The sequence below is a fragment of the Aeromonas sp. QDB18 genome, from assembly GCF_027705325.1.
GTDB classification, from domain to species: domain Bacteria; phylum Pseudomonadota; class Gammaproteobacteria; order Enterobacterales; family Aeromonadaceae; genus Aeromonas; species Aeromonas caviae.
The window spans coordinates 1-41,932 of the sequence record NZ_JAPDBQ010000017.1; the positions used below are offsets into that span (position 1 = coordinate 1).

A 41,932-nucleotide genomic window follows, 5' to 3' on the forward strand; every position below is an offset into this window, starting at 1 on the left:
AGACCAGCAGATCATTTTGGAGGTATTGGGTGAGCGCTATCGGCAAATTTATTCCTAAATCAGGTGCGGAATGTCGGTTATATTAAAATCAGATCGCTCATTTTTTGAATAAACTTCACCCACCTTTGAATTTATCCTCGCTTATCATCCCGTTTGCTCCCACATAAATAATCACCTGCTCCTTTATCGCTGAATAATCCATCTCTTGTCCCAGATCATGGCGGCCTGCCCGGGCCAGATGGCGAGCCTCATTGCCAAGTTGTGTGCACTATCTCTTTTATATGGATATGCATTTTGCACGCATCCTGATGGCGCCTTTTTCAACGACCGGAGTGCAACCGGGATCCAAAGTTTTTTCATTAGTTGAATTTTTTCAGTCACCTTGCGCCGATTTCGGGTTCGCCTTAACTCAAAAAGTGATGATTGTCACATTCGTTCCCGTCACCAAGGAGATAACCATGAAGATCCCGTCGCTGTTTCTGTTCGTCGCCCTGGTCCTGCCCATGACACCGGCCTTGGTGCATGCCCAGGGAGCCCCCGCCATGCCGCTGGTGGTCTGTCACGTTGACCAGGCACCCCAGATGCTGGTCCCCGCCTACCTATGCCAATGGCACGATGGCAGCCAGCATCCCTGACCCTCTCGCCCAAGGGGAGGCGATCTCCTCTTGGGTCATCTCAGCTTTCCCTCCTTTACCTCCTTTATCTCCTGAATGGGATCCGGACCACGCCACCTGCATCATGCCCGTTGCCCTCCTCCACCCTCATCTGCGATCGACACTGACCGGCCTCCCCGGATTCTGAACCGCAGTTAAACGCCTTGTGAGATATTCGCCATCGACTGCGTAAGTAAAGTGCCAACAAAATTCTCGCCATAGTCGGAAGATGCGCGTGAAAAAACAGCATGATAGATCATTAAAACCATGATTTTAAAAAAGATAACTTCATTATCCTTTCGCGGGAAACCAGTTTGAATAAAACGTTTTTCAGCATGTCATTGTCGCCCTGCGCGAAATCCTTATAGTTACTCCTGCACGGACGCAATGAAGTCAGTCAGGAAGACTGGCTGCCAGGGTTGGGCAAATGGACTCACCACAGGATGTGGTAAAGGACACCTCCCAGGACGGAGAAAGTGCGACGGGAACGGATGACTCGTCAGGCCATGATGGCTAAAGGACACCCCAAAGGATTGGGAAGGGGAAACCTAAAGGAAGAGGTATAGTCAGGGATTGCAGGGAGCAACTTCGTTCAAGGATATGAGCGATAAGACTATCGGGGGCGACGCAAGTCGCCCCCATCTTTTTTGGGCCTTTTTCACGTCTGCCCGCTGATGGGTCACCCCGGCCACTATATTGCTGGCCAGGGTACCCGGGACTCGCCCAGCCGGCGCTATTCCAGCCGGAAGTGCCCCACTATCTCCCGCAGCCTGTCATAGGTGCGCTGCATGGCGTTCGAGCTGTCCACGGTGCGCTCGCCATTCCCCTTGAGCTGGGTGATCACCTCGGCGATGGCACTCATGTTGCGATTGATCTCCTCGGCAACGGCACTCTGCTCCTCCGCGGCCGTGGCGATATGGCTGATGAGATCGTTGATCTCCACCACTTCTCCTGCCATCAGATCCAGTGACGCATTCACCTTGCTGGTGTTTTCCGCCGCATCCTGGCAACTCTGCCGGGTGTTGCCCATGGCGGCCACCACGGTCTGGGTGCCCCGTTGCAGCCGGGTCAGCATGGTCTGGATCTCGGCAGTGCTCTTCTGGGTGCGTCCCGCCAGAGAGCGCACTTCGTCCGCCACCACCGCAAACCCCCGCCCCTGTTCACCAGCCCGGGCCGCCTCGATGGCGGCGTTGAGGGCCAGCAGGTTGGTCTGCTCTGCGATGCCACCGATGACCCCGAGAATCGAGCCTATCTGCTGCACATCCTGCTGCATGGCTTCGATGGAGTGTGCCGTGGCCTCCACCTCCGTCACCAGCGCAGTGACGCTGGCCATGGCCTGATCCACCACCTGACGCGACTGGTTGGCCAGTTGCTGGCTCTGGCCGGTCAGCTGGGCAGTATTGGCCGCGCTCTCCGATACCGAGACGGCAGTACGGCTCATCTCGTTGATGGCGGTGACCACCTGTTCGGTCTCCCGCACATGCTCCGCCAGCAGGCCCTGGGCTGACCCCGTCTGCCTCGCCAATGCCGATATCCCTTCATTGAGCTGGCCGCTCGCTTGTCTCACCTCCCCCATCATGCCCTGCAACTGCTCGATGAAACGGTTGATGCCCGCCGAGATCTGGCCGAGATCATCCTTGCTGGTCACCGTGAGCCGGCGGGTCAGATCCCCATTGCCCTGGGAGAGCTCCTGCACCAGGTCGCGCAAGGAGAGGATGGGTCTATAGGCCAGGTTGAGGGCCACCATGGAGAGGGCCAGTACCAGCGCCGCCACTCCGAGCAGGGCCAGGGTGATCTTGCCGTTGAGCGCCTGGGTCATGGCCCGGATATAGTCGAGATCCACATAACCGGTCAGGGTCCACTCGCTGCCGCGAATATCCAGCTTGTTGGGGCGGCTCTCGCTCTCTCCCTGGGGCTTGCTGCTGTAGAGCACCTGTCCCTGACTGTCGGTGAGGGAGAAGTAACGCCCTTCCCCGCTTACCTTGGTCAGCAGCGTCTTGAACTCGCTCATGTCGAGGTAGTAGAGGTAGGCGGAGTCGGCACCGCGCGGCACCAGGATGGAGATGACGGGTTTGCCGTCCAGCTGCTCCAGCGGGCTGACGGTGATCTGGTTGTTGGCGGCGGGGATCAGCTTGCGCAGGGCGTCAACCCTGGCCTTGTCGTCGATGACCCCGTTCGCGTCGAATGCCATGTCGCCAATGAGCTTGACGATGTTGTGAAAGCCGGTCTCCTGCAGCGCCTTCTTGACGCTGGTCACCCCGAGGTTGAGGTTGGCGGCCAGCAGCACCTTCTGGTTGATGTCACCCGCCAGTTTCTCCCTGACCAGGGTGATCTGCTCGTTGATGTTCTGGGTGGCCTGGGTGCGGATGTAGCCGCTGATGAAATGGTTGACGCTGAACCAGGCGGTACCGATGGTGACCAGAATGGCGAGCAGCAACAGCACGTTGATTTTGACTTTGAATGCCATGGTATGGGTCCCTCCAAAGAGAAAGGGCCGGGATGACCCGGCCCTCCCTGCCAATGCTTACTTCTTCTTGGCGTACTTCATGGAGTCCAGGGCTACCGCCAGGATGATGATGCCGCCCTTGATGATGAACTGCCAGTAAGGGCTGACACCGATGTAGGTCAAACCATAGTTGATCAGCGTGAAGATAAGTACGCCGGTGATCACACCCGCGACAGTTCCCACACCGCCGGCAAACGAAACGCCCCCCACCACGCAGGCCGCGATGGCATCCAGCTCGTACATGAAGCCGAGGTTGTTGGTGGCACTGCCGATTCGCCCCGCTTCCAGCATGCCGCCGAAGGCGTAGAAGACACCGGCCAGGGCATAGATGACCACCAGGTTGACGGCGACGTTGACGCCGGACACCTTGGCCGCTTCCGGGTTGCCACCGATGGCGAAGATGTTCTTGCCAAAGCGGGTCTTGTTCCACAGCACCCAGACGAAGACGCTGGCGATGGCCGCATAGAAGGTCAGGTACGAGAGTTTGAACCCGCCAATCCGGATGAAGCCCTGCGCAAAGTTGGAGAAGCGAGGATCAAACCCGGCTACCGGAGAAGCCCCTACGGAGTCGAAATAGAGGGAGTTGATGCCGTAGACGATGATCATGGTGCCCAGCGTGGTAATGAAGGGCGTCACGTTCAGGTAGGCGACGATCAGGCCGTTGACCAGACCAATCAGGGCCCCCACCACGCACACCAGCAGGATCACCGCCGGAATGGGCACCTCCCCCAGGGTGGGGAAGACCTTGTTGACGTTGGTCAGGGCCTGCAGCATGGTGGCCGCGATCAGCGCTGCCAGGCCGACCTGGCGACCGGCCGACAGGTCAGTACCCTGGGTGATGATGATGCCCGCCACCCCGAGGGCAATGATGACCCGTACCGAGGACTGGGTCAGGATGTTGCTGAGGTTGGTGAGGCTGAGGAAGGAGGGCTCCTTGATCACGATGATCATGAGCAACACCAGCAACACCACATAGATGCCGTTCTCTTTGAGCGCCTGCATCAGATTGAAATTTTTAGCCGACTCCATAATGTCTTCCTGTCTTTATAGGTACAGAGATGCCAGGCGCAGGATCTCGCTCTGGTCAGTTTCTTTGGTGTTGACGATCCCCGCGACCCGACCATTGCTCATGACCATGATGCGGTCCGTGATGCCGAGCAGTTCCGGCATTTCGGAGGAGATGATGACGATGCCCTTGTCCTTCTTCGCCAGCTCCAGGATGAGCTGGTAGATCTCGAACTTGGCGCCGACGTCGATACCCCGGGTCGGTTCATCCAGCATCAGGATCTCGGGCTGGGTCAGCAGCCAGCGACCGATGATCACCTTCTGCTGGTTGCCACCAGAGAGGGAGCCGATCTGGGTCTGCTGGGTCGGTGTCTTGACCCGCATGGAGTCGATGACCCACTGGGTATCGCTCTTCATCTTGTTGTCGCTGAGCAGCCCCATGGATCCCTTGTAGTTGTCCATGTTGGCGATCAGGGAGTTGAAGGCGATGTCGAGGCGTGAATAGATCCCGGTGGAGCGGCGCTCCTCGGTCACCAGGGCGAAGCCGTTCTGGATCGCCTCGTGGGCGTTGTGGTTCGCCACCTCTTTGCCGTGCAGCTTGATGGTCCCTTCGCTGCGATCGCGGATGCCGAACAGGGTCTCCACGATGTCGGTGCGCTTGGCCCCCACCAGACCGGCGATGCCGAGGATCTCCCCCTTGTGCAGGTTGAAGGTCACGTCCTTGATGGAAGGCTGGTTCTTGGCCGTCAGGTGCTCGACCTCGAGGATCACCTCTTTGGGCTGGTTGGTTTTTTCCGGGAAGCGCTGGGTGAGCTCGCGGCCGACCATCATGCCGATGATCTGATCCATGGTCATGCCCTTGAGGGGCTGGGTCGCCACCCACTGGCCATCCCGCAATATGGTGATCTCGTCACAGAGCTGGAAGATCTCTTCCATCTTGTGGGAGATGTAGACGATGCCGCACCCCTTCTCCTTGAGCTTGTTGATGATCTTGAAGAGGTGGTTAACCTCTTTCTCGGTCAGGGAGGAGGTGGGTTCGTCCATGATGACGATCTTGGCGTCATAGGAGAATGCCTTGGCAATCTCGATCATCTGCATCTGGGAAACCGACAGGGTGCCGACCTTGACCCTGGGGTCGATGTCGATGTCCAGCTCCTCGAAGATATGCTTGGTGTCCTGATACATCTTGCCGTGGTCGACAAACAGTCCCTTGGTGGGATAGCGGCCGAGCCACATGTTGTCCATCACGGTGCGTTGCAGTACCAGGTTCAGCTCCTGGTGCACCATGGAAACGCCATTCTCCAGCGCCTCTTTGGACGAGGTGAAGTTGATCTCCTGTCCCTTGAAGAAGATCTTGCCCTGATCCTTCTCGTAGATGCCGAACAGGCACTTGAGCAGCGTGGACTTCCCTGCGCCATTCTCGCCCATCAACGCATGCACAGAATGAGGACGGACCCGTAAATTGACATTATCGAGTGCCTTGACGCCAGGAAAGCTCTTACTGACGTCAATCATCTCCAACAGCCATTCTGATTGTTGCCGTGTTGTCATATCAGCCATCACATCTGGTTGAAAAGAGGGCAAGGGGATCTCCCTTGCCCTGAGGGGAGGAATTACTCGAATTGGGACAGGTTGTCTTTGTCTACGCCCACGTAGGCAACGCGGACGACCTTGTTGTCGATCTTCCAGTTGGTGCCTTCACCGGCCGGCTTGCCTTCGGCCAGGTTCTTGGTCAGCTCGAAGGTGGCCTTGGCCTGGTTGGCCGCATCGTTCAGCACGGTACCAGCCATGGCACCGCTCTTGACCATGGCCAGGGCTTCCGGCAGGGCGTCAACACCGAACACCGGGATGGCGGTCTTGCCCTGGGCCTTCAGGGATTCCACGGCGCCCATCGCCATGCCGTCGTTGTTCGCGATGACCACTTCGATCTTGTTGGCGTTCGGACCGGAGATCCAGGCGTCCATCTTGTCCTTGGCCATGGCGGTATCCCACATACCGGTATCCATGTGCAGCTGCTCGGTCTTGATGCCGCCATCGTTCAGGGTCTTGACGACGTAGGTGGTGCGTGCTTCCGCATCCGGGTGGCCAGGCTCACCCTTGAGCAGCACGAACTGGATGACGCCATCCTTGTTCAGATCCCACTCGGGGTGCGCTTTCCAGTGCTTGGCGATCAGCTGGCCCTGGATGATGCCGGACTCCTTGGAGTCGGTGCCCACGTAGTAGGCCTTGTCATAGCTGGCCAGGTCGGCCGCGCTCGGTTCCTTGTTGTAGAAGACCACGGGGATCTCGTCCGCACGGGCTTTCTCAATCACGACAGGGGCCGCCGCCGGGTCAACCAGGTTGATGGCCAGGGCCTTCACGCCCTTGGCCAGCAGTACATCGATCTGGTCGTTCTGCTTGGACTGGTCGTTCTGGGAGTCGTTCATCAGCAGTTCCACACCCGGGGTGGCCGCCGCTTCTTTCTCGATGGCCTTGCGCACCACGGCCATGAAGTTGTCGTCGTACTTGTAGACGGTGACCCCGATACGGGTATCGGCCTGGGCTTGGGCTCCCGCCATCAGTCCCATCAGCAAGGTGGCAACTGTCGTGAGTTTTTTCATTGTTATGCTCCGATCTCTATCTGTTTTTTGTAGGGAATGCTGTACACCGTTTGAGCTGGCGCCAGCCTAATGTAATCAGTTTGTTGTGAGGCGGTCTGTGATCCTGGCAACAAAATGAAAACGTTTACACTCTGTTACATAGCCGTAATATTGTTAAAAATTAAATAGTTACGTGAGAAACTGCCTTTGGGTCTCGCCATCTCGCGACGGCGGGTCCGGCTAGCTCAGACGGCAGTGCCACTGATAACGCCCCGGCAACAGCCAGAACTCGGGCCGCACGCTCTGGCTCCAGGAGTCGTCGCCTCCTACCCCCATGTGGAAGCCATCGAGGCACAGGTGCGTGCCCCCCAGGGCCACCAGATCGGTCTGGTGACGGGCTTCGGTCAGCTGCTGCTGACTGTAGCGGCTGACGCTGAAGTGGAAGCGCCCCTCCACCGCCAGATCCCCCAGTTGCAGTGCGCGGGTATCGCAGCGCAGCCCGTTGTCGGTGGGGAAGACATAAGGGGTGTGCAACGCCTCGATGGGCAATTGCCAGCGACCGAGATCGGCGGCGAGCCGGCGATCCGGGTAATTCTCGTGGGGGCCAAGCCCCAGCCAGCTCACCGGGGCACCTTCGGCCGGTTCATCGGCCAGCCAGAGCCGGGCACCGATGCGCGGCAGGGAGGGCATGTCGGCGGCCACCTCCACCTCGATGGCGAGGTGCATGGCGCCCTCCCCGTCCACCCTGTGATGCCAGCGGGTCAGGATCTTCGGTTCGTCACCCACGAAGTAGCCGTGGTGCGCCGTGATGAGACCCAGCTCCGGACTCGCCTCCAGGCCGAGACAGCGGTGCTGCAGATCATTGAGTCCGGCCTCCTGCCAGCGGGCAATCCAGGCGTTGGGATCGGCGTGATCCGCCTCGCTGGTGCCGATATCGTTGTCGAGCGGCGCCCGATAGAAGTGATCGGCGATGGCGTCGCGCAGCCGTTCGCGGCCCTGTTTCTGCCAGCTGACGATGCGACCACTGGCCTTGTCGAGCTGCCACAGGGAATCTGCGGCGCCAAGCACCCAGTGATCGCGCTGCTCGGTCAGGCTGACCGCCGGGCAGGCCGACGGCAGCGCCAGGGGCGCGGGCAACAGGCATTGCTGGCGAGCCACCTCGTGACCCGCTCCGGCCCAGGCCGTGGCGGTGGGCTGCACGATGGCGAGATCCAGCCAGGCGAGCGCCCCCGGCGCAAAGGCCGGCAATTGCTCCAGCAGGGTCAGCGTCATGCTCCCCCGGGGGACCAGCTCGAGCGGGCATTCACCCTGGCTCACCACCACGCAGTCTTCACACAGACGCCACTGCAGAGTCTCGTTATCCGTCTCGCGGAACAGGTATTCGCTGCGGATCTCCACCGTCAGCGGCTGGCGACCCTGCAGGGTAAGAACAAAGGGCTGCTGGGCACGCCGGGCTTCAAACAGGGAGGGATGGGGGGTGCGATCGGGGAACAGCAGGCCGTTGCAGCAGAACTGGCGATCGTTGGGAGTGTCGCCGAAATCGCCACCATAGGCCCAGAAATGGCGGCCATCGTCGGTCTGCTTGTCCAGCCCCTGATCGACCCAATCCCAGACAAACCCACCCTGCAGCCGCGGATGATCGCGAAATGCCTGCCAGTAATGGGCATAGCCCCCCAGGCTGTTGCCCATGGCGTGGGCGTATTCGCACAGGATCAGCGGCCGGGTCTCTTCCGGCAGGCCGATCCACTTGGCCAGTGCCCACTTGGGCACCGCCGGGAAGGGTTGATCCTGATGGGTACGGGCATACATGGGGCAGATGATGTCGGTGGCCGGGGTGTCGGCCCCGCCCCCTTCGTACTGCACCGGGCGGCTGGGATCCGCCCCCTTCACCCAGCGATACATGGCGTCGTGGGCCGGACCATAACCGGATTCGTTCCCCAGAGACCAGATGATGATGCAGGGGTGGTTGAAGTCCCTGGCCACCATGCGGGTGACCCGCTCCAGGAAGGCGTTGCTCCAGGCGGGATCCCGCGCCAGCCGCCCCATGGGGGTCATGCCGTGGGTCTCCAGGTTCGCCTCGTCCACCACATAGAGGCCGAGCCGGTCGCACAGGCGATAGAGCTCGGGGTGATTGGGATAGTGGGAGCAGCGCACCGCGTTGAAGTTGTGCCGCTTCATCAGCAGCAGATCCTGCTCCATGTCGGCCGGGGTCACCACGTGACCCGTGGCGGGATGGTGTTCATGGCGATTGGCGCCACGAATGAGCAGTGGTTGGCCGTTGACCCGCAGCAGGCCGCCACGGATCTCCACCGCCCGAAAGCCCACGTCATGGGCCTCGCTCTCGAGAGCGCTTCCCTGCTCGTCCAGCAGGGTCAGGGTCAGGCGATAGAGGTGCGGGGTCTCGGCGCTCCACTTGTGTGGCGCCGTTACCGTCAGGCACAGCTCGGCGCGATCGTCATACATCCCTTTCTCGTCGATGGCCTGGGTGCCAATCTGCTGGCGCAGGGTCGCAACCCGCTCGTCGCCATCATAGAGGTTGGCCTCCACCGACAGACCGGCTCCGTTGGCCGCCTGCAATTCAACCTTGAGGCGGGCATCCCGGTAGCAGGCGTCGAGCTCGGGCGTCACCCGGATATCCATCAGATGACGGGCCGGTTTGTGCAGCAGGCTGACGGAGCGGAAGATGCCGCTCATGCGCCACATGTCCTGATCTTCCAGATAGGAGCCGTCAGACCAGCGCAGCACCAGTACGGCGAGGCGGTTGGCCCCGGCCTGAAGGAAGGGGGTCAGATCGAATTCCGCCGGCAGCCGGCTGTCCTGGGAGTAGCCGACCCAGCGGCCGTTGCAGAAGAGGTGAAACGCGCTGTCCACTCCATCGAAGATGATCCGGGTCTGCCCCTCGGCCAGCCAGTTCGCAGCAACGGTGAACTCGCGGGAGTAGCAACCGGTGGGATTCTCGGCAGGCACCCGGGGCGGGTCGCAGGGAAAGGGGTACTTGATGTTGGTGTAGATGGGCACATCCGTGACGGGCCGCGCCCCCGGATAGGCCGCAGCCAGTTGCCAGTTGCCCGGCACCTTGATGGGGCAGGCATCTGGCAGATCCTCTACCAGCCACTGCTCCGGCACCCGCTCCGGGGCCTCGAACCAGGAGAACTGCCACTCGCCGTCCAGCAGCAGGCGGGAAGGTGACAACCCCCCCATCCTGGCTTCCCCTTCACTGCGCCAACTGGACAAGGGGGTATGGGCTGGCAACCGGTTCACGGCGGTGATCCCCTGGGTCTGCCAATCCTGACGGGCCACTATCTCCCTGAGCATGCTTCACTTCTCCCTGCATTCACGCTGAAAACCACTGCAGTGTAGGAGAGTTTTGCCCGGTGATCGGCGATCCCGCTCACACAGATGTAAACGATTACACTCGTTTTGTTAAGTAAAGCGGAGTAAAAATCGGATAAATCCGGGTAAATGACCCCAAGGGGGGAAAAGCGGACCTTCGGAAGGGCAAAAGATGCCCGGGAGTGTGAAACCGGGAGGCAATGGCCGAACCAGCGGAGCAAGCCATGGCAAAGACCCGACATCGTGCCCCCTCGCCCCAACCCAGTTCCGGGCACGCAGCCCGGCCTCTCGAAGGAGCGCGCAGAGGCCACGAGAGCCCCTGCCCGGCGCAGAGAAAAGCCATGGCGGGCGTCTGGCAGGTTCCGGCAGGAAGTGAGGCTCGGCAGGCCGGGGGAGAGGGGCTCGTGACAGACGAGCGGGAAGAGCTGCCGAGTTCGGCAGGCAGGGAGCGTGAGGGGACGGTTGTCACTCCTCAGACAGTCCTTTATGGTCTGCGCTATCCATGCTTTCAGCTAGCCATGCTCTGAGCTATCTATCGTCTGAGCTATGGGGCGCTTTATGGGCTGCAGTCCGGGTTCGCCAGGCGCAGCGCTTGCGCCGACGGGGGCACAAGCGCTGCGATCAGGACCTGACGGGAGCGACCGAATGGCGGTTGATCAGGGTGGGGGTATAGATGCGGCTCTGCACCGATTCGCTCTCCCCTGCGGCGAGTTGCAGCGCCAGCTTGGCCGCCTGGGCCGCCATCAGCTCGATGGGATAGCGCATGGTGGAGAGCTTGGGCCTCAGGTATCTGGCGTAGATGATGTCATCGAAGCCCACCACAGACACCTCTTCCGGCACCTTGAGGCCGTTGTCCGCCAGCACAGAGATGGCCCCTGCCGCCATGGCGTCGTTGTAGGCCACCACCGCCGTGATGGGCAACCCCTTGGCCAGCAGGTTGAGCATGGCGCGCTCGCCCCCCTCTTCATTGGGCATGCCGCTCTCCACCAGCTCGGGATCGGCGAAGACCTCCGCCTCCGCCAGGGCATCCTGATAGCCCTGGTGGCGCAACAGCGCATCCTCGATGGCGTGATCCGAGCTCAGGAAGGCGATATGGCGGTGGCCGAGATCCAGCAGATGACGGGTGGCGGTCGCCGCACCCTGGCGGTTGTTGAGGGCGATGCAGCGCCCCCTCAGACTCGGAATGTCGCGGTTGATCAGCACCATGCCGGGGGCGCGCAGGGCGTAGTCGACCAGCTCCTCGTCGCCGAGCGCCTTGCTGTGCACCACCAGTGCCTCGCAGCGTTTACCGATGAGCAGCTCGATGGCCTCCCGCTCCTGCTGGGCGCGGTGAAAACCATTACCCATCAACAGGTGCAAGCCCTGCTCCACCGCCACCGCCGCGACCCCTTTGACCAGGGCGCCGAAGAAAGGATCCGCCACGTCCCCCACCACCACTCCCATGGTGTCACAGGTCTGGCTGACCAGGGCCCGCGCGTTGGCGTTGGGGGTATAGCCCAGCTCGGCCATGGCCTTCAGCACCACCTCGCGGGAGGCGGCACTGGCCTTGGGTGAGTTGTTCATCACCCGTGAAACCGTTGCCACTGACACATTGGCCAAACGGGCGACATCCTTGATGGTGCTCATGCTGTTTTCACTTATTTCACGCTGCAACTGGCCGCATTATACCGTTCAATGTCACTGATAACAGGGGGAAAAATCAGAACTTGCCACATTGGTCGATGAAAACAAGTGTAATCGTTTACACATATTTGTTAAGCAGCTCACAGTTTGCCCGTCAGCCCCTCGGCTAGACTCCTGCTCAGGCTTTCCTGATGCGAGGAGTTGAGGGTGGAACAACGGATGAAAGTACTGGTCACCGGCGGTTGCGGCTACATCGGCAGCCACACCTGTCTGGCCTTGCAGGCCGCAGGCATGGAGCCCGTGGTGGTAGACAACCTCTGCAACAGCAAGGCGAGCGTCCTGACCCGTGTCGCCGCCATCAGCGGGCACGAGCCCCGCTTCTACGAGGGGGACATCCGTGACCCGGCCCTGCTGGATCGCATCTTCAGCGAGCAGCACATCGACGCCGTGATCCACTTCGCCGCCCTCAAGGCGGTCGGCGAGTCGACCCGCATCCCGCTGGACTACTACGAGAACAACCTGAGCGGCACCCTGGTATTGCTACAGGCGATGAAACGGGCCGGGGTACGCAATCTGGTGTTCAGCTCGTCGGCCACCGTCTACGGCGATCCCGCCAGCACCCCGATCCGGGAGGATTTCCCCCGCAGCGCCACCAACCCCTACGGCCGATCCAAGCTGATCATCGAGGAGATCCTCGAGGATCTGCAGCGGGCCGAGCCCCATTGGAGCATGACCCTGCTGCGCTATTTCAACCCCGTCGGCGCCCACGAGTCCGGCACTCTGGGGGAGGATCCCCAGGGCATCCCCAACAATCTGATGCCGTTTTTGACCCAGGTCGCCATCGGCCGGCGCGACTGCCTCTCGGTCTTTGGTAACGATTACCCAACCATCGACGGCACCGGGGTGCGCGACTACATCCATGTGATGGATCTCGCCGAAGGGCACGTCAAGGCTCTGGAACACTGCGCCGGACGGGGCGGTGTCCACGCCTACAACCTGGGCACGGGCCAGGGCCAGAGCGTGCTGCAGATGGTCGCGGCGTTCGAGGCCGCCTGCGGTCGGCCCCTTCCCTACCGGATCGAGCCACGGCGCCCCGGCGACATCGCCGAGTGCTGGGCCGATCCCGCCAAGGCCGCTCGGGAACTGGACTGGCACGCCAGCCGGGATCTCGCCGCCATGTGCGCCGACAGCTGGCGCTGGCAGTCCGCCAACCCCAATGGTTACGAGGCGTAGGCCCTGGCCTGCGCCTTCGGATGTATTCAACTCACACACTGGAGTGATGATGTTCAACCCCGTTGATCACCCCCACCGCCGCTTCAACCCGCTCACCGGCCAGTACGTGCTGGTCTCCCCTCACAGGGCCAAGCGCCCCTGGCAAGGCCAGGTCGAGAAGGTGAGCCAGGCGCCGAGCCAGGCCCATGATCCCGACTGCTTCCTCTGTGCGGGCAACACCCGGGTGACCGGCGATATCAACCCCGACTATCAGGGCACCTTCGTCTTTACCAACGACTTCGCCGCCCTGATGCAGGACACCCCGGCCGCTGACGCGGCGCCGGATCCCCTGCTGAAGCTGGAAGCCGCCCGGGGCACCAGCCGGGTCATCTGCTTCTCGCCGGATCACGGCAAGACCCTGCCCGAGCTGCCCCTGCCCGCCATCGAAGGGGTGATCACCACCTGGATGGACCAGGTGGCCGAGCTCTCTGACCAGTGGGAATGGGTGCAAGTATTTGAAAACAAGGGCGCCGTCATGGGCTGCTCCAATCCGCACCCTCACGGCCAGCTCTGGGGCAGCGACTTCCTGCCCAACGAGATTGCCCGGGAAGAGGCGCACCAGCGCGCCTGGCTGGCCGAACACGGCCGCCCCCTGCTGCTGGACTATGTGGAACGGGAGCTGGCGGATCGCTCCCGCATCGTGGTGGAGACGGCCCACTGGCTGGCGGTGGTGCCCTTCTGGGCGGCCTGGCCGTTCGAGACCCTGCTGCTGCCCAAGGCCCATGTTCCCTCCATGCTGGATCTCACCCGGGAACAGCAACAGGATCTGGCCATCGCGCTCAAGGAGCTCACCAGCCGCTACGACAACCTGTTCCAGTGCAGCTTCCCCTACTCCATGGGCTGGCACTTCGCCCCGCCCCGTTCCGACTGCCCCGAGGCGTGGCAACTGCACGCCCACTTCTATCCGCCCCTGCTGCGCTCCGCCACGGTGCGCAAATTCATGGTGGGCTTCGAGATGCTGGCCGAAACCCAGCGCGATCTCACCCCGGAACAGGCGGCGGAACGGCTGCTCGCCCTCAGTCCCATCCACTACAACGACCAGAACCAGGCCAACGAGGAGGCCCTATGACCCCGAGCCAGCGCGTCAGCGCCGTGTTTGCCGAGCAGTTTGAGCAACAACCCGACCTGCTGGTACGGGCTCCAGGCCGCGTCAACCTCATCGGCGAGCACACCGACTACAACGACGGCTTCGTGCTGCCCTGCGCCATCGACTACGAGACCTGCGTCGCCATCGGCCTGCGCGGCGACAACCTGGTCGAAGTGATCGCCGCCGACTACGACAACCAGCGCGACCGGTTCAGTCTCGATCACCCCATCGAGCACCACCCCAGCCAGCGCTGGAGCGACTACATCCGCGGCGTGGTGAAACACCTGCAGGCACGAGGCCACGCCCTGCGCGGCCTCAATCTGGTGGTCTCCGGCAACGTGCCCCAGGGGACGGGTCTCTCCTCCTCCGCTTCCCTGGAGGTAGCCATCGGCCAGGCCTTCAAGGAGGCCCAGGGGCTGGCCATCAGCCAGGCGGAAATTGCCCTCAACGGCCAGCAGGCGGAGAACCAGTTCGTCGGCTGCAACTGCGGCATCATGGATCAGATGATCTCCGCGAGCGGCAAGCAGGATCACGCCCTGCTGCTCGATTGCCGTTCCCTGGAGACCCGGCTCATCCCCATGCCGACCGATCTGGCGGTGCTCATCGTCAACTCCAACGTGCGCCGCGGCCTGGTGGACAGCGAATACAACACCCGTCGCCAGCAGTGCGAAACCGCCGCCCGTCACTACGGGGTCAAGGCCCTGCGCGACCTGGATCTGGCGACCCTGGAAGCGGGCAAGGCCGGTCTGGACGAGGCCTGCTATCGCCGTGCCCGCCACGTTGTCGGCGAGAACGCCCGCACTCTGGCGGCGGCCGATGCGCTGGCACAGGGCGATCTGGTGCGCCTCGGCGAGCTGATGGGCCAGTCCCACGCCGCCATGCGCGATGACTTCGAGATCACCGTGCCTCCCATCGACGGCCTGGTGGAGATCATCAAGGCCCGGATCGGCAGCGAAGGCGGTGTGCGCATGACCGGCGGCGGTTTTGGCGGCTGCGTGGTCGCCCTGCTGCGCCCCGAGAAGGTGGCCGAGGTGATCGCCGTGGTGGAGGCGGAATACCCGGCCCGTTTCGGCCTCAAGGCGGACTGCTACGTCTGCCGTGCCAGCGCAGGGGCCGGCAGACTGTAACGCACGCCTGACAACGGGTGACGCCCCCTGCCCGGCACTCGCGACGCCGGCAGGGGGCGACGGGATCACGACGGGGAACCGCAAACCATGATGAGATTCGAGCTGGAAAACGAGGAGGGACTGCGGCTGCGCGGTCTCGCATACGGGGCCACCCTCACCTCCCTCACCCTGCCGGTGGCGGGAGAGCGGCGGGAGGTGCTGCTGGGCTGCGCCGACGAGGCCTACCTCACCCAGCAGGTATGGCTGGGGGCTGTGGCGGGGCGCTTTGCCAACCGCATCGGCGGCGCCCGCCTTGAGCGGGAAGGCCAGTGCTGGACGCTGGACGCCAACCAGGGGGCCAACTGCCTGCACGGCGGGCGCGACGGGTTCCATCGCCGCACCTGGCAGATCAAGGAGCAGGAGGCGGACAGGGTCAAGCTGGCGCTCCTCTCCCGGGCGGGGGATCAGGGCTTTCCCGGCAATCTGAGGGTGAGCCTGGAGTATCGGCTGGAGCAGTGCGATCTGGTGGTCGACTTCTGCGCCAGCACGGACGCCCCCAGCCCGGTCAGCCTCACCAGCCACGCCTACTTCAACCTGGATGGCGGTGGCGACATCCGCCACCACACCATCAGCCTCGACGCCGACCGCTACCTGCCCACGGATGACCAGAGCCTGCCGCTGGCCATCGCCCCGGTGGAAGGCCCCTTCGATCTGCGCGCCCCCCGCCCCATCGGCCAGGCGTGGCTGGACCACCCCCAGCAGCAGTTGGCCAAGGGGTACGATCACGCATTTCTGCTCAACAACAGCGATTTTGAGCCTAATGATGAGCCGTTTGGTGGGTCAAATCAGCCATGGGCCGCCCGGGTGATCTCGGGGGATGGCAAGCTGGCGATGGCGGTCTACACCAACCAGCCCTCCCTGCAGTTCTACAGCGGCAACTGCCTGACCGGCACACCGGATCGTCAGGGCCGACCCTACCGGGATTACGACGGCTTCTGCCTGGAGGCCCAGCAATTGCCCGACAGCCCGAACCGGCCCGCCCTCGGCGATCCCTGGTTGCTGCCGGGGCAGCGTTATCGCCACCAGACCCGCTATCGCTTTATTCCTGCCCCCTGACAGCCCCGCTCGGGCAGACGAAGGCGCCCGGGCGCGCCGCCACGTCATGGCGGCCCCGGCCCCGATGGCACCACCGAATCAGCCGGAGTGAGGCCCGCCGCAAGGTCCGTCGCTCCTCATTGCACATCAGCCAAGGAACCGCACCGTGATGGATGACAACTACCTCGCCGCCCCCGACCGCTACCAGCGCCAGCCCTACCGACCGGCGGGCCGCCACGGCCTGCGCCTGCCCGGCATCGGTCTGGGCCTTTGGCACAACTTCGGCGCCGGGAGCGATCCCGCCACCGCGAAGGCCATGGTGCATCAGGCGTTCGATCTGGGGATCACCCACTTCGATCTCGCCAACAACTACGGGCCGCCGCCGGGATCTGCCGAACTGACCTTCGGCACGCTGCTCAAGAGGAGCCTGGCTCCCTATCGGGATGAACTCATCATCGCCAGCAAGGCGGGCTACGTGATGTGGGACGGCCCCTACGGCGATGGCGGCAGCGCCAAGTACCTCTTCGCCAGCCTGCACCAGAGCCTGCGCCGGCTCGGCCTCGACTACGTGGACATCTTCTATCACCACAGGCCGGATCCCCGCACCCCGCTCGAGGAGACCTGCCAGGCCCTGGCCCTGATGGTGCGCCAGGGCAAGGCGCTCTACATCGGCCTCTCCAACTACCCGGCACCGCTCGCGGCCAAGGCTGCCGCCCGGCTGGCGGAGCTCGGCACCCCCTGCCTGGTCAACCAGCTCAAATACTCCCTGTTCCAACGCGATATTGAGCCCGACACCCTGCCGGCCTGCCGGGAGCACGGCATGGGGGTGGTCGCCTTCTCGCCCCTGGCGGGGGGGCTGCTGAGCGATCGCTACCTGGCGGGCATTCCCGCGGATTCCCGCGCCGCCAGTGCCAGCCCCTTCCTCACGGCGGACCAGATCACCGAGGAGAAGCTCGCCACCGTCCGCGCCCTGCATGCACTGGCCCTGCAACGGGGTCAGTCCCTGTCGCAACTCGCACTGCAATGGGTGCTGCGCGACCCCGTGGTGAGCTGCGCCCTGATCGGCGCCAGCCATCCCCAACAGATAACGAGCGCCGTCGACGCCCTGGGGCAGCCCCCCCTAGACGATGATCTTCAACAGAAAATCCTGTCCATACTGTCCTGACAGCACAAAGAGATCATAAAACAGAGGTCAACAGGCGTGACTGACCTGTCAGAACGTGACGGGGCAGTCATGGCTTCTGACAGCATGCGGCAAGCCGCGCCCTGCATGGTCCGCCAGCGCCCTTTCCCGGCCGGAACAGGGCGCTGAAATCCCCAATATTCACTGGTTGCCCGCGCGATTTTCCGCCATCATTGGCCGCCCCGACCCGTTCGGGGTTGATTTTATCCAGACCCCATAACCAAGAGATCTGCACCATGACCGAATCCTACGCCCTGTTCGTCGCCTTTGTGCTGGGCATAGTGGAAGGCCTGACCGAGTTCCTCCCCGTCTCCTCCACCGGCCACATGATCATCGTCGGCCACCTCCTCGGGTTTGAAGGACCCAAGGCCGCCACCTTCGAGGTGGTGATCCAGCTCGGCTCCATACTGGCAGTGGTCGTCATGTTCTGGCGCCGCCTGTTCGGACTCATCGGCATTCACTTCGGTCAGAAACCGACCCCGGGCCACGCGACCCTCTCCCTGGTGCACGTCATCCTCGGCATGCTGCCCGCCGTGGTCGTCGGGCTGGCTATCCACAGCTGGATCAAGGCCAATCTGTTCGGGCCGGAAACCGTGATGTATGCCCTGGTGGCCGGCGGCATCCTGCTCATCATCGCCGAAAAGTTCCGCCCCGCCGTGACCGCGGAGACCCTGGACGACATCAGCTACAAGCAGGCCTTCGGCATCGGCCTGTTCCAGTGCCTGGCACTCTGGCCCGGCTTCTCCCGCTCCGGCGCCACCATCAGCGGCGGCATGCTGATGGGCATCAGCCGCCACGCGGCAGCGGAATTCTCCTTCATCATGGCGGTGCCCATGATGATCGCGGCCAGCGGCCTGGATCTCTACAAGAGCCGCGATTTCCTCTCCATGGCGGACTTCCCCATGTTTGCGGTGGGCTTCGTCACCGCCTTCGTGGTGGCCATGGTCGCCATCAAGACCTTCCTGGCGCTGATCCGTCGTCTCGACTTCATCCCGTTCGCCATCTACCGCTTCCTGCTGGCCTTCGTCGTCTACCTGGTCTTCGTGGCCTGATGGGCTTCGCCGCCAAGCAACACAAAAGGGACCCGAGGGTCCCTTTTTTCATGCCGTGATACCGCCTCAGTCGCGCGGCAGCCCGCGATCACCGGGCAGCCGTGACCCAACTCAATAGAGGTGCTGGCTGATGCCGTTGAGCAGCCGTGACAACCCCTTGGTGAACTGCACGGGGGCATCCTGCACCGTGTAGCAGAGGCAGCCGTCCGGGGTACGGGGGCTGTGGGCGTGGCTGGCATCGCGCCAGATGAAATCCCCCGCCTGATAGCGGGTGTCGCCATCCTCGATGGTGCCCGCCAGCAGCAGGGTCAGCTCATATCCCTTGTGGGTGTGCTCGGGGATCCGCCCCCCCGCCTCGATGTGGAGCAGGTTGGCCCGCGCCCCCATCTCGTCCAGGGGCAGGCTGACCTGACGGATGGCCCCGAGATGACGCCACCTGGGGGCATGATGCCGTGCCAATGCCCGCGGCAGCCGGTAACTGTGACCCGCCACCCTGAGCTCTGGCCTCGAGCTTTCGGGAAGGGCGAGCGCCGCCTCCGTCGCCACCGGCTGTTGCAGTATGCCCGCCAGCATGGCATCGAATCCGGCGGGCAGCGCCTCGTCCGGCGCGTCAGGGGCGAGATGCTGGCACGCCAGCGCCTCTTCAAATTCCTTCACCCGGGCGGCGCACTCGGGGCAGAACTCGCAATGGGCGGAGACACCGACGGCCAGCGGCAGGGGCAGCTCGTCGGCGGCGAAGGCGCGCAGCATGGGTTCAGTCGGATGGGTCTTAATCATGGCCTTGCTCCACTTGTTCCTTCAGTTTCTGTAGTGCCAGCCGCAGCCGGGACTTGATGGTGCCAAGGGGCACGCCGAGTCGGTCGGCCAGCTCCTGCTGGGAGAGCTCCTGCAGGTAGATGCCGCGCACCACCTGCTGCTGCGGCTCCGGCAGCGTGGCGACATAGTGGGCCATCTGGCGGGTCAGCACCGCGTCTTCACCGCCGCTCAGGTGCTCCTCTTCGGCCCGGAATTCCAGCAGCGGCCAGATCTCCTCGGCGCAGAGCTCCTCCTTGCTGGCGCGGCGGCGGCGCAGCATGTCAAAGCTCTGGTTGCGCATCACTGTGTAGATCCAGGTGGTGGCGGCGCCCTTGTCGGGGTGATAGAGCCGTGCCTTCTGCCAGACCAGCAGCATGGTCTCCTGCACCAGTTCCATGGCGTTGGCTTCGCTGCCGAGGTGGCGCAGCCCGTAGCTGCGGATGCGCGGCGCGAAGTGGTGGAACAGGGTGGCGAAGGCAGCCTTGTCGGCCCGCTCGGCCACCCGGACCAGCAAAGATGTGAGGTCGCCGTCTGGGTTGTCCATGGGGGGCGATGTCCTGCGTGGAGCCGATTGTGGTTGGCCAGTATATGCCATTGCGCCATCCCTCGCGTGTGGTGTTCACCCCCAATACGGTGAGCGAGGAAAAAGGATCACCGGGAAGGGGAATTCAATGGCTCGCGACCAGCAGACCGCTCAGCAGGGAGAGGGTGGGCTGGTTGTCCTTGGCCGCCACCAGCCACTGTTTTTGTTCCACCGGGATGGGCAGCACCTCCAGCCAGCGCTGGGCGACCCAGCTCGCATCCTCCCAGTCCGGCTCCGGATAGAGGGCCGCGTACTCCGGATAGTCGTTGAACACGTCCTGCAACGCCTTGGCCAGGGAGTGCTGATCCGCCTGGAGCCTGCCGCTCTGCCAGGGGGGCAGGGGCTCCACCTCGCCGACCCGCAGACCGTCCTCTTCCTGCCAGAGATCCGTGATGCGCACCCGCTCCACCCCGAGCACCGTGATGCCGAGCAAACCATCGGGCAGCAGATCGAAATCGATGATGCGCACCCGGGTGGCGATGGGGTACATGTTGCGCAGCGCGTCGGGCTGGCGGGGGTCCAGCATGCAGAGCGCGAACTCCCGCTCCCGGGACTCGGCGATCATGCGCTGGTATCTGGGCTCGAAGATGCGCAGCGGCATGATGCCGCCCGGCAGCAGGTGAGCGGAGAGTGGAAACAGTACCAGTGTCATGGGAATCATCCTCCAACGGCGTCCTCAAAGGATACGACCGCCACGGGAAGCGGGATCATTCAGATCGAATCGGTATAAATAACCCTGTCATAATCAGGGGAAAATAGCCTGGACAAGCCGTTTCGTTATGCAGTAGAAATGGATAACCACCACTTACCCAAATCAATATCCTGCAATGTGGTGGAAAACGCAGTGAAATATCCGCCACACCTACGGGTGCGGGCCGTTCCTATAGTTTTCTCGGCCCGATGCGGGTAAAATTCACGCCCTTATCCAGTCAGTCACTTTTCGACGCGCAACCTCGGTGGTCAGTTATGAAAGAGCATATTCATCATCTACTTGAACAAACGGTAGCCAATCTCAAGTCCGCAGGCGTCCTGCCCGCCGACCTGGAAGCCCGGGTGCAAGTAGACCGATGCAAGGAGAAGGCTCACGGCGACCTGGCCACCAACCTGGCCATGCTGCTGGCCAAACCGGCCCGCAAGAATCCCCGCGAGCTGGCCGCTGCCATCATCGAGCACCTGCCCGCCTCCGATCTGATCGCCAAGGTCGAGATCGCCGGCCCCGGCTTCATCAACTTCTTCTTCGACCCGAGCTGGCTGGCCGGTCAGGTGGAAGCCATGGTGACCTCCGACAACGCCAACGTGAAGCTGCCGGCGCCGCAGACCGTGGTGGTGGACTACTCCGCCCCCAACGTGGCCAAGGAGATGGCGGTGCACCACATCCGCTCCACCGTGCTCGGTGACGTGGCCGCCCGCGCCCTCGAATTCCTGGGCCACAAGGTGGTGCGTGCCAACCACATCGGCGACTGGGGCACCCAGTTCGGCATGCTGATCGCCTATCTGGAGAAGATGGCCAACGAGCACGCCTCCGACATGGAGCTCAAGGACCTGGAAGCCTTCTACACCCAGGCCAAGCGTCACTACGACGAAGACGAAGCCTTCGCCGAGCGCGCCCGCAACTACGTGGTGAAACTGCAAGGTGGCGATGAGTACTGCCGCACCATGTGGAAGAAGCTGGTCGACATGACCATGGAGCAGAACCAGCGCAACTACGACCGTCTGAACATCTCCCTGTCCAACAAGGACATCATGGGCGAGTCCATGTACAACGACATGCTGCCGCAGATCGTTGCCGACCTGAAAGCCAAGGGGCTGGCAGTCGAGAGCGAAGGGGCCACCGTGGTCTTCCTGGACGAGTTCAAGAACAAGGATGGCGAGCCCATGGGCGTCATCATCCAGAAGAGCGACGGCGGTTTCCTCTACACCACCACCGACATCGCCTGCGCCAAATACCGTTACGAGAACCTGGGCGCCGACCGGGTCATGTACTTCATCGACTCCCGTCAGCACCAGCACCTGATGCAGGCCTGGACCATCACCCGCAAGGCGGGCTATGTGCCGGAGTCCGTGCCCCTCGAGCACCACGCCTTCGGCATGATGCTGGGCAAGGACGGCCGTCCCTACAAGACCCGCTCCGGCGGCACCGTCAAGCTGGTTGACCTGCTGAACGAAGCGGAAGAGCGCGCCAGCGCCCTGCTGGAGAGCCGCAACAGCGACCTCTCTGCCGAAGAGAAGGCCCAGGTGGTGCACGCCATCGCCATGGGCGCGGTCAAGTATGCGGATCTCTCCAAGAACCGCACCACCGACTACATCTTCGACTGGGATCTGATGCTGTCGTTTGAAGGCAACACCGCCCCCTACCTGCAATACGCCTACACCCGTATCCAGTCCATCTTCCGCAAGGCCGGCGTCGATGCCGATACCCTGAGCGGCAAGGTGGTCCTGAGCGAAGATGCCGAAGAGACCCTGGCCCAGAAGCTGATCCAGTTCTCCGACGCGGTCAACGGCGTGGCGGACAAGGGGATGCCGCACCTGCTCTGTACCTATCTGTACGAGCTCTCCGGCAACTTCATGACCTTCTACGAAGCCTGCCCGATCAACAAGGACGGCGTGGACGAAGCGACCCGCCAGAGCCGTCTGCTGCTGTGCGCCGCCACCGCCAAGGTGCTCAAGCTGGGCCTGGGCGTGCTGGGCATCCACACCCTGGAGCGCATGTAATAGATGGCGACCCGGGATTACGTCGGCAACAGCCCGAGACGACGGGCGGGTGGCCGTAACATCAAGAAAGCGGCCCCTCGCCGCTTTCCTGTTATCCCGGCACTGCTGGCCGGGGCCCTGGTCGTCGGTTTCGGCGCCTTCCTCTACCTCATCAACGGCAAGGGCGCCGATGCCCCCACCATCGAAGAGCAGGTGAAGGCCAACAAACCCAAGGCACAGGGCAATACCCTGCCCCAGGAGAAGTGGAGCTACATCGAGCGGCTGGAGAACAAGCAGGTGGACATCATAGAGCCGCCGCCCCAGCCGGGCGTGCTGCCGCCCCCGCCTGCCGAGACCATGACCCTGCAACCGGAGAAGCTGCCCAAGCCGGTCGCGACCGACATTCCCCAGCCGGGAACCCCCATCGGTCAGGTGAAGCCCTATCAGCCGCAACCGGTGCAGCCGACCAAGCCGGCGACCGGCGCCCCGGTCGCCAGCGCCCGGGAGCAGGTGATCGACCAGAAGGCCGAGCGTGAGCGGATGGAGCGGGAGATCCGCGCCGAACTTGAGCGGGAGCGTGCCGAGGCCGCCAGGGCCAAGGCGGCGACCCAGACTGCCCAGACCGCAGCCGCCGACGGCGGTCGCTACATGATGCAGTGTGCCGCCCTGCGCTCCCAGGATTCCGCAGAATCCCTCAAGGCGCGCATCGCCTTCACCGCCGGGCTCTCTTCAAGCCTGCAGGTGGTGAACGGGGCCGGTGGCGCCGTCTACAAGGTGATGGTGGGCCCCTTCAACGGCAAGGCGGCGGCCGATGCGGCCAACCGCAAGCTGCAGGGCTCGGGCATCAGCGGCTGCATCCCCAAGAAGGGGTGATCGCCGCGTTCATGCACAGGGCCGGGTGGCAACACCCGGCCCTGTTTCTTTTGGCGCCATCCCGCGCCCACCCGATCCCTCCTCCGCGATCCGTGCTCGGCACAGGCTTGAAAAGCCGTTTTGCCATCCCCATCTTTTCCTCCATGCACAGTCAGGCCGTCATTCGGCTCAAGCGAGGTAAGTAAAGTGACTACCATAGTTTCAGTTCGCCGCAACGGTCAGGTCGTCATCGGTGGCGATGGCCAGGTTTCTCTTGGCAACACCGTCATGAAGGGCAACGCCCGCAAGGTTCATCGCCTCTACAACGGCAAGGTACTGGCTGGTTTCGCCGGCGGCACCGCCGACGCCTTCACCCTGCTCGAGCGCTTCGAAGCCAAACTGCAGGCCCATCAGGGCAACCTGGAGCGCGCCGCCGTGGCGCTGGCCAAGGACTGGCGCACCGATCGCGCCCTGCGCCGCCTCGAGGCGCTGCTGGCCGTCGCCGACGAGCACAAATCCTTCATCATCACCGGCAACGGTGACGTGGTGCAGCCGGAGCACGATCTCATCGCCATCGGCAGCGGCGGCAACTTCGCCCAGTCCGCCGCCATCGCCCTGCTGGAGAACACCGAGCTCGACGCCAAGAGCATTGTCGAGAAGTCCCTCAAGATTGCGGGCGACATCTGCGTCTTCACCAACGGCAACCACACCATCGAAGTGCTGGATTATTCAGCTAAATAAGCCGGCGAAATAGGGCCGCCAAATAAGGCCGCCAGCCAAACCCCATTTTCCAAGGGGTGGGCCCTGCCCGCCCCGGATACAGGAACGCCATCATGTCCGAGATGACCCCGAGAGAAATCGTCCACGAGCTGGACAGACACATCATTGGTCAGGCCGACGCCAAGCGCGCGGTCGCCGTCGCCCTGCGCAACCGCTGGCGCCGGATGCAGCTCTCCGAGGAGATGCGCCACGAAGTGACCCCGAAGAACATCCTGATGATCGGCCCGACCGGCGTCGGCAAGACCGAGATCGCCCGTCGCCTGGCCAAGCTGGCCAACGCCCCCTTCATCAAGGTGGAAGCGACCAAGTTCACCGAAGTGGGCTATGTGGGCAAGGAAGTGGACAGCATCATCCGCGATCTGACCGATGTCGCCATCAAGCTGGTGCGCGAGACCGAGATGGAGAAGATGAAATACCGCGCCGAGGAAGCCGCCGAAGAGCGCATCCTCGACGCCCTGCTGCCCAACCCGCGCAACAGCTGGGGTGAGGAAGAGAAAGCCGACAACTCCAACACCCGCCAGATTTTCCGCAAGAAACTGCGGGAAGGTCAGCTGGATGACAAGGAGATCGAGCTGGAGCTCGCCGCCTCCCCCATGGGTGTCGAAATCATGACCCCGCCGGGCATGGAAGAGATGGCCAACCAGTTGCAGGGGCTGTTCCAGAACCTGGGCCAGAACCAGAAGAAGAAGCGCAAGATCAAGGTCAAGGAGGCCATGAAGGCGCTGATCGAAGAGGAAGCAGCCCGCCTGGTCAACCCGGAAGAGCTGAAGCAGAAGGCCATCGCCTCCGTCGAGAACAACGGCATCGTCTTCCTCGACGAGATCGACAAGATCTGCAAGCGCGGCGAGAGCTCGGGCCCGGACGTTTCCCGTGAAGGGGTTCAGCGCGACCTGCTGCCGCTGGTCGAGGGCTGCACCGTCAACACCAAGCACGGCATGGTCAAGACCGATCACATCCTGTTTGTCGCCTCCGGTGCCTTCCAGATCGCCAAGCCATCCGACCTCATCCCCGAGCTGCAGGGCCGTCTGCCGATCCGGGTCGAGCTGACCGCCCTGACCACCGAAGACTTCGAGCGCATCCTGACCGAGCCGAACGCCTCCCTGACCGATCAGTACAAGGCGCTGATGGCCACCGAAGGGGTCAACATCGAGTTCACCCAGGATGGTATCCGCCGTCTGGCCGAAGCGGCCTGGCAGGTCAACGAGCGCACCGAGAACATCGGCGCCCGTCGTCTGCACACCGTGATGGAGCGGCTGATGGAAGACATCTCCTATGACGCCTCCGAGAAGTCAGGCGAGACCTTCGTCATCAACACCGACTACGTCAACGCCCACCTCGGCAAGCTGATTGAAGATGAGGATCTGAGCCGCTTCATTCTGTAACCGGTTGATCGATAACGAGGAGCTGAGCGGTTTACTATCCTGCTCAACCCCATAGCAAGACGCCTCCCCTGTGGAGGCGTCTTCGTTTTCAGCGTTCTCCCGACTCGCAGCCGTCCCGGGCCACATCACCCTGCACGGCACGCTCCCCCCTTCCCGCCAGCCAGAGCGCGCTCATCAGCAGCAAGGCCGTCAGGGCGAAGGTGGCCCGGGTGGCAAACGCCAGCTCGTCCGCCGTCGCGAGGGCGAGATCGGGCCGCCCCGCCAGGGCGGCGAACAGGCCCCCCAGCCCCGCCGCCCCCGTCAGCTGGCCCAGGTTGCGCGACAGGGTCAGCAGCCCGGCCACTGCGCCACGGCTCGCCCCCTCCGCCTCCCCCACCACGGCGCTGTTGTTGGCGGTCTGGAACAGGGCATAACCGGCGGTGAGCAGCAGGATGGGCAGCAGGTAGCCGAGGGGCCCGAACGCCCTGTCCAGCAAGGCCAGCAAGACGGCGGCCACCACCATGAGCCCCCACCCTGTCCACCAGCCAGCCGGCGGGCATGCCGGACAGCGCCGCCAGCAGCGGGCCCATGGAGATCATCAGCCCCACCGTCCCCATGTCGAGGGCAAAGGCGCCGTGCAGGTAGAAAGGACCGATCAGCAGCGTCGCCACCATGACGCTGGCCACCAGCGCACTGGCGATGATCCCGCCTCTTTGCCTGGACGCCCCCAGCAACGCCAGGGGCAGCAGGGGGCGACGGGCACCCGAGTCGGCACGCACGAAGAGCGCCATGGCGACGAGCGCCCCTATCCCCGGCCAGGCTCCGAGCGGGCTGCCCCGGGTCAGTGCCAGCCCGTAGCAGAGCAGCGCCGTCACCAGCAGCAACAGACTGGTGAGCGGGAGGCTTCCCTCGGCAGAGCCCGCCTCATCCCGGGGCAGATCCCGCCAGGCACACCCCAGCGCCAGCAACGCCAGGGGGAGCAGCAGCAGGAAGGGTGCCTGCCAGCCAAATCCGCCGATCAACAGGCCGCCGAAGGAGGGGCCGAGCGCCGTGCCGCAGGCCGACAGGGTGCCGAGCAATCCCATGCTCCAGCCCCGTCGGGCTGGCGGCACCAGCTCTCCTGCCATGGCCAGCGAGAGCACCAGCATGCAGGCCGCACCCGCCCCTTGCAGGGTGCGAGCTGCAATGAGCCAGCTGATGGAAGGGGCCAGGGCGCACAGCAGGGAAGCCAGCGCAAAGACCCCGGTCCCCCAGAGCAGCAGGCGACGCCGCCCCAGACGATCCCCGAGCCGGCCCGCCACCACCGTCAGACTGGTGATCCCAAGCAGGTAGGCCACCAGCACCCATTGCAGGCTGGCGAAGGGCACGCCGAAGTCCTGCCCCAGGGCAGGCAGCACCAGGTTGGCCATGCTGCCCGCCAGCATGGGCAGCAGGGTGGCGAGCCCGAGCCCCGCGAGACCAAGACGGCGCGTCACGGGAGGGGGAACAAGAAGTGGTGTGGACATGGCAGTCTCTCCGGCAAGTGATGATGCACTCAGGCTAGCGGGGGAGATGACAAGGCGGAAGACGCACGGATTGCAGCTTATAGTTGCATCAGACGCCATATGAAGAGACGGCAACTCGCGTATCATGAAGGGGTCGGCCCGTCAGGCGCCGCCTGCGAGGAGACGACCATGACCCCGGATTTCAACCTGCTGATCACCCTGGATGCCCTGCTGGAAGAGGGCAGTGTGGCGGGCGCCGCCAGACGGCTAGGCCTGAGTGCTTCCGCCATGAGCCGGGCCCTGGCAAGGCTGCGGGATACCACGGGGGATCCGCTGCTGGTGCGGGCGGGACGCGGCCTGATCCCCACACCCCGGGCGCAGATCCTGCGGGATGAGGTTGCCCGCCTGGTTCAGGAGACCCGGGCCGTGCTGCGCCCCCAGCAGGAAGTAGACCCGGCGAGCCTGGAGCGCACCTTCCGCCTGCGATCCAGTGACGGCTTCGTGGAGGCGGTGGGCCCCGCCCTGCTGGCGCGCCTCGCCGTCGAGGCCCCCGGGGTGCGGCTGCACTTTCTGGCCAAACCCGACAAGGAGAGCGGCCCCCTGCGCCGTGGCGAGCTGGACTTCGAGACCGGGGTGATCGGCGCCACCACGGCCCCTGAGCTGCGCACCCAGGCCCTGTTCCAGGACCACTTCGTCGCCGTGGTGCACCCGGACCACCCCCTCTGCGACGGCACCCTGACCGTGGTGCGCTATGCCGCCGCGCGCCACGTGCTGGTCTCCCGCCGGGGCCAGCCTCACAGCCCCATCGACGAGATCCTCGCAGGCCAGGGGAAAAGACGCACCATCACCACCCTGGTACCCGGGTTTGCGACGGCGCTGGCCCTGGTCAGGGAGAGCAATCTGGTGGCGACGGTGCCGCACCTGCACTGCGCCAGCCTGCTCGGCGATCTGGTCACCCTGCCCCTGCCCTTCGCTCTGCCAGGGATCCGGGTCGCCCTGCTCTGGCACCCCAGTCAGGATGCCGATCCGGGCCACCGCTGGCTGCGCGCCCTGATACGGGACACCTGTGCCCGGCCCCCCTATCACACCGGGACCACCGACACCCCCTGATCCGGGTCAGGCAGCTCCCGGCTCCATCACCAGCCTCTTGTGGCCCGGGCACCCGCACCCGGGGCCTGAAGCGCCTGTCACCACCCCGTCACACCGACATGCCTGTGGCTTGGGCACAAGTGGTGGATCCTTCCCCCTGCCGGACGGGGATCACTGCCCCTCAGAGCGGGGCGGATCACATTGCGGGCAAAAAGATCCTGCCGCCCGCTTCCGCATTTTTTATATGGTCGTATAATTGCGTACAAAATGCATACACCAGGAGCGCCAGCCAGATGCACCCCACCCGTCAGAAACTGCTCGATACCGGCCTCGCCATCGCCACCGAGAAGGGGCTGCGCGGCCTCACGGTGCGCGAGCTGGCGGCGGCGGCCGAGGTGAACCTCGGCTCCTTCGTCTACCACTTCGGCAACCGCGACGCCTTTATCGACGAGCTGGTGGAGCTCTGGTACGCCCCCCTCTATGACGAGCTCAAGGCGGTGGCAGCCAAAGGCTCCTACCCCTCTGCCATCGCCATGTTCGAGGCCACCATGGAGGCGCTGATCGGGCTGGTGGCCCGCCAGCGCGGCTTCATCAACCACCTGTTTGGCGATGCGCTGGCGGGGGAAGGGGCGGCCCAGCGCTTTCTGCTCAGCCTGCCGCGCCGCCATCCCCTGCTGCTGATCGAACAGGTACGGATGGCACAGGCGGAAGGGTCGCTGGTCGCCGGTCACCCGCTCCAGCTGATGATCTTCATCATGGGGTCGGTCGGCCTGCCGCTGGTGATCGCCGGCAGTGGTCGCCAGCTCGGCTGGCTGCCCGAACAGGCCGCCCCCTTTCTCAGCCAGATAGACAACCCCGAGGCCGCCAGACAACGGCTGGTATGGGCCCTGCGCGGCCTGCGCTCCACCGACATCAAGGAAGGAGAAACGGCATGAAACAACCCATCGCCATCATCCCTATGGCAGCTCTGCTGCTGGCCGTTCTCGGTGGTGACCTCTGGTGGCAGACCCATCCTCAAGGAGAAGCAGCATGAAACAACGCATTGCAATCGTGGCCCTGCTGCTAACCGTTATCGGTGGCTACCTCTGGTGGCAGGGGCGCCCGGCCGACGGCTCCATCCTCTACGGCAACGTCGACATTCGCAACGTCAATCTGGCCTTTCGGGTCGGCGGCCGCGTCGATCAGGTACTGGTCGATGAGGGAGATAGCGTAAAAGCCGGTCAACTGCTGGCCCGCCTGGATCCGGCGCCCCTCACCCACAGCCGCGACAGCGCCTTGGCCAATCTGGCTGCGCTCACTGCCGCCAACGCCTTGATCCACAAAGGCTATCGCAGCGAAGAGACCGACCGCGCCCGGGCCGCACTGGCCGCCGCAGACGCCGCTGCGCTGGAGGCCGACCAGCAGTGGCGCCGCCAGAGCGCATTGGCCGCCACCGGCGCCATCTCCCGCGGTCAGCTCGATACCGCCCGCTCCCAGCGGGATCAGACCCAGGCGCAGGTGCGCTCGGCACGCGAACAGCTCGCCCAGCTCGAAACCGGCTACCGCCCGGAAGAGATTGCCCAGTCCGATGCCCAGCTGGAAGGGGCCAAAGCGGCGCTCGCCAGTGCCGAGCTGGCGCTGGCGGATGCCAGCCTGACCGCCCCCAGCGACGGCATCATCATCAGCCGCGCCATCGAGAACGGCAGCATGGTGCAGAGCGGAGCGACCGCCTTCAACCTCTCCCTGACCGCGCCGGTCTGGGTGCGCGCCTATGTGGAGGAGCCCTGGCTCGGCCACTTCCCGAGCGGCGCCAGGGTGACCCTCACCACCGACTCGCGGCCGGACAAGCCCTATCACGGAGTAGTGGGATTTGTCTCGCCCACCGCCGAGTTCACTCCGAAATCGGTGGAAACGCCGGATCTTCGCACCCACCTCGTCTACCGGCTGCGCATCGTGGTACAGGATCCCGACCCGGCCCTGCGCCAAGGGATGCCGGTCACCGTCAGGCTGGCCCCATGAGCTGCGCCATCTCCCTCGAGGGGCTCACCAAACGCTTTGGCGATCGGGTCGCCCTCAACGCCATCTCGGCCACCATTCCGGCTGGCGGCATCACCGGGCTGGTCGGCCCCGACGGCGCGGGCAAGAGCACTTTGCTGCGCCTGCTGGCCGGTCTGCTGATCCCCGAAGCGGGCACCATCCGGGTGCTGGGGCTGGACCCGGTGAGCGAGGGGGATCTGCTGCGTCAGCGCCTCGGCTACATGCCCCAGCAGTTCGGCCTCTACGAGGATCTCAGCGTGCTGGAGAACCTCACCCTCTACGCTGACTTGCGCGGCGTACTGGAGCCCGAACGCACGCCCACCTTCGCGCGGCTGCTCGCTTTCACCGATCTCGCCCGCTTCACCGCAAGGCCGGCGGGCAAGCTCTCTGGCGGGATGAAGCAGAAACTCGGGCTGGCCTGCGCCCTGCTCGGCACCCCGGATGTGCTGCTGCTCGACGAACCCGGGGTCGGAGTCGATCCCATATCCCGCCGCGCCCTCTGGCAGATGGTGCGCGAGCTGGCAAAAGGGGGGATGACGGTGCTCTGGAGTACCGCCTATCTCGATGAGGCGGAGCTGTGCGACCACGTGCTGCTGATGGCGGATGGCGAGGTGCGCACCAGCGGCACGCCAGCCGATCTGATGGGGGCCATGGCCAGCCGCTGCTGGCTGCTGGAGGCGGGGCAACTGGATGGCCGCGAGCGGCGCGCCCTGCTGCGCCGGGCACTGGCTCACCAGGCGGTGATGGATGGCGCGGTGGCGGGGGAGCAGGTTCGCCTGCTGCTGCACCCGGGCATGACGCCCCCGCCGCTCCCGGAGCTGCAATTGGCCAACGGCGCCTTTCAACCGGCCCAGCCCCGGCTGGAGGATGCCTTTATCGACCTGCTCGGCGGCGGCCCCGGCGGGGAGTCGAGTCTGGCGGCCGGGATGCGGGAAGCCGAACTGCCGCAGGGGGTCTCCCCCGAGGCGGTGATCGAGGCGCGCCACCTCACCAAACGCTTCGGCGATTTCGCCGCCACCGATGATGTCAGCTTTGCGGTGCGCCGCGGCGAGATCTTCGGCCTGCTCGGCCCCAACGGGGCGGGCAAGTCCACCACCTTCAAGATGGAGTGCGGCCTGCTGCGCCCGAGCGAGGGACAGGCGCTGGTGACCGGCATCGATCTGGCCCACAGCCCCTCGGCGGCACGCCAGCGCCTCGGCTACATGGCGCAGAAGTTCTCCCTCTACAAGCAGCTCACCGTGGCCCAGAACCTCTCCTTCTTCGCCGGTATCTACGGCCTGTTCGGCCGCCACCAGCAGACGCGGATCGACGCCATGGTGACTGCCTTTGCCCTCGCCCCCTGGCTCGATCAGAAGGCGGAATCCCTGCCGCTCGGCCTGCGCCAGCGCTTGTCGCTGGCCTGCGCCCTGCTGCACGAGCCGCCGCTGCTGTTTCTCGACGAGCCCACCTCCGGGGTCGATCCGGTGACCCGGCGCGAGTTCTGGTCGCACATCAACGCGCTGGCCGACCACGGCGTCACCGTGCTGGTCACCACCCACTTTATGGATGAGGCGGAGTATTGCGACCGCATTGCCCTCATCTATCGCGGCAAGCTGCTGGCCCTCGGCACCCCGGACGATCTCAAGGGGCTGGCCGCCAAAGAGGCGGCGACCTCTTTGCCAACCGGCTCCTTGCCGACCTGTTCTTTGCCAACAATGGAAGAGGCCTTCATCACCCTGGTCGAGCGGGCCAGCGAGGAGGACGCATGAGCATCAACCGTCGACGACTGCTGGCCCTGTGTCGCAAGGAGTCGCTGCAAATCGTCCGTGACCCGAGCAGCATCCTCATCGCCTTCATCATGCCAGTGGTGCTGCTGGTGGTGATGGGTTACGCCATCAATCTCGATGTGGACCATCTGCGCCTCGGCATCTGGCGCACCGACAGCGGCGCCCCGGCGGTGCGGCTGGAGCAGGCCCTGCGCGGCTCTACCGCGCTGGAGATCCACAGCGGCCCGAGCAAGGCGTCCCTGCTCGCCAGTCTGGCCCGTGGCGAGATCCGCGGCCTGCTGGTGATCGATGACGGCTTCTCCCGCGCGCTGGCCGGTCAGGGCAACGGCACGCCGCAGGCGCTGCTGCTGACCGACGGCTCCGAGCCCAACACCGCCAACTTCGTCACCAACTATGTGCAGGGGATCTGGCAGGGGTGGCTCGCTGGCGAGGGGGTCGCCATGCCAGTGTCGATAGAGAGCCGCGCCTGGTTCAACCCGGCACTGGTGAGTCGCAACTTTCTGGTGCCGGGCTCCATTGCGGTGGTGATGACCATCATAGGGGCCCTGCTCACCTCGCTGGTGGTGGCGCGGGAGTGGGAGCGCGGCACCATGGAGGCGCTGCTCGCCACCCCTGTCACCAAGGGGGAGCTGCTGCTCTCCAAGCTGCTGCCCTACTATGGCCTTGGCATCATCGCTATGCTGCTCTGCCTGCTCTTCTCGGTGGCGGTAATGGGCGTGCCGTGGCGCGGCTCCCTGCTGCTGCTCTTTCTGGTCACCAGCGTCTTTCTCGGCAGCGCCCTCGGACTCGGGCTGTTTCTCTCCACCGTGATGCGCAGCCAGTTCAACGCCGCGCAGGCAGCGCTGATCGCCGCCTTTCTGCCCGCCGTGATGCTGTCGGGCTTCGTGTTCGAGATCGCCAGCATGCCGCCGCTGCTGCGAGCCATCACCCACCTCATTCCGGCCCGCTACTTCGCGAGCTCCCTGCAGACCCTCTATCAGGCGGGCAGCGTCTTCTCGATCCTGTTGGTCAACGGTTTCTGTCTGCTGCTGCTGGCCGGTTTCTGGCTGGCCCTGACCGCCCGCAAGACGCGGCGCACTCTGGAGTAACCCATGCTGATCCGACTCTGGTGGCTGATCCGAAAAGAGCTGCAGGCCCTGATGGGCAATACTCAGGGGCGCTTTCTGCTCATCATGCCGGTGCTGCTGCAGACCGCCCTCTTCCCGTTCGCCGCCACTCTGGAGGTGACCGGCAACACGCTGGCCATCTACAACCAGGATGGCGGCGCCCAGAGCCGCGAGCTGCTGGAGCGCCTCACCCATATGCCCGCCTTCACCACCATCATTCCGGTGCAGGGCGAGGCGGGCATGACCGAGGCCATCACCGGGCAGCAGGCGCTGCTCGGGCTGATTATTCCGGGGGATTTTTCGCGCCGATTGGCGCGGGGCGAACCGGCCAAGGTGCAGCTGATTATCGATGGCCGCCGCTCCAACGGCGGTCAGGTAGCGGCGGGCTACATCAGTCAGGTGATCGCTCGCTGGCAAAGTGAGGGCAAGGGGCAACCCGAGCTGGCAGTACGCAACCTCTACAACCCCAACGTCGAGTTCCACTGGCATATCCTGCCGGCGCTGGTGGCCATCATCACCACCACCGGCTGTCTTATCGTCACCGCCCTCTCAGTCGCGCGGGAGCGGGAAGAGGGCACCTTCGATCAGCTGCTGGTCTCGCCCCTCACCGCAGGCTGGATCATGGCGGGCAAGGCGGTGCCCGGCATCATGGTGGCGGTGGGGCAAGGATGCATAGTCGCGCTGGCCGCCCGTTTTGTCTTTCACCTCCCCTTTGCCGGCAGCCTCAGCCTGCTGATGGCGGGCATGGTCTGCTACGGGCTGGCACTGGCCGGGATCGGGCTCTTCATCTCCTCGTTCTGCTCGACCCAGCAGCAGGCCTTTCTCGGGGTCTTCTCCTTCACCGTCCCGGCGGTGATCCTCTCGGGCTACATCTCGCCGGTGGAGAACATGCCGCAGGTGTTCCAGTGGCTGGCGGCCATCGACCCCCTCACCCACTTCATCGTGCTGCTCAAGGGGGTCTTCCTCAAGGGGTTTGACTGGTCGGCCGCCTGGCCCCTGCTCTGGCCGCTGCTCGCCATCGCCGGCGTCACCCTGTCGCTGGCGCTCGCCATGTTCCGCCGCCATATTGCCTGACGCGCCACCTTGTTCAGCTGATGCCCATTGATACCGGTCTCGCCCAGTGCGAGACCGGCCTTTTCCCGCCAGAAGTTTTCACTCCCCGGCCGTGGGTAAACCAGGCTTACCCTCCCCCCCTCACTCCAAGCCAGCGCAGAAACCATCAACTGGTATACCCATTTATGTATAGCTTTGAATTATCAGGAATTACCCCTGAGGGGATATATAAATAGACACTTGATTTGCATCAATCGTCTGCCCCTGCCGACTGGGTAGCCTAGCCTCAGAATGATGTTTTATTACTCCAAACTTGAGGCAACTATGAGCAAAGTCAGACTGGTCGTTGTGGGCAACGGCATGGTGGGGCACCGCTTCATCGAAGAGCTGATCGAGCGGGCCGATCCGGGCCGCTACGAGATCACCGTCTTCGGTGCAGAACCCCGTCCCGCCTACGATCGTGTCCATCTCTCCTCCTACTTCTCCCATCACACCAGCGAAGATCTCTCCCTCGTCAAACCCGGCTTCTACGACAAGCACGGCATCCGCCTGCTGCTCGGCGAAGCGGTGAAAAAAATCGACAGGGCCAACCGCGAAGTGCACTCCAACAAGGGCACTGTGGTCGGGTACGACAAGCTGGTGCTGGCCACCGGCTCCTACCCCTGGGTGCCGCCCATTGCGGGCAGTCAGCACCACGAGTGCTTCGTCTATCGCACCATCGAGGATCTGAAAGCCATCCGCAGCGCCGCCAAGAGCGGCAAGAGCGGGGTGGTGATCGGGGGCGGTCTGCTTGGCCTCGAAGCCGCCGGTGCCCTCAAGGCGCTGGGTCTCGAGACCCACGTGGTGGAGTTTGCTCCTGTGCTGATGGCCGAGCAGCTCGACGGTCAGGGCGGCCAGCTGCTGCGCCGCAAGATTGAATCCATGGGCGTGCAGGTACACACCAGCAAGAGCACCAGCGAGATCCTGATGCATGGCGGCGAGCAGGCGAAGCACCGCCTCGCCTTCGCTGACGGCAGCCAGCTTGAAGTGGATGTGGTGGTCTTCTCCACCGGCATTCGCCCGCAAGATACCCTCGGCCGCTACGGTGATCTCGCCATCGCCGAGCGCGGCGGCATCGTCATCGACGATCACTGCCTCACCTCCGACCCCGACATCTATGCCATCGGCGAGTGCGCCGCCTGGCAGGGCCGCTTCTTCGGGCTGGTGGCGCCGGGCTACAAGATGGCCCAGATCACCGTCGACCATCTGCTCGGCGGCGACAGCCGCTTCGAAGGGGCGGACATGAGCGCCAAGCTCAAGCTGCTCGGCGTCTCCGTCGGCTCCATCGGTGATGCCCATGGCCGCACCCCGGGCAGCCACAGCTATGTTTTCCAGGACGACCAGGCCGGCGTCTACAAGAAGATCTTGGTGAGCGAGGACAACAGCCGATTGCTCGGCGCCGTGCTGGTGGGTGACGTGGAAGATTACGGCAACCTGCTGCAGATGATGCTAAATGCCCTGCCGCTGCCGAGCCACCCGGACACCCTGATCCTGCCTGCCTACGCCGGTGCCAAGCCGACCCTGGGGGTGGATGCCCTGCCGGAAAGCGCCCAGATCTGCTCCTGCTTCGACGTCTCCAAGGGCGACATCGCCAAGGCGGTGGCCGAGGGTCACACCACCCTTGCCGCCATCAAGCAGCACACCAAGGCCGGTACCGGCTGCGGCGGCTGCGTGCCGCTCATCAGTCAGGTGCTCAACGCCGAACTGGTGAAGCAGGGCATCGAGGTCAACAACCACCTCTGCGCCCACTTCCCCCACTCCCGTCAGGAGCTGTTCCACCTGGTCAAGGTGGAGGGGATCAAGAGCTTCGACGAGCTGCTGGCCAAGCACGGTCAGGGCTATGGCTGCGAGGTGTGCAAACCGACCGTCGGCTCCATCCTCGCCTCCTGCTGGAACGAGCATGTGCTGAGCCCGCGCAACATCCCGCTGCAGGACACCAACGATATCTTCCTCGGCAACATGCAGAAGGACGGCAGCTACTCCGTCATCCCGCGCATGGCCGGTGGCGAAGTGACTCCGGAAGGGCTGCTGGCGGTGGCCGAAGTCGCCCGCGACTACAAGCTCTACACCAAGATCACCGGCGCCCAGCGCATCGGCCTGTTCGGGGCCCAGAAGGATGATCTGCCCGCCATCTGGCGCAAGCTGCTGGCGGCCGGATTCGAAACAGGTCAGGCCTACGCCAAGGCACTGCGCATGGCCAAGACCTGCGTCGGCAGCACCTGGTGCCGCTTCGGCGTGCAGGACAGCGTTGGCCTCGGGGTCTTCCTCGAGAACCGCTACAAGGGGATTCGCACCCCGCACAAGATGAAGTTCGGCGTCTCCGGCTGTACCCGCGAATGTGCGGAAGCCCAGGGCAAGGACGTCGGCATCATCGCCACCGATGCTGGCTGGAACCTCTATGTGGGCGGCAACGGCGGCATGAAGCCGCGCCACGCCGACCTGCTGGCGTCTGACCTCGACCGCGAGACCCTGATCAAGCTGATCGACCGCTTCATGATGTTCTACGTCACCAGCGCCGACAAACTGCAGCGCACCTCGGTCTGGCTCGGCAATCTGGAAGGGGGCGTCGACTACCTGCGCGAAGTGATCGTCGACGACAAGCTGGGACTGGCCGAGACGCTGGAACGCGATATCCAGACCCTCATCGACAGTTACGAGTGCGAATGGTCGCGCACCCTCAACGAAGAGGAAGCGCTCAAGCGTTTCAGCCACTTCATCAACAGCGACAAGCGCGATCCGGACGTCCAGTTCGTCGCCGAGCGCGACCAGCACAGACCCGCCACTCCGGCCGAGCGCATCCCCGTCTACCAGATCGAGGTGGAAACCAAATGATGAAATTCGCCTGCCAACTCAACGACATCCTGCCGGGCACCGGCGTCTGCGCTCTGATCGAGGGTCGTCAGATCGCTCTGTTCCGCCCGAGCGCGGCCGCCGAGGTGTTCGCCATCGACAACCGGGATCCCTTCTTCGCCGCCAATGTGCTGTCGCGGGGCCTGATCTGCGAACACGACGGCGAACTCTGGGTCGCCAGTCCGCTCAAGAAGCAGCGCTTTCGCCTGAGCGACGGCCACTGTTTCGACAATCCTGCGGTGTCGGTGCAGAGCTACCCCGTTGAAGTGCGCGACCAGCAGGTCTGGGTCGCCGTCTAACACCAGACCCCACCCCGGCCCTCCCCTTCACAGGGGAGGGAGCAAAAAGCCCCTCCCCCTTGACAAGGGGGAGGCAGGGAGGGGGTTAAAAAACAGTCAGGGCTGCCCGCGGGCGGCCCTCTTGAAGGAAGCAAAGATGTATACCGAAACCATCAACAAGTGCGCCGCCAACGCGGCCCGCATCAACCGCTTCGAGCGCAGCGACAAGCTCGGCTTCTGGCTCAGCTCCGCCATGGCGGGGGCCTATGTGGGCCTCGGCATCATCCTCATCTTCACCCTCGGCAATCTGGTGGATCCCGCCATCCGGCCGCTGGTGATGGGGGCCACCTTCGGCATCGCCCTGACCCTGGTGATCATCGCTGGCTCCGAGCTGTTTACCGGCCACACCATGTTCCTCACCTTCGGGGTGAAGACCGGCAAGATCACCATGGCCGACCTGCTGCGTATCCTGCCGCAGACCTGGGCCGGCAACCTGATTGGCTCCGTCGTGGTGGCGCTCATCTACTCCTACGGCGGCAGCCTGCTGCCGGACGCAGGCAGCCTGGCCCACAAGGTGGCGCTGGCCAAGACCCAGGCCCCGGCGATGACCCTGTTTATGAAGGGGATCCTCTGCAACTGGCTGGTCTGCCTCGCCATCTGGATGGCGCTGCGCACCGAGGGTGCCGCCAGGTTCATCGCGATCTGGTGGTGCCTGCTCGCCTTTATCGCCTCCGGCTACGAGCACTCCATCGCCAACATGACCCTGTTCGCCCTCTCCTGGTTTGGCGCCCACTCGGAGGCCTATACCCTGAGCGGCATCGGCCACAACCTGCTGTGGGTGACCCTGGGCAACACCGTCTCCGGCGCCCTCTTCATGGGCCTCGGCTACTGGTATGCCACCCCCAAGGCCGAGCGCCCGGTCGCGGTGAGCGAGACCACCACCACTGCCAGCCAGACCCAAACCGCCTGATCAGGAGGCCCCATGGACTACTTGCCCATCTTTTGCCGACTCGACAACAAACCCGTGCTGCTGGTCGGCGGCGGCGAGGTAGCAGAGCGCAAGGCGCGCCTGCTGCTGGATGCCGGTGCCCAGCTCACCGTGGTCGCGCCCGAGCTCGACCCCGAGCTGGCGGAACTGGCTGCCAGCGGCAGCATCGAGTGGCTGGCCGGTGAATTCGCGCCGCAGCAACTGACGGGCAAGTGGCTGGTGGTGGCCGCCACCGATCGGCGCGAGGTGAACGCACTGGTCTACCAGAGCGCCAATCAGGCGCGGATCTTTGCCAACGTCGTGGATGACCCGAAACGCTCCAGCTTCATCATGCCGTCGCTCATCGATCGCTCGCCGCTGATGGTGGCCATCTCCTCCGGCGGCAAGGCCCCGGTGCTGGCCCGCTTGCTGCGGGAAAAACTCGAGGCCCTGCTGCCGCAACATCTGGGGGCCGTGGCGACCTTCGCCGGCAGCCTGCGGGAGCGGGTCAAGGCGCGCTTCGCCAGCATGGGAGAACGGCGCCGCTTCTGGGAACGGCTGCTCGGGGCGGATCGGCTCGGGCAGGCGCTGGCCCGCGGTGATAGTGCCTCTGCCAATCAGCTGGCCGACAGCCTGTTTGCCGACGAAAGCCAGACCGCTGGCGAGGTGGTACTGGTGGGAGCTGGCCCCGGCGATCCGGGTCTGCTCACCCTGCACGCCCTGCGCCAGATGCAGCAGGCGGACGTGGTGGTCTATGACCGGCTGGTCTCGGACGAGGTGATGGCGCTGGTGCGCCGCGACGCCAAACGCATCTTCGTCGGCAAGCAGGCGGGCAACCACTGCGTGCCGCAGGAGGGGATCAACCAGCTGTTGCTGGAGGAGGCTAAAAAAGGGCAGCGGGTGGTGCGGCTGAAGGGGGGTGACCCCTTTATCTTCGGCCGTGGCGGCGAGGAGCTGGAGACGCTGGTCGGCAGCGGCATCGGTTTTCAGGTGGTGCCGGGGATCACCGCTGCCAGCGGCTGTGCGGCCTACGCCGGTATTCCGCTGACCCACCGCGATCACGCCCAGAGCGTGCGTTTCGTCACCGCCCACGGCAAGGGGGGCGCTCAGGATCTCGACTGGCCGCTGCTGGCCAAAGATCGGCAAACGCTGGTCTTCTATATGGGGCTCTCCTCCTGCGCCACCATCCGCGAACAGTTGCTGACCCACGGCAAGGCGGGCAGCACCCCGGTGGCGCTGATCGAGCGAGGCACCCAGCCAAGCCAGCGGGTCATTCGCGGTACCCTCGATCAGTTGCCCGCGCTGGCGGTGGGCGTCGAGAGCCCGGCCCTCATCATGGTGGGATCTGTGGTGACCCTGGCGGACCAGCTTGCCTGGTTCGGGCAAGGAGGCGCCGCAGACGCGGCCCTGGCCTCGGCCTGATCGCTGCATCCATTCCAACGCCACCCTCGGGTGGCGTTTCTTTTTCTGCATTTACTGTCATAACCTCTTGTTTTGAGTCTGGTATCCTATGGGGACTGTCCGCCGGATCACCGAATTCAGGAATTCTGCTTCATGTCCCTCCCCCCCAAGAACAGCGCCAAACAGCGTGAACACGACAGAGCCCGCATCCTCACGCTCCTGCTGGCCGATGACGCCCTCACCGAGAGCCTGCTCGACCCGCAAGGGGAGCAGGACGCAGCGCTTCGGGACCAGACCAGCGAGCTGACCCGGCTGGTCAACAGCCTGCCCGCCGCCGATATCGCCGATGCGCTGGAGTCCCTGCCGCCGGACGAGCGCCACGTGCTGTGGCAGCAGGTGGATGCAGACAAGCACGGCCAGATCCTGGTGGAAGCGTCGGAGACGGTGTGGGACAGCCTCATCAGCGGCATGAGCGACAAGGAGCTGCTGCACGCCCTGAGCACCCTCGACATCGACGACCAGATCTACCTGGGCCAGCACCTGCCCCGCAACCTGATGGGGCGGCTGCTCACCTCCATGGCGCCGGTGGACAGGGACAAGGTGCGGGAGGTGATCCGCTACGGCAAGCACACGGTCGGCGCCATGATGGACTTCGAGCTCATCACGGTGCGGCCCGACGTGACCCTGGCCACCGTCCAGCGCTATCTGCGCCTACGCGGCCAGATCCCCGAGAACACCGACAAGCTGTTCGTCACCGATCGGCGCAACCGGCTGCAGGGGGAGCTGCCCCTCACCGCCGTGCTGCTGCACAAGCCCGAAACCCTGGTGAGCGACGCGATGGAGAAGGATCCGGTCACCTTCGATCCGGAAGACAACGACGAGGCCGCCGCCCGCACCTTCGAGCGGGACGACCTGGTCTCCGCCGCCGTGGTGGATGCCAGGGGCAAGCTGATGGGACGGCTCACCGTCGCCGAGGTGGTGGACCTGGTCTATGAGGAGAGCGACACCGACCTGCGCCGGATGGGGGGGATCAGCGAGGAAGAAGACGTGTTCGCCCCCGTCTCCAAGGCGGTCAAGACCCGCTGGGCCTGGCTCGCCATCAACCTCTGCACCGCCTTCGTGGCATCGCGGGTGATCGGCCTGTTCGAGCACACCATCTCCCAGCTGGTGGCGCTGGCGGCCCTGATGCCCATCGTCGCGGGGATCGGCGGCAACACCGGCAACCAGACCATCACCATGATAGTGCGGGCGCTGGCGCTGCAGCATATCCAGACCGGCAACGTCTCCTTCCTGCTGTGGCGCGAGCTGGGGGTGGCCCTGATCAACGGCCTGGTGTGGGGCGGCATCATGGGCATCGCCACCTTCCTGCTCTATCAGGATGCGGCGCTGGGAGGCGTGATGACGCTCGCCATGATCCTCAACCTGCTGGTGGCGGCCCTGATGGGGGTCATCATCCCCATGACCATGAGCCGGCTGGGGCGCGACCCGGCGGTAGGGGCCAGCGTGATGATCACCGCCATCACCGACACCGGCGGCTTCTTCATCTTCCTGGGGCTGGCGACCCTGTTCCTGCTCTAGGGCCCGAGGCTGACCGTCTGCGGCTCCTGCCAAGACGCGGGGCCGCTTTCGCGCAAAAACGGCATTTCCCGCCACTGGGCAAGGAATAGTCGTTGAAATGCCAACCCCACTCCTTATACTGGATCCACCTGTTTCCAGCGGTGGATCTGACACAATGGAATACAACACTTCAGAACTGTGCGACATCTATCAGGACATGGTGGATGTACTCGAACCCATGCTCTGCTCCTTCGGCGGCCGCGCCTCTTTCGGCGGCGTCATCACAACGGTCAAGTGCTTCGAATCGAACGGCCTAATCCGTGAACTGGTCAAGGAGAACGGCGTTGGTCGCGTGCTGTTGATCGACGGTGGCGGCTCCATGCGTCGTGCCCTGATCGACAGCGAGATCGCCACCACGGCGGCGGAAAATGAATGGGAAGGGATCGTCTGCTACGGTTGCGTCCGTGAGGTCGATATCCTGGAAGATCTCGACATCGGCATTCAGGCCCTGGCGGCCATTCCGGTGGGCGCCGACAGCAAGGATATCGGGGAAACCGATCTGCCGGTCAACTTCGGCGGCGTCACCTTCCTGCCGGATGACCACCTCTATGCCGATACCACAGGGGTGATCCTCTCCCCCGATGCCCTCGACATCGAGTAAGCGGAGCAGAGTGAAAATGGGAGCCCTGGCTCTAATGCCGATCAGTTAAGGATCCATTGACCGATCCTCAGGCTGTGTAAGAATCCGAAACTCCTTGTTGGGTTTCGGA

The 41,932-nt window shown here is 64.2% G+C and carries 32 protein-coding genes and 1 pseudogene; 23 read left to right on the forward strand and 10 right to left on the reverse strand.

Annotated features, from left to right (window positions below; all coding sequences use genetic code 11):
- The first annotated feature begins 458 nt into the window (after positions 1-458).
- Complete coding sequence (locus OKC30_RS04755; RefSeq protein WP_164882869.1) at positions 459-635, forward strand: hypothetical protein; 177 nt, start codon at positions 459-461, stop codon at positions 633-635.
- Between the two features lie 751 nt (positions 636-1,386).
- Here the strand turns inward: OKC30_RS04755 and OKC30_RS04760 are convergent.
- The 6 genes from OKC30_RS04760 to OKC30_RS04785 all read right to left on the reverse strand — a co-directional run bounded on the left by OKC30_RS04760 (position 1,387) and on the right by OKC30_RS04785 (position 11,702).
- Complete coding sequence (locus OKC30_RS04760) at positions 1,387-3,120, reverse strand: methyl-accepting chemotaxis protein (protein WP_039039635.1); 1,734 nt, start codon at positions 3,118-3,120, stop codon at positions 1,387-1,389.
- A gap of 57 nt (positions 3,121-3,177) precedes the next feature.
- The gene (gene mglC / locus OKC30_RS04765; RefSeq protein WP_010676014.1) at positions 3,178-4,188 is read right to left on the reverse strand and encodes a galactose/methyl galactoside ABC transporter permease MglC; all 1,011 of its coding nucleotides are present in this window, start codon (positions 4,186-4,188) and stop codon (positions 3,178-3,180) included.
- Positions 4,189-4,203: 15 nt separating this feature from the next.
- The gene (mglA, locus tag OKC30_RS04770; protein WP_010676015.1) at positions 4,204-5,724 is read right to left on the reverse strand and encodes a galactose/methyl galactoside ABC transporter ATP-binding protein MglA; all 1,521 of its coding nucleotides are present in this window, start codon (positions 5,722-5,724) and stop codon (positions 4,204-4,206) included.
- Positions 5,725-5,777: 53 nt separating this feature from the next.
- On the reverse strand, positions 5,778-6,764 hold the full coding sequence (gene mglB, locus OKC30_RS04775; RefSeq protein ID WP_010676016.1) for a galactose/glucose ABC transporter substrate-binding protein MglB: 987 nt from the start codon (positions 6,762-6,764) through the stop codon (positions 5,778-5,780).
- Positions 6,765-6,983: 219 nt separating this feature from the next.
- A complete protein-coding gene (locus OKC30_RS04780; protein ID WP_160837342.1) occupies positions 6,984-10,058 on the reverse strand; it encodes a beta-galactosidase in 3,075 nt (1,024 codons plus the stop codon).
- Positions 10,059-10,697: 639 nt separating this feature from the next.
- Positions 10,698-11,702, reverse strand: a complete 1,005-nt coding sequence (locus tag OKC30_RS04785; RefSeq protein WP_010676018.1) for a substrate-binding domain-containing protein — start codon at positions 11,700-11,702, stop codon at positions 10,698-10,700.
- A gap of 216 nt (positions 11,703-11,918) precedes the next feature.
- Between OKC30_RS04785 and galE the strand changes: the two genes are divergently transcribed.
- The 6 genes from galE to bacA all read left to right on the forward strand — a co-directional run bounded on the left by galE (position 11,919) and on the right by bacA (position 18,494).
- Positions 11,919-12,932, forward strand: a complete 1,014-nt coding sequence (gene galE, locus OKC30_RS04790; RefSeq protein ID WP_048209550.1) for a UDP-glucose 4-epimerase GalE — start codon at positions 11,919-11,921, stop codon at positions 12,930-12,932.
- Between the two features lie 49 nt (positions 12,933-12,981).
- Positions 12,982-14,040, forward strand: coding sequence for a UDP-glucose--hexose-1-phosphate uridylyltransferase (locus OKC30_RS04795; protein ID WP_160837343.1), 1,059 nt, complete (start codon positions 12,982-12,984; stop codon positions 14,038-14,040).
- Positions 14,037-15,185, forward strand: coding sequence for a galactokinase (galK, locus tag OKC30_RS04800; RefSeq protein WP_128273415.1), 1,149 nt, complete (start codon positions 14,037-14,039; stop codon positions 15,183-15,185). The genes OKC30_RS04795 and galK overlap by 4 nt, the downstream gene beginning before the upstream one ends.
- 27 nt (positions 15,186-15,212) lie before the next feature.
- Complete coding sequence (locus tag OKC30_RS04805) at positions 15,213-16,280, forward strand: galactose-1-epimerase (RefSeq protein WP_270662503.1); 1,068 nt, start codon at positions 15,213-15,215, stop codon at positions 16,278-16,280.
- Positions 16,281-16,428: 148 nt separating this feature from the next.
- Positions 16,429-17,424 (forward strand): aldo/keto reductase, encoded by a 996-nt coding sequence (locus OKC30_RS04810; RefSeq protein WP_160837363.1) that lies wholly within the window; start codon positions 16,429-16,431, stop codon positions 17,422-17,424.
- 254 nt (positions 17,425-17,678) lie between these two features.
- Positions 17,679-18,494 carry an undecaprenyl-diphosphate phosphatase gene (bacA, locus tag OKC30_RS04815; protein WP_010676024.1) on the forward strand — a complete coding sequence of 272 codons (816 nt, stop codon included), beginning with the start codon at positions 17,679-17,681 and terminating at the stop codon, positions 18,492-18,494.
- A gap of 111 nt (positions 18,495-18,605) precedes the next feature.
- Here the strand turns inward: bacA and OKC30_RS04820 are convergent, their stop codons facing one another.
- The 3 genes from OKC30_RS04820 to OKC30_RS04830 all read right to left on the reverse strand — a co-directional run bounded on the left by OKC30_RS04820 (position 18,606) and on the right by OKC30_RS04830 (position 20,524).
- The gene (locus tag OKC30_RS04820; RefSeq protein WP_160837347.1) at positions 18,606-19,271 is read right to left on the reverse strand and encodes a ChrR family anti-sigma-E factor; all 666 of its coding nucleotides are present in this window, start codon (positions 19,269-19,271) and stop codon (positions 18,606-18,608) included.
- The gene (locus tag OKC30_RS04825) at positions 19,264-19,833 is read right to left on the reverse strand and encodes a sigma-70 family RNA polymerase sigma factor (protein WP_010676026.1); all 570 of its coding nucleotides are present in this window, start codon (positions 19,831-19,833) and stop codon (positions 19,264-19,266) included. The genes OKC30_RS04820 and OKC30_RS04825 overlap by 8 nt, the downstream gene beginning before the upstream one ends.
- Before the next feature lie 124 nt (positions 19,834-19,957).
- Entirely contained in the window at positions 19,958-20,524 is a 567-nt protein-coding gene (locus tag OKC30_RS04830) for an LON peptidase substrate-binding domain-containing protein (protein ID WP_010676027.1), read from the reverse strand.
- A gap of 314 nt (positions 20,525-20,838) precedes the next feature.
- On the opposite strand from OKC30_RS04830, the gene argS reads away from it, so the two are divergent.
- From argS to hslU, 4 genes are all read left to right on the forward strand, one after another.
- Positions 20,839-22,584 carry an arginine--tRNA ligase gene (gene argS / locus OKC30_RS04835; RefSeq protein WP_010676028.1) on the forward strand — a complete coding sequence of 582 codons (1,746 nt, stop codon included), beginning with the start codon at positions 20,839-20,841 and terminating at the stop codon, positions 22,582-22,584.
- A 3-nt stretch (positions 22,585-22,587) separates the two neighbouring features.
- Positions 22,588-23,436, forward strand: coding sequence for an SPOR domain-containing protein (locus OKC30_RS04840; protein WP_010676029.1), 849 nt, complete (start codon positions 22,588-22,590; stop codon positions 23,434-23,436).
- A 186-nt stretch (positions 23,437-23,622) separates the two neighbouring features.
- On the forward strand, positions 23,623-24,156 hold the full coding sequence (gene hslV / locus OKC30_RS04845; RefSeq protein WP_005306539.1) for an ATP-dependent protease subunit HslV: 534 nt from the start codon (positions 23,623-23,625) through the stop codon (positions 24,154-24,156).
- A gap of 92 nt (positions 24,157-24,248) precedes the next feature.
- Positions 24,249-25,577, forward strand: a complete 1,329-nt coding sequence (gene hslU / locus OKC30_RS04850) for an HslU--HslV peptidase ATPase subunit (protein ID WP_042005659.1) — start codon at positions 24,249-24,251, stop codon at positions 25,575-25,577.
- Positions 25,578-25,665: 88 nt separating this feature from the next.
- Here the strand turns inward: hslU and OKC30_RS04855 are convergent.
- Positions 25,666-27,061, reverse strand: a pseudogene (locus tag OKC30_RS04855) (MFS transporter).
- A gap of 168 nt (positions 27,062-27,229) precedes the next feature.
- Here OKC30_RS04855 and OKC30_RS04860 point away from each other — a divergent pair.
- The 12 genes from OKC30_RS04860 to rraA all read left to right on the forward strand — a co-directional run bounded on the left by OKC30_RS04860 (position 27,230) and on the right by rraA (position 41,823).
- Positions 27,230-28,150, forward strand: a complete 921-nt coding sequence (locus tag OKC30_RS04860; RefSeq protein ID WP_160837349.1) for a LysR family transcriptional regulator — start codon at positions 27,230-27,232, stop codon at positions 28,148-28,150.
- Between the two features lie 272 nt (positions 28,151-28,422).
- Positions 28,423-29,064 carry a TetR/AcrR family transcriptional regulator gene (locus tag OKC30_RS04865; RefSeq protein WP_041211954.1) on the forward strand — a complete coding sequence of 214 codons (642 nt, stop codon included), beginning with the start codon at positions 28,423-28,425 and terminating at the stop codon, positions 29,062-29,064.
- A gap of 94 nt (positions 29,065-29,158) precedes the next feature.
- The gene (gene hlyD, locus OKC30_RS04870) at positions 29,159-30,127 is read left to right on the forward strand and encodes a secretion protein HlyD (protein WP_160837351.1); all 969 of its coding nucleotides are present in this window, start codon (positions 29,159-29,161) and stop codon (positions 30,125-30,127) included.
- Positions 30,124-31,893, forward strand: a complete 1,770-nt coding sequence (locus tag OKC30_RS04875) for an ATP-binding cassette domain-containing protein (protein ID WP_160837353.1) — start codon at positions 30,124-30,126, stop codon at positions 31,891-31,893. The genes hlyD and OKC30_RS04875 overlap by 4 nt, the downstream gene beginning before the upstream one ends.
- Complete coding sequence (locus tag OKC30_RS04880; protein ID WP_160837355.1) at positions 31,890-32,999, forward strand: ABC transporter permease; 1,110 nt, start codon at positions 31,890-31,892, stop codon at positions 32,997-32,999. The genes OKC30_RS04875 and OKC30_RS04880 overlap by 4 nt, the downstream gene beginning before the upstream one ends.
- Positions 33,000-33,002: 3 nt before the next feature.
- Positions 33,003-34,091 carry an ABC transporter permease gene (locus tag OKC30_RS04885; protein WP_005355575.1) on the forward strand — a complete coding sequence of 363 codons (1,089 nt, stop codon included), beginning with the start codon at positions 33,003-33,005 and terminating at the stop codon, positions 34,089-34,091.
- Between the two features lie 303 nt (positions 34,092-34,394).
- The gene (nirB, locus tag OKC30_RS04890) at positions 34,395-36,941 is read left to right on the forward strand and encodes a nitrite reductase large subunit NirB (protein WP_160837357.1); all 2,547 of its coding nucleotides are present in this window, start codon (positions 34,395-34,397) and stop codon (positions 36,939-36,941) included.
- Entirely contained in the window at positions 36,941-37,258 is a 318-nt protein-coding gene (gene nirD, locus OKC30_RS04895; RefSeq protein WP_160837365.1) for a nitrite reductase small subunit NirD, read from the forward strand. The genes nirB and nirD overlap by 1 nt, the downstream gene beginning before the upstream one ends.
- Before the next feature lie 136 nt (positions 37,259-37,394).
- A complete protein-coding gene (nirC, locus tag OKC30_RS04900; RefSeq protein ID WP_160837359.1) occupies positions 37,395-38,207 on the forward strand; it encodes a nitrite transporter NirC in 813 nt (270 codons plus the stop codon).
- 12 nt (positions 38,208-38,219) lie between these two features.
- Positions 38,220-39,626 carry a siroheme synthase CysG gene (gene cysG / locus OKC30_RS04905; protein WP_160837361.1) on the forward strand — a complete coding sequence of 469 codons (1,407 nt, stop codon included), beginning with the start codon at positions 38,220-38,222 and terminating at the stop codon, positions 39,624-39,626.
- Positions 39,627-39,758: 132 nt separating this feature from the next.
- On the forward strand, positions 39,759-41,183 hold the full coding sequence (mgtE, locus tag OKC30_RS04910) for a magnesium transporter (RefSeq protein ID WP_010676044.1): 1,425 nt from the start codon (positions 39,759-39,761) through the stop codon (positions 41,181-41,183).
- Between the two features lie 154 nt (positions 41,184-41,337).
- Positions 41,338-41,823 carry a ribonuclease E activity regulator RraA gene (gene rraA / locus OKC30_RS04915; RefSeq protein WP_010676045.1) on the forward strand — a complete coding sequence of 162 codons (486 nt, stop codon included), beginning with the start codon at positions 41,338-41,340 and terminating at the stop codon, positions 41,821-41,823.
- Positions 41,824-41,932: the final 109 nt, after the last annotated feature.

What these genes read in the sequence shown, in the direction of transcription:
- OKC30_RS04755 (WP_164882869.1), top strand. Translation starts at nt 459, where the DNA reads ATGAAGATCCCGTCGCTGTTTCTGTTCGTCGCCCTGGTCCTGCCCATG.
- OKC30_RS04760 (WP_039039635.1), bottom strand. Translation starts at nt 3,120, where the DNA reads ATGGCATTCAAAGTCAAAATCAACGTGCTGTTGCTGCTCGCCATTCTG.
- mglC (WP_010676014.1), bottom strand. Translation starts at nt 4,188, where the DNA reads ATGGAGTCGGCTAAAAATTTCAATCTGATGCAGGCGCTCAAAGAGAAC.
- mglA (WP_010676015.1), bottom strand. Translation starts at nt 5,724, where the DNA reads ATGGCTGATATGACAACACGGCAACAATCAGAATGGCTGTTGGAGATG.
- mglB (WP_010676016.1), bottom strand. Translation starts at nt 6,764, where the DNA reads ATGAAAAAACTCACGACAGTTGCCACCTTGCTGATGGGACTGATGGCG.
- OKC30_RS04780 (WP_160837342.1), bottom strand. Translation starts at nt 10,058, where the DNA reads ATGCTCAGGGAGATAGTGGCCCGTCAGGATTGGCAGACCCAGGGGATC.
- OKC30_RS04785 (WP_010676018.1), bottom strand. Translation starts at nt 11,702, where the DNA reads ATGAGCACCATCAAGGATGTCGCCCGTTTGGCCAATGTGTCAGTGGCA.
- galE (WP_048209550.1), top strand. Translation starts at nt 11,919, where the DNA reads ATGAAAGTACTGGTCACCGGCGGTTGCGGCTACATCGGCAGCCACACC.
- OKC30_RS04795 (WP_160837343.1), top strand. Translation starts at nt 12,982, where the DNA reads ATGTTCAACCCCGTTGATCACCCCCACCGCCGCTTCAACCCGCTCACC.
- galK (WP_128273415.1), top strand. Translation starts at nt 14,037, where the DNA reads ATGACCCCGAGCCAGCGCGTCAGCGCCGTGTTTGCCGAGCAGTTTGAG.
- OKC30_RS04810 (WP_160837363.1), top strand. Translation starts at nt 16,429, where the DNA reads ATGGATGACAACTACCTCGCCGCCCCCGACCGCTACCAGCGCCAGCCC.
- bacA (WP_010676024.1), top strand. Translation starts at nt 17,679, where the DNA reads ATGACCGAATCCTACGCCCTGTTCGTCGCCTTTGTGCTGGGCATAGTG.
- OKC30_RS04820 (WP_160837347.1), bottom strand. Translation starts at nt 19,271, where the DNA reads ATGATTAAGACCCATCCGACTGAACCCATGCTGCGCGCCTTCGCCGCC.
- OKC30_RS04825 (WP_010676026.1), bottom strand. Translation starts at nt 19,833, where the DNA reads ATGGACAACCCAGACGGCGACCTCACATCTTTGCTGGTCCGGGTGGCC.
- OKC30_RS04830 (WP_010676027.1), bottom strand. Translation starts at nt 20,524, where the DNA reads ATGACACTGGTACTGTTTCCACTCTCCGCTCACCTGCTGCCGGGCGGC.
- argS (WP_010676028.1), top strand. Translation starts at nt 20,839, where the DNA reads ATGAAAGAGCATATTCATCATCTACTTGAACAAACGGTAGCCAATCTC.
- OKC30_RS04840 (WP_010676029.1), top strand. Translation starts at nt 22,588, where the DNA reads ATGGCGACCCGGGATTACGTCGGCAACAGCCCGAGACGACGGGCGGGT.
- hslU (WP_042005659.1), top strand. Translation starts at nt 24,249, where the DNA reads ATGTCCGAGATGACCCCGAGAGAAATCGTCCACGAGCTGGACAGACAC.
- OKC30_RS04860 (WP_160837349.1), top strand. Translation starts at nt 27,230, where the DNA reads ATGACCCCGGATTTCAACCTGCTGATCACCCTGGATGCCCTGCTGGAA.
- OKC30_RS04865 (WP_041211954.1), top strand. Translation starts at nt 28,423, where the DNA reads ATGCACCCCACCCGTCAGAAACTGCTCGATACCGGCCTCGCCATCGCC.
- hlyD (WP_160837351.1), top strand. Translation starts at nt 29,159, where the DNA reads ATGAAACAACGCATTGCAATCGTGGCCCTGCTGCTAACCGTTATCGGT.
- OKC30_RS04875 (WP_160837353.1), top strand. Translation starts at nt 30,124, where the DNA reads ATGAGCTGCGCCATCTCCCTCGAGGGGCTCACCAAACGCTTTGGCGAT.
- OKC30_RS04880 (WP_160837355.1), top strand. Translation starts at nt 31,890, where the DNA reads ATGAGCATCAACCGTCGACGACTGCTGGCCCTGTGTCGCAAGGAGTCG.
- OKC30_RS04885 (WP_005355575.1), top strand. Translation starts at nt 33,003, where the DNA reads ATGCTGATCCGACTCTGGTGGCTGATCCGAAAAGAGCTGCAGGCCCTG.
- nirB (WP_160837357.1), top strand. Translation starts at nt 34,395, where the DNA reads ATGAGCAAAGTCAGACTGGTCGTTGTGGGCAACGGCATGGTGGGGCAC.
- nirD (WP_160837365.1), top strand. Translation starts at nt 36,941, where the DNA reads ATGAAATTCGCCTGCCAACTCAACGACATCCTGCCGGGCACCGGCGTC.
- nirC (WP_160837359.1), top strand. Translation starts at nt 37,395, where the DNA reads ATGTATACCGAAACCATCAACAAGTGCGCCGCCAACGCGGCCCGCATC.
- cysG (WP_160837361.1), top strand. Translation starts at nt 38,220, where the DNA reads ATGGACTACTTGCCCATCTTTTGCCGACTCGACAACAAACCCGTGCTG.
- mgtE (WP_010676044.1), top strand. Translation starts at nt 39,759, where the DNA reads ATGTCCCTCCCCCCCAAGAACAGCGCCAAACAGCGTGAACACGACAGA.
- rraA (WP_010676045.1), top strand. Translation starts at nt 41,338, where the DNA reads ATGGAATACAACACTTCAGAACTGTGCGACATCTATCAGGACATGGTG.